Genomic DNA, 56,873 nt, shown 5'->3' with positions numbered 1-56,873 from the left:
GCCTGCACGCAAAGGCCTGGTTGATCCATCGGCACTCGGGTTTCCCCACCGCGTACATCGGCTCGTCCAACCTCACCCACTCGGCGCAGGTCAGCGGCATGGAGTGGAACGTCCGTGTCTCGGGGGCGCGCAACCCGGACGTGATCGAGAAGATCGGCGCGGTCTTCGAGAGCTACTGGAATGGCGGTGACTTCCTGCCCTACGACCGCGAGCAATTCCTCGCGCGCACCAAAGAGAGCGCGGCGCCATCCGCTTCGATCCTCCTCCCCACGGAGCTTCGTGCGGAGCCCTTCCAGGAGCGGCTCCTCGAACAGATCGCTCTCTCCAGACAGCAAGGCCACCACCGCAACCTGCTCGTCGCGGCGACCGGTACGGGCAAGACCGTCATGGCGGCGCTCGACTACCTCCGCCTGCGCTTCCAGCTGCGCCGGTCGCGGCTCCTCTTCGTCGCCCATCGCAAGGAGCTGCTCGAGCAGAGCCTCTGGACCTTCCGACAGGCGCTCCGCGACCACGCCTTCGGCGAGCTCTGGGTGGACGGCAAGCGGCCGACGTATTTCGAGCACGTCTTCGCCTCGATCCAGAGCGTCAACGCCGCGGGCCTCGCCGATCTCGCCCCCGATCACTTCGACGTGGTGATCGTCGACGAGTTCCACCACGCAGCCGCCAGCTCGTACCAGGCGCTGCTCCAGCACGTCCGCCCGGTGGAGCTGCTCGGGCTCACCGCGACGCCGGAGCGAAGCGACGGCCTGCCCATCCTCGACCACTTCGAGAATCGGATCGCCGCCGAGCTGCGCCTCTGGGACGCGATCGATCAGCACCGCCTGGTGCCCTTCGCCTACTACGGCGTGCACGACGGCCTCGACCTGCGCCAGATCCCCTGGAAGCGCGGGCGCGGCTACGACGTGGAGCGGCTGAGCAATCTCCTCACCGGAAACGACGTCTGGGCGCGGTTCGTCCTCCACGAAGTCGAAAAGCGGGTCGATGACCCGAGGTCGATGCGGGCGCTCGGCTTCTGTGTGAGCATCGAACACGCCCGATACATGGCCAGGATCTTCGGCGAGCAAGGCATCGAGGCGAAGGCGATCTGGGGTGACAGCCCCACGACCGAACGGGAGGAGGCGCTCTCCCAGCTGCGCGACGGCAAGATCAACGTCGTCTTCTCCGTCGATCTCTTCAACGAGGGCGTGGACGTCCCGGCGGTGGACACGCTCCTCATGCTCCGCCCCACCGAGAGCCCCACGCTTTTCCTCCAGCAGCTCGGGCGCGGCCTCCGCCGGAGCCACGGCAAGAGCGTCTGCACCGTCCTCGATTTCGTCGGACAGCACCGGGCGGAGTTCCGCTTCGATCGCCGCTTCCGCGCGCTCCTCGGCGGCAGCCGCAAGGATCTGGAGCGGAACGTCGAGGCGGGTTTCCCCTTCCTTCCGGCGGGCTGCCACATGGAGCTCGATCGGGTGGCGAGCCGGATCGTCCTCGAGAGCATCCGCAAGGCGGTCCCTTCGAATTGGGCGGCGAAGGCTGCCGAGCTGCGCCAGCTGGCCCAGGGCGCGCCGACCTACCCGCTCGCTTCCTACCTCGAGGCATCGGGCCTCGAGCTCGACGACGTCTACGCAGGCAACAAGAGCTGGTCCGATCTCTGCGGAGACGCAGGCCTCGCGCTGCTTCCGAGCGGCCCGGAAGAAGCCACGCTGCGGCGGGCTTGCGGACGGCTCCTCCACGTCGACGATTCGGAGCGCCTCGATGGCTTTCGTCGCCTGCTGGCACGCGAAGAGCCCCCGTCTCCAGACGCTCTCGGTGAGCGTGAGCGGCGCCTCCTCCGCATGCTCGTGGCACCGCTCGTCGACAAGGCGCTGCCCAAGTCGTCCGGCCTCGACGACGGGGTACGCTTCCTCTGGGAACATCCACAGGTACGGGCCGAGCTGCGTGCTCTCTTCGACGTCCTCAACGATCGGATCGAGCATCTTCCCCTGCCGCTCAGGGATCGGCCCGCGGTCCCGCTCCAGGTCCACGCCCGCTACTCCCGACTGGAGATCCTCGCAGCATTCGGCATCGGCGATGGGGCCAGGGTCGCTCCCTGGCAGACGGGCGTCTATTGGGCTGAGCAGGCCCGAGCGGACCTTCTCGCGTTCACCCTCGACAAGACGAGCGGCCAGTTCTCGCCGACCACTCGCTACCAGGACTACGCCATCAGCCGGGACCTCATCCACTGGCAGAGCCAGTCGGTGACGCGGGCCGAGAGCGAAACCGGCCGGCGCTACCAGCAGCACGCGAAGCGAGGCTCCAGCATCCTGCTCTTCGCCCGCCTGCGCAGCGACGATCGTGCCTTCTACTTCCTCGGGCCCGCCACCTACGTGAAGCACGAATCCGAGCAGCCCATGTCGATCACCTGGCGGCTCGACGTCCCGCTCCCGGGCGATCTCTTCCAGTCCTTCGCCGCCGCGGTGGCGTAGCGGCGGCACGTCGGCGCGGGCTCACGGCGCCGACGCCTTCCGCACCGCCACCGCCACCACGGCCCCCGCCGCTGCTGCCGCCGCCCCCAGCGCGCAGGTGGCCCCCCATCCGTACGCCTGGAACGCCAGCGTCCCCAGATACGCCCCCAGCGCCCCGCCGACGAAGTAGCTCACCATGTAGACCGTGTTGATCCGGCTCCGCGCCTCCGGCCGCAGCGCGAAGACGATCGTCTGGTTGTTCAGGTGGCTCGCCTGCACGCCGAGATCGAGCAGCACCACGCCGACCGCCAGCCCCACGAGCGACGCGCCCGTGATCCACATCAGCCCCCAGGCCGCCGCCATCAGCGCCAGCGACGCCGCGTTGATGCGCCGGTCGCCGCCCCGCGCGTCGGACCACCGCCCCACCACCGGCGCCACCAGCACGCCCGCCACGCCGGCGATGCCGAGCAGCCCCGCCTCGCGGGCGCCGTAGCCGCCGGGCAGCGTCTCCAGGTGGAGCACCAGCGGCGCCCAGAAGGCGCTGAACGAGGCGAACCCCAGCCCCCCGAGCAGCGCGTGGAGCCGCAGCGTCGGCAGCTCCTGCGCGAGCCCCGCCACCGAGCGCATCAGCGCCGGATAGGTGATCGCCGCCGCAGGGGGCTGGCGCGGCAGGGCGAAGCGCAAGAGCGCGGTGAGCAGGAGCATCCAGCCGGCGGCGAGCCAGTAGACCGCGCGCCAGCCGAACCAGGTGCCGAGAAAGCCCGACGCCGTGCGCGAGAGCAGGATCCCGGCGAGGAGCCCGCTCATGATTACCCCCATCACCCGGCCCCGCTCCAGCGGCGCGGCGAGGCTCGCGGCCATCGGGACGATGAGCTGCGGCGCCACGGTGCAGAGCCCGAGGAGGAGGCTGCCCGCCAGCAGCACCCCGATCGATCCCGCGGTGGCCACGAGCAGCAGCGCCCCGCTCACCGCCGCGCAGGCGACGACGATGGTCCGGCGCCGCTCGAGCATGTCGCCCATGGGCACGATGAGCAGAAGTCCGAGCGCGTAGCCCACCTGCGTGAGCGTCGGCACGAGGCCCAGCTGCGCCTCGTCGACGGTGAGATCCCGGCCCATCTCCGCCAGCAGCGGCTGGCAGAAGTAGTTGTTGGCGACGGTGACACCGGCAGCCACGGCCATGAGGAGAACGAGCCGCGGGGAGAGGGCCTGCTGCATCGCGGTGGACTAACCGCGCCCCCCCGCGGCGTCAACGCCACCTGCTCTAGGGCCTACTGTGCCCACGGGCGCATCGGCCACACCAGATCCACCGTCGCCAGCTCCCGCGGCCACACCGTGCGATAGGCGCGCGCCTGGATCTGCACGATGATCCCCTTCGCCAGCACGTTCTGCCCCGTCGCCGGATCGAAGCGCACGCCGTCCCAGGGCACGATGAGCTCGTCGGCGCCGAGCTCCGTTGCGAGCAGCGCCTCGCGGATCCGCTCGGGGTCGGTGGAGCCCGCCCGGTCGATCGCTTCCGCCAGCACGATCAACCCGGTGAAGGCCCGCGCCGAGTTGCCGGTCATGTCGGCGCCGTAGCGCTGCCGGAAGAGCGCGTCGACCTCCCCCACCAGCGGCTTCGCTTCGGCGAGATCCTTGGCCCACACCTCCCGGCTGAGCAGGTCGTTGGCGTCGTCGCCGAGGGTCTCCACGAACGCGGGGCTGATGAAGCCTGCGTCCATCCCGAGGATCGCCTCTGGCCGGTAGCCGAGCCCTTCGTATGCCTGCAGAATTCCGATCGCGTCCTGCTCGAACGAGGTCTGGAAGACGATCGCCGCGCCGCTGTCCCGCACCGTCTCGGCCACCGCAGCGAAGGCGGCAGCCGCCGCCGGGTAGCCCACCTCGGCCACCACCGGCAGCCCCGCCCCGCTGGCGGCATCCGCCTCGAGGGCGGCGACGCTGCTGCCGAAGATCCCATCCTCGTAGACGATGGCTGCCGACGCCGGCTCGATCCCCTCCTCCCGCAGCTCGGCCAGGAAGTCGAAGAAGTTCTCCACGAAGATCCGGTCGTCTGCCGTGGTGCGGAAGAACCAGCGAAAGCCCCGCTCGGTGAGGGAGGGCGCGGTGGACTCGGCAGCCACGAAGGGGATCCCCGCCGCCTCGACCACGGTCGAGACCGCCTCGGTGACCGCGCTCTCGTAGGCGCCGAGGAAGGCGACCGCTTCCTCGGCAGCGATCAAGCGTTCCGCCGCAACGACCGCCTGCGCGGGATCGCTCGCGTGATCGGCGAAGACCACCCGGATCCGCGCGCCACCGAGTCCGGGCAACCCGCCCTCTGCCGCGAGCGGCACCTCCAAATCGTACGCCCCGTTCACGATCTCCGCCGCCAGCTCGACGCCGCGCCGCAGATCGGTGCCGGTGGCCGCCTGGTCACCAGAGAGCGGGTAGATCGCCGCGATCACCACCTCCGCCGGCTCGGCGGCGTCGGTCTCGCATGCGCTCGCGACGAGCGATGCCACGATTCCCCACGCAATGCGCCGATGCAGTGCAGCCATCCCCCCTCCTCCCGGAACGAGCGCGGGGATGATGGGTGCCGGGCCGGGCGCTGCAAACCCGAGCCCCCGAATTGCGCGAAGGACTTGCGCCGCCGGCCATTCCTGAGTATCTACTCACTTATCGATGGCACGCCCCTCCACCATCACCAACGAGCAGATCCTCGAGGCCGCCCGGGCAATCTTCCTGGAGAAGGGCTTCGCCGCCTCGACCGCGGCGATCGCCCGGCGGGCGGGTGTGTCGGAAGGCTCGATCTTCAAGCGCTTCGCCACGAAGGAGGAGCTCTTCCTGGCGGCGATGGGCGTCTCGGAGGGACCGGCGCCGCTGAAGAACCTGCAGGCGCTCGTCGGCACGGGGAGCGTGAAGGAGAACCTCCTCGAGATCGGCATGGGCATGCTCGCCTTCCTCGAGGAGCTCCTGCCCCGGGTCACGATGGTCTGGTCGACCACCAGCCCGGCGAAGATGTTCGAGGGCATGTCGGAGCCGCCGCCGGTGAAGGGGCTCAAGATGCTGACCAACTACCTCGACGCCGAGCAGCGCCTCGGACGGATCCGCCGCTGCGATCCGGAGCTGGCGGCGCGGACCTTCCTCGGGGGCCTGCTTCAATACGCCTTCTTCGACATGATCGGCGCGAACCGCTGGATGCCGCTCGCCGCGCCGACCTACGTGCGCGGCCTGGTCGAGGTGATCTGGCTCGGCCTCGAGCCGTAGTTTTTTTGCCAAATTATTGAGTGAGTACTCACATGCGAACTTCCGCCACCACTACCACTACCTTGATCCTGGCCCTCGCCCTTCCGGCGGGCGCTGCCGAGCTCCCCGCCTATCTCGCCGCAGCGCGGGAGCGGAACGAGTCGATCGGGATCGCCCAGGCCCGGCTCCAGGCAGCCGACGCAGCCCACGGCGAGGCCTGGGGCCACCTCCTCCCCTCCCTCGAGCTGCGCGCCGGCTACACCCGCAACCAATACGAGGCGGTGACGCAGCTCCCCGGCCGCACGGTGACGATCCTCCCCGAGGATCAGCTCGACGCCAGCGCCACCCTCGCCGTCCCGCTCTTCGACGGCGCCGCCTGGGCGCGGCTCGGCGCAGCGGATGCGAGCAGGGAGGCGGCACGGGCCAGCGCCAGCGCCACCGAGCGGGAGGTGCTGCTCGCCGTCGCCCGCGCGTACTACGACACGCTCGCTGCGCGGCAGGTCGTCGCAGCTGCAGGGCAGGCGGTCACCACCGCAGAGGCGCTGCAGCGCACCGTGCAGGTCCGCGCGGCGACGGGCACGGCCAGGTCCTCCGACGTGCAGACCGCACGCCTCGAGGTGGCCCGCGCCCGCGGCAGGCTCGCCGATGCGCGCCACGCCGGCGCCGTCGCCGAGCTCGCGCTGGCGCGGCTGAGCGGCCTCGACGAGCCGGCGGAAGGCACGCTCGCTCCCCTCCCTCTCACGAGCGCAGCGGCAGGCGGCGAGAGGCCGGAGCTGGAGGCGGCACGGGCCCGCGCCCGCGAAGCTGCCGCCAGGCGGCGCGCCGCTGGCTGGGCCTATGCGCCCACCGTCGTCGCCAGCGCCTCCGAGCGCTGGACCAACGCCACCGGCTTCATCGGCGAGGAGGCCTCCTGGGCTGCTGGCGTCTCGCTGCGCTGGAACCTCTTCGACTCCTTCCGCCGGGAATCGGCGATCGAGCTGGCGGATGCAGTCGCCCGAGAGGCCGAGCTGCAGGCGTCGGCGACCGCGAGGGCCATCCAGGACGAGGAGGCGGAGGCGCATCTTCGCCTCGCCGCCGCTGCAGAGAAGCTGGAGGCGGCCCGGGTCGGCGCCGAGGCGGCGGCGGAGACTTCGCGTCTCGTGCAGGTCTCGCTGCGTGAGGCCCGTGCCACCGCCACCGACGCTGTCGTCGCCGGCAGCGACGCCTTCGCTGCGGAGGTCGAACTCGCCCGGGCCCAGGCCGACTTCGCGCTCGCGCAGCTCACGCTCCGCCACGTCCAGGGCCTGCCGCTCCTCGAGGTGCTGCCGTGAAACTCCCCCCGCGCCTGCGCGCCCTTCTCCAGCTCGCCCTCTCCATGCAGATCCACGACCGCGCAAAATTCGCCGGCGGCGTGGTCGGCGTGGTCTTCGCCACCGTCCTCGCCGGCCAGCAGAGCGGCCTCATCCTCGGACTCCTCGCCAAGAGCCGGATGGTGATCGAGCACGGCGGCGCCGCCGTCTGGATCGTCCCGCCCAACACCCAGCAGCCGCAGGCGGGCCGCATCCCCGAGGAGGTGCTCTACCGGGCGCGCGCCGTGCCGGGCGTCTCCTGGACCTCGCCGCTCCTCTGGACCGCAGGCTCCCTCGCGCTGCCGGAGGGCGGCACCGAGCAGGTCACCATCCTCGGCGTCGAGCAGCCCGGCCTGGGCGGCCCCTGGAACGTGGTCGCAGGCGATCCCCGGCACCTCCTCCAGGCGCGCACGCTCTTCTTCGAGGACGCGGAGCGGGAGAAGCTGGGCCACCTCGATCTCGGCAGCCTCCGGGAGGTGAACGGCAGGCAGATCCAGGCGGTCGGCTTCACCTGGGGCGCGATCCCCTTCGGCCCCTCCTACGCCTTCGCCTCCTTCGACACCGCCCGGGAGATCGCCGGCCGCACGGATCGCGATCCCTCGATGATCCTCGTGGGCGTCGAGCCGGGCAGCGATCCGGCGGAGGTCGCGAAGGCGCTGCAGGCGCGCCTCGACGACGTCGAGGTGCTCACCTCGCAGGCCTTCGCGCTGCGGGCGATGCGCTTCGTGCTGGTGCAGACGCCGATGGGCATGATGCTCGGGATCTCGGCGCTCTTCGGCCTCCTGGTCGGCTTCGCCATCGTCTCGATCACCATGTACAGCGCGGTGCTGGACAACCTGCGCGAGTTCGGGACGCTCAAGGCGATCGGCGCCACCACCGCGGATCTCGGACGGGTGCTGATCCTCCAGGCGCTGATCTACGCGGGCGTCGGCTCGGCGGTGGGGATCACCGCGCTCGGCTTCATCGGCAGGGCGGTCCGCTCGGCGAAGGTCACGCTCCGCTACCCGCCGGAGCTCCTCCTCGGTCTCCTTCTCGTGATGGCGGCGATCTGCATCGCCGCCTCCCTCCTCGGCCTCCTGCGCCTGCGCAAGCTCGAGCCGGGCATCGTCTTTCGGGGTTGAAAATGGACAGCGCAATTCACGTACGAGCGGTCACCAAGGTATTCGGCGAGGGCGCCTCCGCGATGCACGCGCTGCGCGGCGTCGATCTCGAGGTGCCGAAGGGCGAGCGGCTCTTCCTCACCGGCCCGTCGGGTAGCGGCAAGACCACGCTGCTCTCCATCCTGGGCTGCGTGCTGCGCCCGACCGATGGCGCAGTGGAGGTGCTCGGCCACGACGTCCGCTCCCTCGACGAGCGCGCCCTCTCCGCGTTCCGGCTGGGATCGCTCGGCTTCATCTTCCAGGGGCACAACCTGATCGCCTCCCTCTCCGCACGCGAGAACGTGCGGCTGCCGCTGCTGCTCCAGGGCGTCCCGGTGGAGGAGGCCGAAGCGCGCGCTGCGGAGGAGCTGCGGCGGGTCGGGCTGGGCGCGAAGCTCGAAGCGCGGCCGCGGGATCTCTCCGGTGGCCAGAAGCAGCGCATCGCCATCGCCCGGGCCACCGTGGGCAGGCCCCCGCTGATCCTCGCCGACGAGCCGACCGCGTCCCTCGACGCGAAGAGCGGCCAGGAGGTGATGGAGCTGCTCACCGAGATCAGCCGCGAGCGCGGCAGCACCGCGCTCGTGGTGACGCACGACAACCGGATCTTCCACTTCTCCGATCGGATCATCGCGATCGAGGACGGCCGCATCGCCGGCAGGAGCTCGTGACATGAAGCGAATGACGAAGTTGGCGCTGGGCGCAGGGGTTGTTCTTCTGGCCATCGGCGTCGCACGGACGGCGCGCACCGGCGATCTCGCCAAGGCAGGCCCTGCGGAGCAGGCGGCGGCGGCGCGCGTCCTCTCGCGGCAGCTGCCGCTCGCGGGGCACGTGGGCGCTCCCGGTGTGGTCGAGCCCCGGGATCGGGAGGCGGCGCTCGCCTTCCACGTCCCCGGGATCGTCGCCGCCGTGCACGTCGAGGAGGGCGCGTGGATCGAGGCGGGAACGCCGATCGTCGCCCTCCGCGACGAGAGCGAGAAGGCGCAGGTGGCAGCGGCGGAGGCGGAGCTCGCCTCGGCGCAGGCCGTGCTCCGCAAGCTGCGCAGCGGCGCGCGGCGCGAGGACGTGCGTGCAGCGCGGGCGGAGGCCGACGCGGCGAAGGCCCGTGCGAAGCTCTCCGGGGAGGTGCACGCACGGACCGAGCGGCTCGTCGCCGAGGGCGCGGCGACGCAGGAGGCCCTCGATTCCGCTGCGGCACAGGCCCGCGCCGACGAGCGGACGGCAGCTGCCCTCGAGGCCCGGTGGGAGGCGCTGGCGGATGGCTCGCGCCCCGAGGACGTCGCCGCCGCACGGGCGGCGGTGGCCCTCGCCGAGGCGCACCTCGCGCAGGCCCGGGCGAACCTGGAGCGGCTTGTCCTCCGGGCCCCCACCGCAGGCGAGGTGCTGCAGGTGCTGGTGCAGGTCGGCGAGTACGTGAACCCGGCGGCGGGGCCCGCGGTGACCTTCGGCGACACCTCGGCGCTGCGGGTGCGACTCGACGTGGACGAACGGGACGTGGCGCGCGTCCGCTCGGGACAGCCCGCGACCATCGTCGCCGACGCCTGGGAGGAGCGCTTCGCAGGGCGGGTGGTCGAGATCGGCAGGCGGATGGGCCGCAAGAACGTGCGCACCGACGAGCCGACGGAGCGCCTCGACACCAAGATCCTCGAGGTGCTGGTGGAGCTCGACGGCCGCCCGCCGCTGCCGCAGGGGCTGCGGGTCACCGGCTACGTTGGGGCAAGCGAATCAGCGGCGGCGACGGCGGAGCGGTAGACCACGTCTTGCAGCTCGGATGTCGCACCCCCTTGCGAGCTACATTCACAACGAGTGCTTGGCGATGAAGCAAGCGAAGCAGTACGGTCGGCGCATCCTCCTTCGACAGGGAATTGCGAATGCGAAAGCCGTTGGCGGCGACAGTCGCCGTACTTGCGTTGTTTGCCTGCAGCGAGTCGAAGAACCCCGTGGTCCAGGACGCAACCGGCGGATCCGGCGGCACCGCCGGCAGCGGTGGAACCGGTGGCACGGGCGGAAGCGGCGGCGAGGCCGGGGCAGGCGGCGGTGGAGCCGGCGGCACCGAGCTCCCCGAGCCGCCCCGGATCAACGAGCTCGAGCGGCTCGGGGGCTACCTGCCCGCGCGGGCGAACGCGCTCCTGGCCGGTGTGGAGACGCCCGTCCTGATCACCGGCTACAAGGGCGTCTTCATGGGCAACGCCGCGATCTTCGGCCTCGCCGATCCGGCGGCGCTCCCGCAGGGCGGCATGGCGGCGGGCCTCTCCATTCTCGACACCACCACCGGCACGAGCCGCCTCTACACCACCGCCGACGGCCTGCCGATGGCTGACTACGCCGACACGCCGGGTGGCGGCACCGTCGGCGCCGCTCCGATCTTCGATCTCGCCTGGCTCACGCCGGACGTGAGCTTCGCCGCCGCGGCCTGGTCGCGGGTGATGGTCGGCTCCGTCGATGCGGAGGGTGCGTGGAGCTTCCGAAGCACGACGGTGCGCGCCCCCGGGAGGAGCGAGGATGCGATCGTGATCACGATCGGCGTGCTCGGCGACGAGATCTTCGCCGGCACCACCGACCAGGGCGTCGCGGTGCTCGATGCCGAGACACTCACGGTGGACCGCTGGCTCGATCTCGGCGGCGAGGGGATGGCCGCCTTCGCGATGACGCGTGCCGTCTTCGACGAGCCGGTGCTGGCGATCGCGGCAAACCCGCCGGAAGATGGCAGGCCCAAACGCATCGGCCTCTACGCAGCGGGCGCGACCGCCGGCGAATTCGTCACGCTGCCGGAGGGCAGCATCCTCACCGACATGGTCGGCACCGCAGGCGCCATCTACATCGGCGCCGCCGAGGCGGACCTGCGCGGCGTGATCTACGCGGTGGTGCAGGGCCAGGTGGGCCGGGAGCTCGTGGCCCTGGTCCCCTCCCGCGACCTCGCTGCGGTCCACGGCACCACGATGACGCCCAACCGCATCGCGCTCGACGAGGCCAACCAGCGCCTCCTTCTCGGCGCCACGATGAAGACCGCGTCCTCCGGGCAGACGCCCGGCGTCGTCGCCTTCGATCTGGTCTCGACGGGTGAGGTCGCCCTGCCCGGCCGCACGCTCGTCGATCGCCGGCGCGGCGAAGCGGATCTCCTTCCCTGGCAGACCGAGGTGCTCACCGCCGATGCCCACGGCCGCGTCTACGTCGACGGCGTGCAGCGCTGCAACGAATCGTCGGCGCGCCCCACCGGCGTCTTCCGCATCGAGAACATCGGCTCGGATCCCGACGACGCCCGCCTCGTCCGCCCCTGGGTCTCCGGTGTGCGGTCGATTGCGGTCGATCCGGTCGAAGGGCACACCTGGCTCGGCCTCCGCGACGAGAACCCCGGCCTCGCCTGCGACGGTTACACGGTGCAGACCAGCATCTGCCGGCTCAAGAACGACGGCTCCTGCGAGATCTACGTGCCGCCGGCGACGAGCCCGGAGGACGAGATGCCGGCGCTGCTCAGCGCGGCGCGGATCACCTTCGGCGATCCCGCCAGGCGCGAGCTCGCGATCGCGACATGGCGCAACGCGACCTGGCTGCGGATGGGCGACACGGTCGGGCAGCTGCAGACCCAATACGATCCGGGCACGAGCCTCGAGATGACCGCAGCGGCCTGGGGCGAGAGCGGCCTCTGGCTCGCATCCACGGCGATGTGGCACCCCGGCGTTCCCGACGACGGGATCGACTGGGAGAAGGTCAACGACCGCAGTCCCCACGGGCTCGGCTATCTGGAGCTCAGCGACGGCGTCCCCACCTTCCTGCGCCGCTATTCGCGCAACCAGTCCGACTCGAAGGCGTACGACCTCGCCGGCATGCCGTCGAACCACGCGCAGGACGTCATCCCCCTCCCCGGCACCCGGCACGCGCTGGTCGCCCTCGGCGCCGAGCGCGAGATGTTCCTCTGGGACCACGCGCTTCCCGAAGCGAACGGCGTCGCCGGCGGCGTGGTCGAGGTCCTGGACGAGGAGATCCACGCGATCGAGCCGCCGGAGGACGGGGCGTGGACCGACGTGGTCGGCCTCGCAAAGTCGTCGGACGGGACCTTCTACGCCCTCGACGCTACGGAGGGCGTCGTCACCATCGACCTCGAGACGCGCCGGGCGCACCGCTTCGCCGAGAAGGCGTGGGGTGAGGCCGTGCGGCCGACCGCCCTCGCGGCGGACGGCGCCGGGCACGTCGCCGTGGGCACGACCTCGGGGCTCTACGTCTACGGCGCAGGCGGCGGGGTGACCCGCGCCGTCAGCGGGCGCGCCCACGGAACCTACTGGGCGCTGCACTTCCTCGAGGACGGCGTGCTCTACGCCGGCGCCGACCAGGGCCTCGTCCGTGTCGCGATCGACGAGGCGGGCTCCCTGCCGTCGCACCTCGGCCCCTCGGGTCCGCTGCCGCGCACGTTGTGGCCGCTCGAAGTCGCATGCGACGGCGAGCTCGGCTGCCATTGCATCTCCGATCGGGACTGCGTCGCGGGCAGCGTCTGCGAATGCGCCGGCGACGGCTGCGTCTGCGCGCCGCCGCCCGAGCGCTGCGAGCTCAACCCCGGTGACGTCGACTGCGCCTGCGTCGGCGACGACGATTGCCTCACCTCGCTGCGCTGCGTGACCGACGGAACGGGCGCCACCTGCCAGCCCGACGACGTCGCGTGCATGCGCACCTGCGGCTGCCCCGGCGATCCGAGCGGCTGCCCGCCGGGCACCGTCTGCCAGGGCGGCGTCACCGGCCAGAGCTGCGTGCCCGCCGCGGATTCGTGCCTGCACTCGTGCGGCTGCGACGGCGGCGACGGCTGCCCCGCCACCTGGCATTGCGACGCGGCCCTCTACGCGGGCAGGTGCATCGCCGACTACGATCCCTGCCTGCGTGACTGCAGCTGCGCGCCGAGCCCGTGCCTGGACGGCTACGTCTGCGACGAGAGCGGCGAGGCGCCGACGTGCGTGCTCGATCCGGATGCCTGCCTGGCGGACTGCAGCTGCGGCGGTGCGACGGGCTGCCCCGGCGGCTATCTCTGCCAGGGCGGGATCGCGGGCTCCACCTGCGTCGAGGACAACGGCGCGGGCTGCGAGGCGGACTGCAGCTGCACCGGCGGCAATCCGGACGGCTGCCCGGCGGGCATGTTCTGCCTCGACGACGGGACCACCTCGACCTGCGTCGAGGAGCCGGATCCCTGCCTGCAGAACTGCACCTGCCCCGACAACCCGGACGGCTGCCAGGACGGCTACTACTGCCAGGGCGGCATCGCCGGAAACAACTGCCTGCCCCTCTGATCGTGCGAACGGGGCCCGCCGTAGCTCGGCGGGCCCCGGCGAGGGTCAGCCCGCCGGCGGCGACTTCCAGCCGAGGCCGCGCAGGTTGGTGCTGCCCTTCATCAGCCGGTGGAAGATCGGCTCGAAATCGGCGGCGCCCGGCACCTCGAAGTCACCCTCCGGTTCGAAGCAGCCATCGTCCGGATCCACGCCGGTGATGCTGATCGAGAAGAGCGTGTCGCCGTCGAAGACGTTGTAGACCCGCACGTGCTCCACGGGCACGCCGCCCTTGAGCAGCTCGAAGCCGAAGGCCATCGCCGGATGGGAGTCGACGGTGCCGGGCTCGTAGTGGATGTGGATCATCTCCGAACCCGGGCAGCCGAGCGGCCGGTCTTCGCGCACGAGGTTCACGGTGTACTCGGCGAACCATTGCAGCGCTGCCGCGGCGCCGTTCGCTTCCACCTCCGCGCGGAACTCCGGCATCGTCTCGATGGCGTATTGGAGCGCGCTCACCCGCCCCGCACCCAGCTCCGGATGCGTCGCGCAGAGGGCGGGCCAGTACTCGTCCCCACAATCCTTGAACGACCACCCGTCCACCTCGAGGGCTTCCGCGGGAAGCGCGGACCAATCGACGGCGATGGCGTCGCTCTCCTCCTCGGGTGGTGCCTTCTCGTCCTGCTTCTCCGAGCCGCCGCAGGCGGCGAGGAGGGCGATCAAGGCGATGGTACTTCTTCTCGATGCGATCATCTGCTCTCCTCTCACGCGCGCGCTGCCAGCGGGACCACCTCGGGCGGGCTGATCAGGCTGGTCGCCCCGCCATGGTCCACGAGCACCGCGTCGCCGTTGCGATAGGGGCCGTGCTGCTCGAAGAGGTCGACCACGATGCGGGCCACGTCCCCGGGCCGAACGAATTGCCTGCTCGGGTTGATGCCCTGGAACTGCTCCCGCGCTGCGTCCTCGCCGCCGGTGAGGCGCTCGAGCATCGGCGTCTCGGTCATCCAGGGGCAGATGGCGTAGGAGCGGATCCCGTGCTCGCCGAACGACGCCGCGGCGGCACGCGTGAGGCTGATGATCGCGCTCTTGGTGGCGCCGTAGACCGCGCCCACCGGCAGCGGAACGATGCTGCCGACGAAGGAGGCGGTGTTGACGATCGCGCCGCCCCGGCCCTGCTCCACCATCAACCGGGTCGCGTGCTTGATCCCCCAGATGGTGCCGCGCACGTTGGTCGCGAAGAGGTCGTCGACGGCGCCCTCCTCCGCGTCGGTGAGCAGCGCGAGCGCGCCCTCGACCCCGGCGTTGTTGAACATCCAGTCGACCCCGCCGAAGCAGCTGCGCGCGACCTCGAAGAGGCCCGCGACCTCCGCCTCCCTGCGCACGTCGCAGCGCACGAAGACCGCGCTGCCCGGCGAATCGGCGAGGGCCTTCGCCGCGACCTGGCCCCGCCGCTCGTCGCGGCTGCCGAAGACCACGTCGACACCGCTCTCCGCCAACATACGCACGGTGGCGAAACCGATACCCGTCGCGCCCCCCGTGACCACTGCGACCTTGCGCTGCTCGCTGCTCACCACTTCCCCCGTCTCTGCTGGCGGCGCCTGTCCGCGTCCGCCCGGTCCGCGCGAATGGTCGGCGACGTGCCGGCCCTTCCCGCCTGAAAGTTTCTTGATTCCGCCGGCGCTCAACCTGGAGGCGTGGCCTCGCGCTCGAAGAGCAGCACCCGCGCATCGTTGCAGGTCGCCTCCCCGTAGGCGATGTACCCGCAGCGCTCGGCGACGCGCCGCGAGGCGGTGTTCTCCGGCCGGATCATGCAGACGGTCCGGCGCTGCCCGAAGGCCGCGTCGGCCCAGCGGGTGGCAGCGCCGACCGCCTCCGTCGCCAGCCCCCTGCCCCAGGCCTGCGGCACGAGCGCCCAGCCGATCTCGGGCGCGTCACCGAACGGCGGCTCGATGGCGCGGCGGAAGTCCGCAAAGCCGATCTCACCGACGAAGGCCCCCGTTCCCCGCTCCCGGACCACCCAGTAGCCGTAGCCGAGGAGCGCCCAGATCCCCGCGTAGCGCTGCAACCGGGCCCAGACCTCCTCCTCGGTGGACGGGCGGCCGCCGATGTGGAGCGTCACCGCGGGATCGCTCCACATGCGGAGGCTGTCCTCGAAATCTTCGAGGCGGTGCGGAGCGAGTACGAGCCGGTCGGTCTCGAGGAGACGCGGCGGTGCACGGTCGAGGCGGCGCATGACAGCAACGAAAGCACGGAGCCGGACATGCCGGTAGTGCGAGAAGTCGCACGGTCGGGTCGCCCTGCCCCGCCGATTTCACCGACGGTCCGGGTCCTCCGGGCCGGGCGGCTGGCCCAGATCGCGCAGCGCCCTCGGCACCGGCAGGATCGCTCCCCCCTTGCCGCTGGTGAGGCGCTGCGCCGGGTAGATGCTCCGGTGCCCGGTGAGCAGGTAGGCGAGCACGCAGACAATCACCACGTGGGGAAAGACCGCAGCGCCGAGGAGCTCCGCCGCCATGATCGAGAGCGCGAGGGGCGTGTTGGCTGCGGCGGCGAAGACCGCGGCGAGCCCCACCCCGGCGCCCAGCTCCAGCGGCAGGCCGAGGAGCTGCGCGAGGACGTTGCCGAGGGCCGCGCCGACGAAGAAGAGTGGCGTCACCTCGCCGCCGAGGAAGCCGACGCCCAGGGTGATGGCGGTGAAGAGGAGCTTCAAGGCGAACGCGTAGGCGGGCAGGCCCGGATCCTCGAAGGCGCGCACGATCGTCGGGATCCCGAGGCCGAGGTAGTCGTCCGTGCCCACGAGCTGCCAGAGCGCGACGACCGCAACGCCGCCGACGAACATCCGCACGGGCAGGCTGCGAATCCGCCGGCCGTGCTTCTTGATCAGGTGGGTCAGCTCGATGAAGGCGATGGTGACGAGCGCGACGGCCACGGCGAAGACGAGCCACTTGAGCAGCAGCAGCGGCGTGAGGGGAACCACCGGAGGCGCGGGATAGTGCGTGTGCCCGATGCCCAGGCCCCGGGTCACCATGTCGCCGACCACCGACGCGACGAGCGCGGGAACGATCGCTCGGTATTCGATCCGGCCGAGGGTAACGAACTCGAGGCCGAAGACGATGCCGGCCACCGGCGTGCCGAAGACCGAGCCGAAGCCGCCGGCGACGCCTGCGGCGAGGAGCTGCTGCCGTGTCGGTGGCGGAACGCGGAGGCGGTGGGCGATCCAGTCGGTGAGGCTCGCGCCCACCTGGACCGCCGTGCCCTCCCGCCCGGCGCTGCCGCCGAAGAGGTGGGTGAGCACGGTGCCGAAGAGCGCGATCGGCGCCATGCGCAGCGGGATCTCCGGCCCCTCGTCGTGGATGGTGTCGATGACGAGGTTGTTGCCGGGAAGGACGCGCTGGCCAAAGCGCTCGAGGAACCAGCCGAGCCCGAGACCTGCCAGCGGCAGCAGCCAGACGATGGTGTGGTGGCCCGTGCGGAAGTCGGTCGCCAGGTCGAGCAGCCACAGGAAGAGCGCAGAGGCCGCACCGGTGGCCACTCCGACGATGCCGCCCAGCCCGATCCATTGGGCGAGCGCCTGCAGCAATTCGCGACGTTTCATCCGCCGCCGACCTTCGGGCCGCGTGGCGCTTTCGTCAACGACGAAGCGCATCGATTCCCTCGGCGCCGAGGCCAAACGCGCCGGCGCTGTCGGGCCAGGCCATCGCGGAGGTTGGCGCAGCGCCGCGTTGGGGATTCAGCGCGCGGCGGTGGCCCGAGACTCCCGTGGCGTCGGCAGGGCCAGGAGCCGGACCTCGATGCGGCGGTTCCTGCTCCGCCCGGACCGCGTCCTATTCGAGGCGATGGGCCGGAACTCTGCCAGGCCAGCAGCGACGAGCCGATCGCCGGGGAGCCCGATCTCGTCCTGCAGGTAGCGAACGACGTGCGTCGCCCGCGCGGCGGAGAGCTCCCAGTTGGTGGGGAAGCGGGCGGAGAGCTTCTTCGAGATCTTCAAGCGGTCGGTATGGCCGGAGACCTGGATGATCTTGTCCGGCACACGGGCGAGGGTCTCGCCGACCTGGCGCAGCACCGCCTTGCCCCTGGCGTTCAGCTCCGCCTCGCCGGAGTCGAAGACAACCTGGTCGATGAGATCGACCACGAGCTCGCCGCGCTGCTGCGAGATGAGCACGCTGCCTTTGGCGATCTCCGCCTCGAGCAGATCCTGCAGCTCTTCCTGGGTGCGGAACATCGCAGCCAGCGCCTCGGCCTTGAGCCGCGCCTCTTCGGCCTTCGCCTTCGCCTCCTCGGCGAGCGCCGCCCGCTCCGCCTCGAGCTCGCTGATGCGCTTCTCCAGCGTCTCGAGCTCGATCCGCGAGGCGTGGAGGGTGACCTGCGTCGCGGTATGGGCGATGCGCTCCTCGCCGAGATCCGAGCGAGCAGAATAGAAGGCGGTGATTCCGCCGGTTGCCACGACCACGGCGACGAGCCACGCGATGCCCGCGCTGCTGCGCTTCGGCGGCGGCTCGAAGGGGCTCGGTGCGGGCTGCGGCAAATCTGGCATTCGCGCTCTCGACATGGGCGGCTCTTTCGTTGGGACAGCTCGTTCAGATGCGGCCGCTTCGCTCGGCGAGGATGCCGATTACGATGAAGGCACAGAGGATCGCGGGCAGCAGGTACAGGGTGCCGACCGAACGGAGGCCGGCGGTGATCAGTGGCGCGACGGCGGCGATGATCGCGCCGACGGCGAAGCCGACGACGACGACGAAGAGTCCGACCCGCAGGAGGAAGGGCCAGTCGCGCGCGGTCTTGCGCACGGTGTCCGTGAGGTAGCGGCCGTAGAGCGAGATCGAGGTCGCGGCGATCAGCGTGCCGATCCGGGGCAGATGGCCCTCGAGCCAGCCGGCGAGGCGCAGGTAGCTGCCTTCGACGAGGCGTGCTGCTTCCGGGGCGGTGCCCGGCAGATCGTTCAGCTGGAGATCAGCGAGAAGGGTCGCGTCGAGCATGGCTGGGGGGCGAAGCTAGCACTATTTTGATTTTGCTAGCTACTCAAAGGGGGCAGGCTCCGCCCTGCAGCAATACGGCAGCGCCCAAGCGGCTGGAATCACGGGGCCTGGCCATGGGCAGGGTGGCGCTTCGAGCGGGGGGCTTGCAGAGACCTGCCGACCTGTGCATCCTGCCGCCCATGATTGACTTCATCCGCTTGCGCTGAGTCGGGCAGCTCCGCTGCCGCCGCCGTCGCCCCCGAGGCCGACGTGCAGGCGTCGCATGCAGGTGCTGCCGGCTCCCCGTTTCCCCCTTTCCTCTTCCATTGGAAAGCCCGGGGCGCGGGGTGTGGTGCTTGCGATGCGTCATGCGCCCCTGCGGTCTGGCGTCAATCACACCCCCTGCCATCGGGTCTTCCCTCGCGCGCGTCGATTGCGGCCGTGCGCACGGAGACACCGTATGTCTCGTCCTTCCGATCTTCCTTCGTTCGCCGTCCTCCTCTCCCGCAGGCACGCCGACAACGATCACCGCGACGCCGAGGCGTCGCTCACCGAGCTCGAACACCTCCTGCGCGGGCTGGGGATCACCGTCGTCGAGCGGGTGGTGCAACGCCGAAAACCACAAAGTTCGGGCTTCCTCGGCGCCGGGAAGCAGGAAGCGCTCGAGGCGCTCGTCGAAGAGCTGAAGCGGCAGCACGGCGAGGAAAGCCTCCTTCTCGCCGTGGACGCCGAGCTGCGCCCGGGGCAGCTGCACCAGCTCGAGTCCGCGCTCGACCTGCCGGTGGTCGATCGCGCCGGCGTGGTCCTGCGCGTCTTCGAGCAGCGCGCGCAGACGCCGATCGCCCGCGTCGAAATAGAGATCGCGCGTCTCTCGTACGAGGCGCCGCGCGTGCGCCACGACGAGGCCGTCACCTCGAGCGAAGGCGGCGGCGGCGGACGCGGCGGTCGCGGCCACACCAACGTCGAGCTGGAGAAACGACGGATCCGCGAGCGTCTCGCTGCGCTGCGGCAGGAGCTCGCCGCGCTCTCGACCCGGGAGGAGAAGCAGCGGGGGCGGCGCGACGCCTTGCGGATCGCGCTCGTCGGCTACACCAACGCCGGCAAGTCCACGGTGATGCGGGCGCTCACCGGCGCCGACGTGCTCGTCGAGGACAAGCTCTTCGCGACCCTCGGCTCCACCGTCCGCTCCCTCGCGCCACCGACGTCGCCGCCGATCCTGGTCTCCGACACCGTCGGCTTCATCCGCAACCTCCCGCACGATCTCGTGGCCTCCTTCCGCTCCACCCTGGCGGAAGCCCGCGACGCGGGGCTCCTTCTCCATGTGGTCGACGGCTCCGATCCCGACTGGGCGGAGCAGATGCGCGTCACCCGCGAGAGCATCGGGGCGATCGGCGGTGCAGACGTGCCCGAGCTCGTCGTCCTCAACAAGGTCGACCGGCTCGACGAGGCGGAGCGGGAGGCGCTCGCGCGCGCCGTGCCCGGCGCCCTCCTCGTGAGCGCACTCGATCCCGGAGACACGAAGCGGCTCCACGAAGCCATCGTGGCCGCGTTCGACGGGGAGCTGCGCGGCGAGATCCTCGCCGTGCCGATCACGGACGGACGCGCGCTCAGCGAGATCCGCAGCAGGGCACGGGTCCTCACCGAGGCGTGGGGCGACGAGGACGTCCGCCTCGCGGTGCGGGCCCTGCCCGCCGACATCGAGCGCTGGCGCCACCTCGTCCTCGAGCGGCGCGAGATCCGCTCGGTCGACGAGCTGCTCGCCGCGGCCCGTCGACACGGGCTCGAGCTGCGCGCCGACGGGGACGCGTTCGACGGGACGGGGCTCGACTTCCGCGTCGCCCACGCCACCGACGGCGAAGGACGCCGGTGGATTCTGCGGACACCGCGGCGGCAGGACGTCCAGGCCTCGTCGCTGGTGGAGGCCCGGGTCCTCGCGCTCGTGCAGCCACGGCTGCCGGTCGCGGTGCCGCAGTGGCACGTCCACGCACCGGACGTGATCGCCTACCCCCGGCTGGAAGGCGTGCCCGCGGTGACGGTCGCCCCGGCGAGCGGGCCCACGTGGAACGTGATCCGGCCCGGGGAGCTCCCGGAGGCCTTCGTCGATTCGCTGGCCGGGGCGCTCGCGGCGCTGCAGGCGATACCGATCGTGGAGGTGCAGCAGGCCGGACTACCGCTCCGGCGGATCGACGACGTCCGCACCGAGCTCTTCCACGCGATCGAGGCCACGGCGGCGGAGCTCCGTCCGCCGGAGCGGCTCCGTGCCCGCTGGTTGCGCTGGCTCGACGAGGACCGCTGCTGGCCCGAACACCTCGCGCTGGTGCACGGCGATCTCCACCCCGGCCACCTCCTGCTCGCACCCGACGGTGCGCTGCGCGGGATCCTCGACTGGACCGAGGCGCAGGTGACCGATCCCTCGGTGGACTTCGCGATGCTCCACGGCTGCTTCGGCGCGGCGGCGCTCGGCAGGATCGTGGCGCGGTTCGAGGAGGCGGGTGGCAGGACGTGGCGCGGGCTCCTCTGGCACGCCGCGGAGCGATGGGCCGCGTTCCCGGTCCTCGCCGCAGCCTGGGCGCTGCGCACCGGCAACGACACGGCGCTCGAGTTCGCACGGAGCGAACTGGCCGCCGCGCGCTGATGGCGTTGGGCGGGAGGGCGTCGCTTCGCCCTCCCGCCCGGGCTTCAGCTCCAGGGGATGGACGCGCGACGCTGCCAATAGGCGAAGGCGTCCTCTCGGACGACGCCGAGGCGCTCGAGCACGTCGGGCGGCAGGTGCAGTTCGGTGCCGGCGAGATGCGAGTGGAGCTGGTCGATGGTGGCCGAGCCGAGCACCACGCTGTCTGCAAAGGGCTGCGCGAGGGCGGCGGCAACGGCCAGCACGTCGAGACCGACGCCGAGCTCGCGGGCGATCGTGCCGGCGGTACCCGTTGCCGCGTCGCCGCGTGGCGAGAGCCTGCCGTTGGCGAAGACCTCCTTGAGCAAGACCGTGCAGCCCGCCTCGTGCGCCTCGCGCAGCGCCTCCTCGGAGGATCGCTCGAGCAGGTTCCACGTCGACTGCACCGCGCGGAAGAGGGGCGTGCCACCGCGGCGGATCCGCAGCGCGCGCCGGACGATCTCCGCCTGCGCAGGCCCGCTCGTGCTGAGGCCGATCTGCAGGCCCTCGTCCCGGGCGCGGGCCAGCTCGTCGAGCACCGCTTCGTCGTCGAGGACACCGCTCTCCTTCGTCGCCGAGTGGATCTGGTAGAGGCCGAGGTAGGGACCGAGGGTGTCGCGGGACTCCTGCAGCTGCGCGCGCAGCGCAGCGAGGGAGTGATCCTTCACCTCGTGTTTGTCGGCCTCGAGCTGCCACCCGCCGACGTAGCGGTAGCCCCACTTCGAGCTCACCCGCACGGCGCCGGGCTGCAGGCCGCGCGCATCGAGCCACGAGCGCACGAAGGCCTCGCCCCTGCCGTAGGAGCGCGCCGTGTCCAGCGCCCGGATGCCCCCGGCGTACGCTGCGTCGAAGATCGCGTGGGCGTGCCGCTCCATCGCTTCGGGCGTGCGGCCCTCGGGAAAGTCACCGGCATGCCCGAGCGTCATGTAGGCCGGCCTGCCGAGCGCCGCCGTGCCCAGGACCAGCCGCCCCCGCATCTCTTCCCGCCGTTCCGTTCCCATGCGCGCTCCTGCTCCGCTGCCTTGCGGGAGCACGTCTAACGCCGCAGGGGGCGCGGTGCCAACGATTGCGTGCAGCGGGTGGCGTGAAAGCGCCCGGGGGAGAAGGTGCAGAACACCGACGGGCGATGCCGCCCTGCGTGCTGACAACACCTCCCATCTGTGGCCTTCTCCGGCCCATGCTCGATGGGCCGGTCCGGATCCTCTTCATCTGTTACGGCAACCTCTGCCGCAGCCCGCTCGCCGAAGCCGTCTTCAAGCACCAGGTGGCGCAGGCCGGCCTGCGGGCGGCGTTCGAGATCGCTTCTGCAGGCGTGGGCGTCTGGCACGTCGGCGATCCGCCCGATCCGCGGATGTGCGCCACCGCCCTCGCCCACGGGATCGACATGTCGCGACAGCGGGGGCGCAAGCTCTCGCCCTCCGATCTGCACCGCCACCACCTCGTCCTCGCGATGGATCGATCGGTACTCGCGCAGGCGCGGCAGATCGTGCCGGGCGGATCGTCCCCCCTCGCCCTCTTCCGCCACTTCGATCCGGCTGCGGATTCGCCCGACGTTCCCGACCCCTTCTACGGCGCCGACGCAGGCTTCGAAGAGGTCTTCGCGATCGTCGAGCGCACCAGCCGCGCGCTCCTCGAGCAGCTCTCCATGCGATACGGCCCCTGAAGTCCGTCGTCTGGCGAGAGTGTCCGACGTCGCTCGATGGAGCTCGGCTCGGCGCGGGTTCGACGTGCAGCGGGGCGCGCTTCCAGTTATGCGAGCGACCGGCTTTCGATCGGGAGGACCCATGAACCACCGGCACCTCGGCAGAAGCGGTCTGATGGTGAGCGAGATCGCCTACGGCAATTGGCTGACCCACGGCTCCCAGGTGGAGAAGGAGGCGGCGCTCGCCTGCGTGCGGGCGGCCCTCGAGGAGGGGATCACCACCTTCGACACCGCCGACGTCTATGCCGCCACGCGGGCGGAAGAGGTGCTGGGCGAGGCGCTCGCCGGGGAGCGCCGCGCGGGGCTGGAGATCTGCACCAAAGTGTACTGGCCCACCGGTCCGGGGCCGAACGACCGGGGCCTGTCGCGCAAGCACGTCTTCGAGTCGATCCACGGCAGCCTGCGCCGGCTGCGCACCGACTACGTGGACCTCTACCAGGCACACCGCTACGACTACGCGACGCCACTCGAGGAGACGATGCTCGCCTTCGCCGACCTCGTCCGACAGGGCAAGGCGCTCTACGTCGGCGTGTCGGAGTGGCGGGCCGAGCAGATCGAGGCGGCGGCGCCGCTCGCCCGGGAGCTGAAGATCCCCTTCGTCAGCAACCAGCCGCAGTACTCGATGCTGTGGCGGGTGATCGAGGACCAGGTGATCCCCGCGAGCGAGAGGGCCGGGCTGGGGCAGATCGTCTGGTCGCCGATCGCGCAGGGCGTACTCACCGGCAAGTACCGGACCGGGCAGCCGCTGCCGGTGGGCAGCCGCGCGGCCCACGAGGACGGCGCGCGCTTCATCGCCAAATTCCTCACCGACGATCTGTTGGGCCGGGTGCAGCAGCTCCAGCCGATCGCGCAGGAGGCGGGCCTCACCATGGCCCAGCTCGCGATCGCGTGGGTGCTGCAGAACCGCAGCGTATCGGCGGCGATCGTGGGCGCCACGCGGCCCGAGCAGGTGCGCGAGAACGTGAAGGCCGCTGGCGTGAAGCTGGACGACGGGCTGATGCGGCGGATCGACGAGGTGCTGGGCGAGGCGGTGGTGCGCGATCCCGCGAGGACCGCCAGCCCCGAGAAGCGGCCCTGAGGCGGGCGGGCGCGGCTGCCTACTTCCGCGGACGCTTGCGCCGCGAGAGCTCGTCGAGCGGCGATCCGGTCATCGGCTCGCGCCACATGCCGAGGAGCTGGTCGCGGAGCCGGAGCGAGTCGTTGAGCCGCCGGACCTCGGACGCCAGCTTCTCGACGGCGTGCGTGGCCGGCACCTCGCCGGTTGCGACTTCGCGCGTGAGCTTGCGGAGTTCTTCTTCCTTCATGCGCCGTTCCCGTCGTGCGTGGTGCGCACTACCCCAGCGGACGAATGGACGGAATGTAGGAAATTGACGCCCGGGTGGCATTCACACGGAGTGAATTCATGAAGTTTGGGGCGATGGGCTATCTGGCCGGCAGCGGCAGGAGGCGGACCTCGATGCGGCGGTTCTTGCTCCGTCCGGCCCGCGTCGTGTTGCGCGCGATCGGCCGGAACTCCGCGAGGCCTGCGGCGACCAGACGCTTGCCGGGGATCTTCAACTCGTCCTGCAGGTAGCGGACGACCTGGGTGGCCCGTGCGGTCGACAGCTCCCAATTGGTCGGGAACTGCTCCTCGAGCTTGCCGGCGATCCGCAGGTGATCGGTGTGGCCGGAGACCTGGATGATCTTGTTCGGCACCCGCGCCAGCGTCTCGCCCACCTGGCGGAGCACCGCCTTGCCCTGGTCGTTCAGCTCCGCCTCGCCGGAATCGAAGACCACCTGGTCGATCAGATCGACGACCAGCTCGCCCTGCTGCTGTGAGATGAGCACGCTGCCCTTCTTCACCTCGGCCTGCAGCCGCTGCTGCAATTCGTCCTGGGTGGCTTGCATCGCGGCAAGGGCCTCGGCCTTGATCCGCGCCTCTTCGGCGAGCTTCTCCCGATCGACTTCGAGGCCATCGATGCGCTCCTGCAGCGTCGCGTTGTCGGCGCGCAGGCTGCCCACGGTGACGAGGGTCTCGGCGAGGGCGGCGCGTTCGGTCGAGAGATCGGCGCGGGCGGAGAGAAAGGCGGCGAGACCTCCGACGGCGAGAATGGCGGCGACGGCGGCGGCGAGCCAGGGGATGGCGGTGCTGCTCCGGCGGTCCCGGGCTGGCGGAGCGCCCTTCGGCTCCGTCGCGGTGGGCTGCGACGGGCGCTTCGGTTCCTGCGGCAGCGTGCCGGGCTCGGCGACCGCGGCAGCGGAGGCCGGTGCTGCCTGCGCGCCCACCGGGGACGGATCGCTGGTGCTGGGCTCGTCCTGCGGCGGCGGGGCCGCCTCCTTCGCCTGCGGCTTCGCGGCGCCGACCAGCACCGCCGGCTCGGGCGGCGACTTCGGCGCAGTCGGCGACTTCGGCGGCCCCGCGACCTCCTTCCGCTCCGGCGTCGCAGGACGCGCGGACGTGGACTGATAGCGCTGCCTCGCCAGCTGGATCGCGGTGGCGAGCTCCTCCCGCAGGCGCGCTGACGTCGCCGTGCTGGAGGCCTCGTCCCGCTGGCCGGCGGGCGGCGCCGGGGTGGCGTCGGGCCCGGCCGGCTCGATCGCTTCGATCGGCTCGGCCTCGAGCACCGGCTCCTCGTCCGCCGCTCGCGTCGCGGTCGAGAGACTGGCGACGCGGGGCGCTTCGAGTGGCTGCTTCGGGGGCGCGGTGTCGGCGGCGTGCGGCTGCTGGGGGAGCGGGGGCGGCAGCTTCGGGGTTGCAGACATCGAACGACTCCTCTGGATGACCCGTGCTCGAGATGCGACCGCCGTCACCACCCGGGACGCGGTGGTCTTCGGCGGCGAGATCGCTGCGGAGGGTGGGCCACGACCCGCCCGGACGAGCGCGCGCCGTGGTCAATGTCCTCGGAACAGCAATTTAGATCTTTTGCATCTTGACCGCCAGAGGGGGGCCCGCCCGCGCCCTTGCCCACCGTGGCAAGGCACCGATAGTTCATACCCCAGTAGCCCGCTAGGGTTTGTGTGGCTCAGGCGAGCGGACGGTGTTACGTTCGCTCCGGCGCTGCGGTAGCGCTCCGAGGAGTCTCGTCCGATGTCGCGTTCTCCCGATCTGGTCGTCCTCTACGAGCACCCCGCCTGGCAGGAGCCCCTGTTCCAGGCACTCGAGCGCAGAGGCGTGGCTTTCGAGCGCTTCGATCTGAAGCGCGCCGCCTTCGCCGATCACGCGGCCCCCCGGGCGCCGCTCTACTTCAACCAGGCGAGCCCGAGCGCCTACGTGCGGGGCAACCACCGCGCGGTGCCGCTGGCCCACGCGTTCATGCGGACCCTCGAGCTCTCCGGGGCCCGGGTGCTCAACGGCTCGCAGGCGTTCGCGCTCGAGCTGAGCAAGAGCGCCCAGGCGGCGCTGCTGCACCGCCTCGGGATCCCCTGCCCTCGCTCGGTGGTCTTCAACGACGTCGGCGCCCTCGCGCAGTCCGCGAGCGCCCTGCCCTTTCCGGCGCTGCTCAAGCCGGAGCAGGGCGGCAGCGGGGCCCGCATGCACCTGATCGAATCGCTCGATCAGCTGGAGCGGCTGCTCGAGGCGCAGCCCGATCTGTGGCTCCCCGACAACCTGCTCCTGCTGCAGGAGTACTTCCCCACCGATCCCGCGCGCGGCATCGTGCGAATGGAGTTCCTCGGTGGCAGGCTGCTCTACGCCATGCGCGTCGTCTCGCACGGCAGGTTCAACCTCTGCCCCGCGCCGGTCTGCAACCCCGACTCGCCGGATGGCGTGAGCGCCTGCGAGATCCCCGCGGCGCCGGCGAAGCCCGTCGAGTTCTACCCCTACCCCGAGGTTCCTGCCGAAGCGGTGGAGATGGGGCGCCGGATCATGGAGGCGGGCGGCCTCGACGTAGGCGGCATCGAGTACCTGGAGACCGGCGACGGCCGGCGGATCTTCTACGACATCAACGCCAACTCGAACCTCCGGCCCTCGATCGCAGCGGCGTTCGGCTTCGATCCCTTCGAGCGGGTGGTCGACTTCCTCGTGGAGCAGATCCGCGGGCAGGGGCTCTCGCGGCGCAGCGCGTGAAGTGCCCGAGCAGCCCCGGAGCACCGCCCGGCGGCTGGTTGAACCGCATCGCTATGGCGCCGGGCGCATCATCGAGGTAGCGCTCGATGATGTGCTGGATATCCCTGGTGACCGCTGCGCGCGGAACGACCGGCCTGGGCCTCACTCGTCTCCGCGTCCGCGGACCCGGCCCCGAAGCTGCTCGAACCAGGCAGCATCCGCAGGGGACGACAGCACGGATGCCGCCCCCTCGAGCAATAGGCGGCGCAGTTGCTGGCGCTCCTGATCCTTCCGAATCCGCTCGCGGACGTACTCGCTGCTGCTGCCATATCCACGCTCGGCAACCTGCTCGCCGACGAAAGCCTTCAGGGCGTCGGGCAGCGAGATGTTCATCGTGCTCATGTCCACAGCGATAGCGAGCCTTGGCGAGGTTTGCCAGAGGGCCGCATTGCAGGACCGGCCGCGGCCGCTCGACCGCACGCAGCCTGGTGCAATTCGCCGTGCATGCGCACCGATTGAAGCAGCTATGAGCGACGCTCGGATTGCCGACTACGCGCCCATCGGCGACGGGCGCAGCCTGGCGCTCGTTTCGCGCACGGGTTCGATCGACTGGCTCTGCTGGCCGAGGCTGGACAGCCCCAGCCTCTTTGCGAGCCTCCTCGACCCGGCGGCGGGCCACTGGAGCATCCGTCCCGCCGGCGCGCTCCAACCGCGCCGGCGCTACCTCCCCGAAACGAACGTGCTGCAGACCGACTGGGAGGGGCCGGACGGCGCCCTGGAGGTGACCGATTGGATGGCGGCTGCGACGGAGGCCGAGAAGCGCCGACGCCTCTGGCCCGAGCACGCACTCGTCCGGCGGGTGCGCTGCGGACGGGGCCCGCTGGAGGTGATCGTCGAGTTCGCCCCTCGACCGGCCTACGGCAAGGCGCCCCGGTGGACACGCGGCGAAGGCTCGATGCGCCGCGTGGAAGCGGGCGGAGGTCTCCTCGTCCTCCAGAGCGACAGGACGCTGGTCGCAGATGGCGAGCGAGCGCGGCTGGTGCTGCGCCCCGGGGAGCAGTGCTGCTTCCTGCTCACCTGGGCCTCCGAGGCCCCCGCAGTCCTGCCTCCTCCCGAATCGTTTGCCGAAGACGCGCTCGCGCTGACGACCACCTGGTGGCGCACCTGGGCGGGCCGGATGCGCTACGACGGCCCCTGGCGGGCGCTCGTGCTGCGCAGCGCGCTCGCCGTGAAGCTCCTCACCTTCGCGCCCTCCGGGGCCATCGCTGCTGCAGGCACCACGTCCTTGCCTGAGCGCCTCGGCGGCGACCTCAACTGGGATTACCGGTTCTGCTGGGTCCGCGACGCGTCGCTCACCGTCCGCGCGCTGCTCTCGCTCGGCTACGAGGCCGAGGCGGACGCTTTCGTGAGCTGGATGCTGCACGCCACGCGCCTCACCCGCCCCGAGATGAAGGTGCTCTACGATCTGTACGGACGTGAGCCTCCCGCCGAATACGAGCTTCCGTGGGCAGGCTTTCGGGGCTCGAGGCCGGTCCGGATCAACAACGGCGCATCCGACCAGCTGCAGCTCGATTCCTACGGCGAGGTGATCGACGCCGTGGCGCAGCTGGTGCGGATCGGCCGAGAGGTCGACGGCGAAACCAACCGCATGCTGGGAGACTTCGGCAGCTTCGTCTGCAGGAACTGGGAGCGGCCGGACAGCGGGATCTGGGAGCCGCGCGAGCCGCTGCAGCACTACAGCCACTCGAAGGTCCTCTGCTGGGTGGCGCTCGAGCGACTGCTCGAGTTGCAGGACCGTGGTTCGCTCCGGCGCCTGCCGGTGGAGCGCTTTCGGCAGAACCGGGACCAGCTCGCTGCCACGATCCGGGGCCGGGCGTGGAGTCCGAGCCTCGGCAGCTACGTGCAGACCCTGGGCGGAAGCCGCCTCGATGCGAGCAGCCTGCTCTTCAGCTGGTACGGCTTCGAGGACGCGCGCTCCGAGCGGATGCGCGGGACAGCCGCTGCGTTGCTCGAGCGCCTCTCGCCTGCCCCCGGACTCCTCTACCGCTACGACCAGAGCATCGAGGCCGGGGAGGGCGCCTTCGCCATCTGCTCGTTCTGGTTCGCCGAGTACCTGGCGCGCGGGGGCGGCAGCCTGCAGGCAGCGGAGCAGATGTTCGCCATGGCGGCTCGCTTTGCCAACGACCTGGGCCTCCTCTCCGAGGAGATCGAGCCGCGCAGTGGCGAGCTCCTCGGCAACTTCCCCCAGGCGTTCTCGCACATCGGCCTGATCAGCGCGGCGCTCGCCATCGAGGAGCGGCGCCGCCAGACCGCACGCAGGGCAGCGGAGGTGGCACGGTGAACGTCGGCGCATGGCTGATCTGGGGATTTGCCGCCACCGTGGTTCTCACCACGCTGATGGCCGGCAGCCAGGCGGCGAACCTCACCCGCATGAACCTCCCCTACCTGCTGGGCACGATGGTCACGCCGAGCCGAGACAAGGCCAAGGTGCTCGGCATCGTCATGCACCTGGTGAACGGCTGGGTCTTCTCGCTCGTCTACGTGCTGGCTTTCCACCAACTCGGCGTAGCGACCTGGTGGTGGGGCGCCACCGTCGGCTTCGTCCATGGCGCCTTCGTGATTGCGGTGGCTTTCCCCGCGCTGCCGGGGATCCACCCGCGGATGGCGAGTGAAACCCGGGGGCCGACGGTGGTCCGGCATCTCGAGCCGCCCGGCTTTCTCGGCCGCCACTACGGGATGCGCACGCCCGTCTCCGTGCTCCTCAGCCACCTCGTCTACGGCGGGATCCTCGGCGCCTTCTATCCCCTCGGCTGAGCCTGCGGATTGGACGAGGTGTTGCACGGCGATCGCACCCAGTCTTGACCATTCAATCGATTGCTATATTACTTGACCAATGACGCGACCCAAGAACCCCCACAAGGACGCGATCTACGAGCAGTTCGCGCGGATCGGGAAGGCGATCTCGGCACCCAAGCGGTTGCAGCTGATCGACGTGCTCAGCCAGGGCCCGCGGACGGTGGAGGCGCTCGCCGAGCAGGCCGACCTCTCGCTCGCCAACGCCTCGCAGCACCTGCAGGTCCTGCGGGCCGCGCGCCTGGTCGAAACCGAGAAGAAGGGGCTCTACGTCGAGTACCGCCTGGCGGACGCCGAAGTCGGACGCTTCTTCGTCGCGCTCCGGTCGTTGGCGGAGGCGCGCCTCGCCGAGGTGGAGCAGATCACCCGCGACGTTCTCGGGGCCGGGGACGCGATGGAGCCGATCGAGGGCGAGGAGCTGCGCCGTCGGATCAAACGAGGCGAGGTGACCGTCGTCGACGTGCGCCCACCGGAGGAGTTCCGCGCCGGCCACGTCCCCGGCGCGATCTCGCTGCCGCTCGCCGAGTTGCACAAGCGCCTCGGGGAGCTGCCGAACGACCGCGAGATCGTCGCCTATTGCCGCGGCCCCTATTGCGTGATGGCCGTCGAGGCCGTCGCGCTCCTGCGGAAGAAGGGTTTTCGCGCCAGGCGGATGGAAGAGGGCGTCGTCGACTGGCGGGCGCGTGGCTGGCGTGTCGCCACCGGCGAGGGAGCCGCGCGATGAGCCAGGTTCGGCTCGGCCTGCGGGAGAACATCGGGCAGTTCTCGCTGCTCGTGCTGGTCAACGCCTTCGTCGGCGCCATGGTCGGGATGGAGCGCACCATCCTCCCGCCGATCGCCGAGGAGGAGTTCCAGCTCGCCGCGAAGACTGCCGTGCTCTCGTTCATCGTCGTCTTCGGCGTGACCAAGGCCTTCACCAACTATCTCGCGGGCCGGCTCTCCGATCGCTTCGGCCGCAAGCACGTGCTCGTCGGGGGCTGGCTGGTGGCGGCGCCCGTTCCCTTCCTGCTGATGTGGGCGCCGAGCTGGTCGTGGGTTCTCTTCGCCAACGCGCTCCTCGGCGTGAGCCAGGGCCTCACCTGGTCGACGACCGTGATCATGAAGATCGACCTGGTGGGGCCCGCGAAGCGGGGCCTCGCCATGGGGCTCAACGAATTCGCCGGCTACTTCGCCGTTGCCGCCAGCGCGCTGGCCACCGGCTTGGTCGCCGCGCAATACGGCCTGCGCCCAGAGCCGTTCTTCCTCGGCGTGGGCTTCGTCGTCCTGGGACTCGCGCTCTCCGTGCTCGCGGTGCGTGAGACGAAGCACCACGTCGCCGCCGAGGCAAAGCTCCATGGCGATCTGCCAGCAGGTGGCATGCCCACCCAGCGGGCGATATTCCTGCGAACCTCGCTACTCGACCGCAACCTCTCCAGCGTCAGCCAGGCGGGGCTCGTCAACAACCTGAACGACGGCATGGCGTGGGGCCTCTTCCCGCTCTTCTTCGCCGCGGCGCAGATGGACCTCGAGCGGATCGGCCTGCTCGCAGCGATCTACCCTGCCACCTGGGGCATCGCCCAGATCTTCACCGGCGCCCTGTCGGATCGGGTGGGCCGCAAGTGGCTCATCGCCGCCGGCATGTGGGTGCAGGCGATCGGGATCGCGGTGACGGTGCTGTCGGCGTCGTTCGCCGGCTTCGCCGCCGGCGGGGTGCTGCTCGGCCTGGGCACCGCGATGGTCTACCCCACCCTGCTCGCCGCCATCGGCGACGTGGCGCACCCGTCGTGGCGGGCCTCCTCCGTCGGCGTCTACCGGCTCTGGCGTGACCTCGGCTATGCCGTCGGCGCGCTCCTCGCCGGCCTGGTCGCCGACGCGCTGGGCGTGCCGGCGGCGATGTGGACGGTGGCGCTGCTCACCTTCGGCTCGGGGCTGCTGGTCGCGGTCCGGATGCGCGAGACGATGCACCCGCGGCACGGTGGGCAGGCCGGGCTTTCGATCGACGGTGCGACGCTGCCGGCGCGTCAGTCGCGGACGTAGTGGCAGGTGTACCCGCCGGGATTCTTGCGCAGGTAGTCCTGGTGGTCGGCTTCGGCCGGATAGAAGCTTCCGTGCGCGACGATCTCCGTGACGATCGGGTTATCCCATTTTCCGGAGCGCTCGACCTCGGCCTTCACCCGCTCCGCCACCACACGCTGGTCGTCGTCGAAGACGAAGATGCTCGAGCGGTACTGCGAGCCTGCATCGTTCCCCTGCCGATTCCTCGTGGTGGGATCGTGGATGCGGAAGAAGAATCGGAGCAGCGCTTCGTAGGTCAGCTTCGAGGGGTCGAAGACCACCTGGACCGCTTCCGCGTGTCCGGTGCGCCCCGTCGTCACGTCGTCGTACTTCGGAGCCGTGGTGCTGCCGCCGGCATATCCGACTTCGGTATCGATGACCCCCGGCAGCGCGCGCAGCAGCTCCTCCACGCCCCAGAAACAACCGCCGGCGAGCACGGCGACCTCCTCCTGCTCGACGCTGGGCTTCGCGTCCTCGAAGCGCTTCGCCCACTCGCCGTATCCCTCCGCCTCGAGTCTGTCCCTGGGGACGAACCGCAGCGCCGCCGAGTTGATGCAGTAGCGCATCCCCGTCGGGGAAGGCCCGTCGGCAAAAACATGCCCGAGGTGGGAGTCGGCCTGGGTGGAGCGCACCTCAGCGCGGATCATCCCGTGCGACCGGTCGGTCCGCTCGCGCACAGCCTGCCGGGACAAGGGTTGCGTGAAGCTCGGCCAGCCGCTGTGCGAGTCGAATTTGTCCAGCGAGCTGAACAGCGGCTCGCCCGAAACGACGTCCACGTACAGGCCTGCCTCCGTGTGCTTCCAGAATGGATTCCGGAAGCGAGGCTCCGTGGCCCCCTCCTGCGTCACCTGGTACTGCAGCGGCGTGAGCCGCTTTTCGAGCTCCGGGTCCTTCTGCCGCCTGTCGTCGTCCATCGCGCCGCCCCCCCTCGTTCCAGGCTCATGCCGTCCGGTGATTCCGCACTGGCGTCACGCGCCCCTCGAGACACAGTAGGTCCGAAGCACCACGGTGCCATCGGGACTCGTCTGCGCTCGACGCCCGCGAAGCGGGAGCGGCCTGCCACCAGGCCCCCCGAACAGCGTGGCCGGGCCGATTGCCGAACTCGTTCGCTCTGCACCATGCTCGTCGGATCCGAACGCTTGGGAGGAAAAAGTTGCCGCTCCTCGGACAGGCCGTGGCATGGGGACTGATCGCGGGTTCTGGGCTCCTGCTCGGAGCCGTGGCGGCCGTCTCGCTGTCCGGCCGTCTTCCCCATCGAGTCATCGCCGGGACGATGAGCTTCGGCGGCGGCGTCCTGATCGCGCAGCTCTCGGTCGACCTCATGGAGGCCGCCTTCCGACGGGGAGGTCCTGCAGCAGCAACGGCAGGCTTCCTGGCGGGTGCCGTCGTCTTCTGCTCGGCGAATTGGCGCTTGTCACGGGCGGGTGCGAGGCACCGCAACCGATGCGGCGGGTGCGTGCAGCAACCGACGGAGTCACAGCATCCGGGCAGCGGACGAGCGATCGCGCTCGGCGCCGTGCTCGACGGCATCCCCGAGTCGCTCGTCATCGGCCTGTCGTTGCTGGGGGGCGAGAGGACCGGGATCGGACTGGTGGCAGGCTTCTTTCTCGCCAACATCCCGCAGGGACTCTCGAGCGCCTCCGGCATGCTGAAGGCGCGCCGGTCGACGCGCTACATCTTCGGCGTCTGGACCGGGATTCCCGTGAGCGGGGGCCTGGCGTCCGGCGCGGGCCTGCTCCTGCTGGGCGGCGCGCCCCCGGCGGTCCTGGCGACCATCCTGGCCTTCGCGGCAGGCGGCGTGCTGGCGATGCTCGCAGAGTCGATGATCCCCGAGGCCGCCGAGGATGCACAGCCATTCACCGGCCTCTTCGCCGTATTGGGCTTTCTCTGCGCCTTCCTGATTCTGAAGGCCGTCGACTGAGGTTGCCGCAGGCCTCGTTGCACGCGCCATCGGCGGGGACCTTCCTGGCGAAGCAGGTCCCGCGGGTGGCGCCTCAGGGGCCTTGCTCACGCAGGGCCCCGCTCTCGGCCTGTGCGGCGTCGCGATAAGGAGCGAGGAAGGTGCCGAGCGCCGCCAGCATCTCGTCGGGTGCTTCCTCGGCCACGAAGTGACCCGCGCCGGGGATCACGAGGCCGTGCACGTCGTCTGCGACGAGTCGGAGCGCACCCGCGACCATCTCGCCGAAGCTCGCCTCGCCGCCAACCGCCAGGACCGGCATGCGCAACCGCCTCGCCTTGCGCTCGCCGTCCTGCGCGATGGTCGTATCGAGCGCCCGGTACCACCCGAAGCTGCCGCGCAGGGCGTCGGGATCCGAGAGGCCGCGCACGTAATAACGAATGACCTCGTCGGGCAGCTTCTTCGCGGCTGCGTCGAACTCCCAGCGGAAGAAGAGCTCCTCCCGTCCCGCGACCAGTTGTTCGTTCAGCTTCTCGATCCGGTTGAACGGCAGGTGCCACAGGCGATCGTTGATCGGCCCGGGGACGAAGATCGGCGGTGAGGGAGAGGCCCCGGGGGAGCCCGGGATCTCGGCCAGGACCACTCGCTCGACCCGGTCCGGCCAATCGGCGGCAAGCGCGTAGCAGATGGCGAAGCCGGTATCATGCCCGACCGCAGCGAAACGCTGGTGACCGAGGGCTTCCATCAGTCCAATCATGTCACGGGCGAGGGTCCCGGTATCGTAGCCACCTGCAGGCTTGTCCGAGAGCCCCATCCCGCGCTGGTCGACCGCGATGACTTCGAAATCCCGGGCCAGCGCCGGCATGAGCAAGCGCCACGCGTACCAACTCTCCGGCCAGCCGTGGACCAGCAGCAGCGGCGGCCCCTCGCCGCCGACGACTGCGTGCAGGCGCACCTCGCCAACGTCGACGAAGCGGCTCGTGAAGGTGTCGGTGAAGCCATCGGGAAGGCTCGGCGCATCCGAGACGGTGCCGGGCCCTTCCGCAATCGGATGGCTGGTGGATGTCGGCTGCATGGCGGTACCCCCTTGCGCGACACGGTAGGGTGGCGCGTCAGGCGCGGGAAGTGCGGCGGCGAGCGCCGCCATATCGATCAGCCCGCACCGCACCTTCGGCGTTCATCGGAAGTCTCGCGACCGTTGCCGGACGTCACGGCTGGCACCAGGTTCGGTGCGGTCCCTTTTCGGCTCCAGACGTCTGTGAGCAAGCAGGAGGTCGAGATGTCCGCCTCACGTGCCGAGTCGGCGATTCGGCAGTTCACGTTCGATTTTCCGGAGGCGGAGCTCGAGGAGCTGCGAAGCCGCATCCGCGCGACACGATGGCCGGACAAAGAGTCGGTCGACGATCAGACGCAGGGCACACCGCTCGCCACGATCCAGGCGCTGGCCCGCTATTGGGCGTCCGACTACGACTGGCGGAAGTGCGAGGCGAGGCTCAAGGCGGTGCCGCACTTCATCACGACGATCGACGGGCTGGACATCCACTTCGTGCACGTGCGCTCGAAGCACGAAGACGCTCTGCCAATGATCGTGACGCACGGATGGCCCGGCTCGGTCATCGAGCAGCTCAAGATCGTCGGACCACTCACCGATCCCACCGCGTACGGCGGGAGCGCTTCGGAGGCGTTCCATCTGGTCATCCCGTCGATGCCCGGCTACGGATTCTCGGGCAAGCCCACTGCGCCGGGATGGGACCCCGTCCGCATGGCGCGCGCCTGGGCCGAGCTCATGCAGCGACTCGGCTACACGCGGTACGTGGCCCAGGGCGGTGACTGGGGCGCGCAGGTTACGGAGCTGATGGGGGAGCTGGCTCCTCCAGGGCTGATTGGCATCCACACCAACATGCCCGGGACGGTTCCGGCCGACATCAACGCGAGGCTGATGAAAGGTGAGCCGCTGCCGTCCGGCCTTTCCGACGAGGAGAGGCGAGCGTGTGAGCAGCTCGCCTTCTTCTATGGCAAGCACCTCGCCTACGCGCTGATGATGGGCACGCGCCCGCAAACATTGACGGGACTGGCCGACTCACCGATCGGCCTTGCGGCATTCCTCATCGACCACGACGACGCCAGCCTGCAACTGATCTCCGAGACGTTCGCCGGGGAGCGCCGGGGGCTCAGCAAAGACGACGTCCTCGACAACATCACATTCTTCTGGCTGACCAACACGGCGATCTCCGCGGCCCGTCTCTATTGGGAGAACAAGGGGCCCTTCTTCGGCCGCAAGGACATCTCGCTGCCCGTGGCGATGAGCATCTTCCCCGACGAGCTGTACCAGGCGCCGCGGAGTTGGGCCGAGCAGGCGTATCCCAATCTCATCCATTACAACCGGCTCGACAGGGGCGGACACTTTGCCGCCTGGGAGCAGCCCGAGCTCTTCGTGCGCGAGCTCCGCGAAGGCTTCCGCTCGCTGCGCGAGATGAGCGAGCCGGCGACTCCCTACATGCCCTCGTTCGACCAGGCGCCTGCCGACACGCACGCGTAAGGACATGTACACGCGACTGCCGTCGGGCCCGGGCAGCTGGTAGGCTCGGGCCGCGATGCAGCGCCGACCGGACCCTGCCTGGACCCTACGCCTCCACGCCACCGCGCAGCTGGTGACCGACGGGGGCGGCGTGCTGCAATTGGAGCGCAAGACCGCTGCGTTTCTCGCGCTCCTCGCTACCGATGGGCCGATGACCCGATCGAAGGTGGCCGGCCTCCTCTGGGCCGACTCCTCCGAGCAACGTGCGCGCGCCAACCTGCGCCAGCTGCTCTCGCGCCTGCGCAAGCAGGCCGGAGGTGAGCTCGTCGGCCAGGGCGAGCCGCTGCGCCTGCTCCCTGCCGTCCACGTCGAACTCTCCCCAGAGCTCCTCGGCTGCTACGAGTTCGACGACTGCCTCGAGCTCTCCGAATGGCTCGCGGCGGCGCGCGAACGCCTGGTGCGCCTGCAGCTCACGAGCCTCGACGCAGACGGCGAACAGCTCGAGCGCATGGGCGATCTGGCGGGAGCCCTGCGTCGGGCGGAGCAGGCAGCCGCGCTCGATCCCCTCTCCGAGCGATGCGTGCGACGGCTCATGCGGCTGCACCTCGCGCTGGACGATCGCGCCGCTGCGCTGCGGGTCTTCCGCGACTGCGAGCAGCGGCTCGAGCGAGAGCTCGGCGTCGCGCCCGCCGAGGAGACGCGGCGGCTCGCCCACGCCATCGGCGTGGGGGACGCGCCCGTCCCCGAGGCGCCCCGCCGCTTCCCGGCAGCGACCCTGCACCCCCCGGGGCTCGTCGGCAGGGAGCGCGACTGGGCCCGGCTCGAGGCAGCCTGGAGCGCCGGGCGGACGATCTTCCTCGGCGGAGCAGCAGGGGTCGGCAAGAGCCGCCTCGCTCTCGACTTCGCGCGGTCGAAGGGCGTTGCCCTGGTGATCGAAAGCCGGCCCGGCGACGCGGACGTCCCGTTCGCCTCCCAGGCAAGGGCGGTGCGCCAGGTCTTCACCAGGTGGCCGGACCTGGCGCTTCCGGACTGGGCCCGCCGCGAGCTCTCCCGCATGCTCCCCGCGCTCGCGTCACCCGACCGCCGGCCACCGCCGCTGCAGGGCTCCGACGACAGGCTGCACTTCCTGGAGGCCCAGGCCGAGCTGCTGCGCCGAGCGGCAGCGTGCGAGGGTCGCCACGGCGAAGGCGTCGCCCTGGTGGTCGACGATCTCCAATTCTGTGATCCCTGGAGCGCCGAGGTGGGCCACTACCTCTTCTCGAACCGGGATCTCGGCTTTCGCCCGATCCTCACCTATCGCACCGGCCAGCTCCCCCCACCCCTGCAGCGCTCGATGGAGCAGCTGGTCGACGCGGGGATCGCCGAGTCGATCGAGCTGCCCCCGCTCGACACGACCTCGGTCGAGGCCCTCGTGGGTGCGCTGGGGCTGGAGCGGATCGAGGGGATCGGGCTGGCGGGCGGGTTGCCGGCGCTGGTCCTCGAGATGGCGAAGAGCGCGCTCGACCGCCGGGCGGCCGGTCGCGACGTCCCCCCGGCGAACCTGGAACGGCTCATCCGCGCACGGCTCGGCAAGCTCACCGGGACGGCGGTGCAGCTCGCCCAGGTCGCAGCGCTGGCCACCGATCAGCTCAGCGCCGAGCTGGCGGCGGCGGTCCTGGGCGTGCGGCCGATCGATCTGGCGGAGGCGTGGGCCGAGCTCGAGGCCGCCCAGTTCCTCCAGGGGAACCGGATCGTCCACGACCTCGTCTGCGACGTTATCCGCGCCGGGCTCCCGCAGGCGATCGCCGAGCACCTCCACCGCTGCATCGCCCGCGAGCTCGAGAGGTTGGGCGCCGATCCGACCGCGATCGCCGCGCAGTGGCAGGCCGGCGGCGCACCGGAGCGCGCGGCGCCGCACCTCATCGCCTGACGATCCGTGTCACGCTCCAGTGACGCCGGTTGCAGCACGCTGGGATCCCGCAGTTCCCACATCCAGCAAGGTTGCGACCCATGACCCGTCTTCTCCTCCCCCTCGCCGCCCTCCTCCTCGGCGCGTGCGGCGGCTCCGATTCGAACAGCAGCAGCAAGAAGCCCCTGGACGAGAACCAGGACCCGATCGCGCCCAACTGTGCCTCGTCGTTCTGCGCCGAGGTCGAGGTCGACTCGCGGCTCTCCTGCCACGATCCGATCGGCGAGAAGGACTACGCTCTCGTCACCAACATCCAGGGCCGCACCGAGCAGGTGAGCTGCTACGCCGACGGCTACGGCGACGGCACGAGCAAACCGGACCTGGTGGTCGGCATCGCCATGGACGGTGCGGGCGACGACGCCAGCGAGGTGTGGTTCCGTCTCCGCAACTACGTCGGCGCCGGCACCTACCAGCTCTACAACGTGGCGGACGACCTCAACCACGTCGGGCTGCTGCTCCAGAACAGCGACGGCCTCGCGGCTGGAACCCTCGACTGCGTTCCGGCGTCCTGTGTGGCGACCGTCTCCGAGAACAGCGATCTGCTGCCCGACGATCCGATGCAGACGCACGAGTTCCGCGTCCGCGTGGAGATCAGCTGTCCTGGGGGCAGCACGGTCACCGACATGCACTGCGAGAGTGAGTTCCAGACGGTCTGCACCTTCGATGCGGCGCCGACGCTGCGCTTCGACCTCGCATGCAACCAGTAGCGCCGCGGCGCTCCGGCCCGCTCAGAGCCCGGGGGCGGCAGGCGGTCCCGCCCCCGGCTCCCCCGACGGCCGTGCGGTCGGCTCCGCCGCCCCCGTCCTCGCCCCCGTCCGGCGGAATGGAAACCAGCAGCCGATCAGCGCCGGCGCGCCCAGCGCAAGCCACGAGGTGGCATCGGCCAGGCCGTCACCGAGGAGCGCGACCACGAGCCCCAGCACGCTCGCACCACCGAGGAGCAGCGGCATGCCCCAGATCTGCATCGAAGTCTGCCGGCTCACGGGGCCACCGCCTTCTCGCCGGCAGCGCCCTTCCACCACTCCTCGAAGGTGACGCGCCGGCGCTTGATCCACAGGTAGACGCCGCTCACCAGGACCGCGATGGCGAGCAGATCGAGCAGCGCCCAGATCACCTTGAGCGGCATGCCGCCGTAGTCGCCGAAGTGGAGCGGCTGCGACAGGAGAAGTGCGCTCACGTACCAGGGCAGCTCCCGCTGCTCGAGCACCTCGCCGGTCTTGCCGTCGATGAGGAGCGGCAGGAGCAGCTTGGAGGTGAAGGGCGTGGCGCCCTGCATGAAGGCGACGAAGTGGCGCTCGGTGGCGAAGCCCGTGCCAGGAAAGGCCATGAAGCTGAGGCGCATCTCCGGCGCCGCCCCCTGGGCTGCCTCGACCGCACGCGCCGCGGAGAAGGGCGCCGCGTCCCCGCCCTCGTCGGCAGCGAGTAGGGCGCCGCCATCTCCACCAGCTGGGTGTTCTGCCACTGGCCGAAGATCGGGATCGAGAGCGTGTTGATCACGCCGGTGAGACCCACCACGGAAAGCCACACCAGGGTGACGATGCCGAGCATGTTGTGGAGGTCGAGCCACTTCAGGCGCGGCGATCGCTCCCGGCGGATGGTGCCGAAGCGCAGCCTGGTCATGTAGGGGCCGTAGAGCACGACGCCCGAGACGATCGCCACCACCAGCAGCAGCCCCATGAAGCCGAGGAAGAGCGTGCCCGGCAGGCCGGCGAACATGTCCACGTGGAGCCGGAGGAGGAGGTTCATCACGCCCTCGCCCAGCGGGTATTCGTGGAGGAAATCGCCGGTGCGGGCGTCGTAGAAGTAGAAGGCCGACGCCTCCGGCGCCTCGAGGCGCTCGCCCATGGTGACGAACCAGAATTCGGGCTCCTCCGGATCGGCCACCAGGAACTTCACCGCGTCGGAGGGACGGCGGGCGGAGGCGTCGGCGACGATCGCGTCGACGTCCGCCCGGGCGCGGATGCGTGCGTCAGTGGGAGCCAGCTCGGGCGGCTCGATGCTCCGCTCGAGCAGGTGATCGATCTCGTGCGCGAAGATGAGCGGCAACCCCGTCACGCAGAGCAGCAGCATGAAGAGCGTACAGACGAGGCTGGTCCACTTGTGGACCAGAAACCAGGCTTTGATCGAAGAGGCTCGCATCGGACGCACGCTCCGCTTCAGCGCTTCAGCTCGTAGAGGCCGTTGAAGTAGCCGTCCATCCGGAACTTCAGCGACGCCTGGTTGGTCGCGGGATCGATCTCGTAGACGTCGCTCGTGCTGCCGTCGGCGCTCTCACCGCTGTAGAGCTTGCCCTCGAAGCCCGAGCCGCCGAAGCCGATCACGGAGAAGGGAACCCCCTCGACCTCCTGCGCGGACGGCGTGTCGCCGAGCACGATCCGCCAGGTCTTGTGGACGGGGTGGCCCCAGAAGGTGAAGTCGACGGGCTTCACCTCGGCCGGGAGCCGCTCCGGGTAGAAGATCTTGGAGAAGGCGATCCCGGAGCCCTGCTGCGCGGTCTCGAACTCCCCGATCGACTCGTAGCCGCCGGTGATCGACTTGACGGTGTGGAAGTAGTCCGCCTCGAAGTCGGTCGCGCCGGGGGCGATGCGCAGGATGCAATTCTCGGCGATCTCCTGCTCGTCGCGGGCGGTGGCGAACATCTGGTGGCAGTAATTGCGACCGTCGCCCATCACGTAGCCGTAGCCCGCCTCGTCGAAGACGATCCTGCCGCCGCTGTTGCAGCGGTCGTCCTGCGCCGTGCCGACGAGATCCATCTTGCGGGGATCGAGGATGGCGACGGCGACGCCGTCGAGGATGCGTCCGCCCACCCAGTCGGAGCCACGGCCGGGGATGTAGACGAGGCCGTCGTGCGCCACGGTGGTCCACACCTCGAGGTCGTAGCCCTCGTGCTTCAGGTGTTCGAGGCCGACGGTGCCGCGGACCTCCATGGTGGTGGGGTTCCAGATCACGGCGAGCGGCGGAGAGCTGATCACCGAGACGGCGTGCTCCGCGTCGACGTAGGCGTAGCCGTAGTCGATGTAGCGGGCGCCGTACTCGAGCAGGCTGAGCTCGCCGGTGCGCGCGATGCCCCCGCCCTCCTGGAGCGTGTAGCGGATCCAGGTGGGCTCCTCGGCGAGGCCGACGAAGAGGTGCTCGCCGCCGGCCATGAGCACGCCGTTGCCCGGCATCTCGATGGCGTTCTCGTTGGTGAAGAGTCCGTCCTCGAGCGATTCGACGGTCTGCACGTAGGTGGTTCGGGTGCCGTCGGCGTCGATGACGACGGAGCCGAGCACGTAGGAGCCTGCGAGCGGCGCGTCCTCTTCCTCGGTGCCGCAGGCGGTGAGGGCCAGGCTGGCGCCCAGCAGCGAGATGGCTGCGATCTTCTTCATGGCGTTTCCTTTCACGGGGGATGGGACGCGGGGGCGCCCTGTCGTCAGAAGGTGGCGGTGGTCTTGAAGTAGAGGGAGCGGCCCGGCCGCTGCGCGCCGTAGGCGTCGAAGACGGCGGCGTCGCCGAGGTTCTGCACCTCGCCGGTGAAGCTCACCGTGCCGATCGGCGCCTCCATCTCGTAGACGAGCGCCAGCGCGTGCACGAGCTGGGTGGGAATGACGGCCTTGGAGTCGATGCTGCCGTTGCTCTCCCACTTGCGGAAGAACTCGCCGACGTAACGCGTGTTCCACACCAGCGCCGCGCGGTCCTCGCGCTGGGCGAGCCGTTCGGCCTGCACCCGCGCGGCGACGTTGGCGAAGAACCAGGGCTGGTTCGGGATCCGGTCGCCCGCCTGCTGCGAGAAGGTTCCCTCCTCGCCGACGTTGCGCATGTCGAGGAAGGTGAGGTTGCCGTCGAGGACGAGGTGGCCGCCGGGCGAGGTCCAGCCGGCAGCGGCCTCCACCCCGAGCGAGCGCGCCGCGAAGACGTTCTGGTACTGCAGCCGGATGTCCTGGCCGAGGATGACGATCAGGTTGTCGGCGTCGCGGAGGAATCCGTTGACGTCGGCCCGCAGCGCGCCGAGCGCGGTGTCGTAGCCGTCGACGGTGAGGCCGAGGTTGAAGTTGTGGCTCGTCTCCGGCTGCAGGCGGAGGTTGGCGTCGATGAGCACGCCGTTGCCGAAGAGCTCGTGAGGGCTGGGCAGTCGCGTCGCCCACTCCCAGGAGGCCTTGCCGTAGAGCCCGTCGGCGAAGCGGTAGCGGATCGAGTCGCCGACGCCGGTCCGGTGGAGGTCGACGTCGCGGCGGGCGTAGAGGCCGGACTGCAGGCGCTCCTCGGAGCGCAGCGCCTGCCGGTAGTCCTTCAGGAAGACGATGTTGTCGAGCCGGCCACCGAAGAGATCGATCTCGTATTCGACGCCGCTCACCAGCGTGAAGACGTGGCGCTCGGCAGCGAGCGGATCGCGCTGGCCCGGCTGGTCGAGGCGGTCGTCGCCGGTGCGGGTGAAGAAGGTGGGCGAGGCGCTGAAGCGCAGCTGGTGGTCGGGGTGGATCTGCCAGCCCAGGTTGAGCCGCCCGTAGCTGTTGCGATCGGTCCAGACGTCGTCCTGCAGGCCCGCGTCGATTTCGCCGGGGCGGCTCTGCCCGTTGGGCTCGAGGCAGCTGCCGTCCCAGAGGTAGACGCAGGTGGCGAGGTCCTGCAGGTAGAGCTCGCCCCACGTATGCCCGGCGAGCAGCTCCATCGTCACCCCGGCGCCGAGGGGCTGCTCGTAGCGCAGTGAGGCGCCGACGGTGGTGCCCCCGTAGACGACCTCGCCGAAGGGCCGGGTCATCACCGCGTTGTGCTGCAGCTCCTTGTCGTAATCCGCCAGCGACGCACGCACGAGGAGCCGCCGCGCCCACGGGCGGTCGACGAAGCCGGCCTCGACGGTGCCGCCGGTGGCGCGGTAGCCGTCGTGGTAGCGCTCCCAGGCCGGCATCGAGGCGCCGAGGCCCGGGCCCGATTCCCGCGCGGCGACCGGGTAGTCGTTCTCGGCGACGTCGAAGAAGCCGCTCGCACGGGCAACGAGGCCGGTGGGTTCGTGGAGGTGGCTCGCTGCGGCGGTGACGCGGTGGGTACCCCACGATCCCAGCTGGTACGACGCCGAGCCGTGGGTGCCCAGCTCCAGCGGCGCGGAGACGAGGTTGAACGCGCCGCCGAGGGCGTCCGCGCCGAAGCGGATCGGCACCACGCCCCGGTAGACTTCCACACGCTCCACGAGGTTCACCGGCACGTTGGCCATGCCGAAGGGGAAGCCCGCCAGCTCCAGCGGCACGCCGTCGAGGAAGAAGCGGATCTGGTCGTCGCCGAAGCCGTTGAGCGAGACGCGGGTGATCGAGCCGAGGCCGCCCTCGCGGCGCACGCCCACGCCCTGGGTGCGGGCGAGGACCTCGCCGAGATCTGCCGTCTCGCGCTTTGCCTGCTCCGTCTCGACCACCTGCACCGCCCGCGCGGATTCACGCAGCTGCTTGGCGTCGGACTTGCCCTCGACCGTCACCTCGATCGCCTCTTCGGTGGCAGGGGGCTGGGCCTGCTCCACAGCGGGGGGAACGGTGTCGGTGGCCGCCAGCGGCGGCAGCTCGAAGGTGTAGGGGTAGCGGATGCGTGCGGCGACGGGGACGCCGTCGCGTGTGGCCGGGGCGAAGCGCAGCTGCACGGCGGCCGCCCGCGCCGCCTCGTCGAGCGCTGCACCTGCCGACTCGACCACCTCTGCCGCCTGCACCGAGCCGTCTGCGGCGATGGTGAGAAGCAGCACCACCGTGCCCTCGGTTCGTGCGGCCAACGCCTCCGCGGGATAGGTCGCGGCGACGGGCTCGAGCAGCCGGGGGCGGGGTGAGGGTTGGGACGCGCTGCCCTTCGCTGCCCGTCTCCGTGGGTGCCTGTGCCGCGGCCTCCGCTGCCACCAGCACGAGGCAGAGCGCTGCTGCGGTGGAGAACGACGGGCGGAACGGGTGGAGCAGGTGGCGCATGGAACATCCGGGGAGCGGGGTGCTGCTGATCTTGCAGCGCATTCTCAATTACAATTGCGCGCGACCTATAGCGCCCGCCTGCTCGTCCGTCAACGCGCCCGCTCAACCCGGTCTCGTGGCGATCGGGATCGCGACGCGGAAGGTGCTCCCCCGGCCCGGCGTGCTCTCGACGTGGATGGCCCCGCCGTGCGCCTCGATGAGGCCCTTGACGATGGCGAGCCCGAGCCCCAGGCCCCGCCGGTCGGTGCGGCTCGCCTGCCAGTGGCGATCGAAGAGGCGGGGCAGCTCCTCCGCTGCGATTCCGCGGCCGGTGTCGGTGACGGCGAACGAGACACCATCCGCCGCAGCGCTCGCCTGGACGGAGACGGCCCCACCCTCGGGCGTGAACTTGAGCGCATTGCCCAGGAGATTGGAGAGGATCCGCTGCAGCCCTCCGGCGTCGGCAAGCACCTGCGGCAGCTCGGGAGACGCGCTGCACGACAGCGAGATCCCGGCCCGCTCTGCGTGGGGACGAAAGAGCGCGCAGGTCTCCTCCACCACGGCAGCGGGATCCGTCGGTGCCAGCTCCAGCACGAGCCGACCGGAGTCGATCCGATCCACGTCGAGAAGATCCTGGATCATGTGATCCATGCTCTCGGAGGCTCGTCCGATCACCTCGACCTTCCTCCGCTCCGACGCTCGCTCGTCGCCAGTTCCCAGCTGGCGGAGCAGGAAGTCCGCGCTCAGGCGGATCGTGCCGAGCGGGTTGCGCAGGTCGTGCGAGACCGCGGAGAGCAGCTCGTCGCGGGCGCGCAGGGCCGTCTCGGCTTCGGCACGGGCGCGCCGCTCCATCTCGTGCAGCCGTTCGCGCTCCTGCTCGTTCTGCTTGCGCTCCGTGATGTCGGTGAAGGCGATGACCGCGCCCACGGTGACGCCACCCTCGGCGATCGGCCGAACGGAGAACTCGGCAGGGAAACTCGAGCCATCCTTGCGCCAGAGGAGGTCCGACTCGCTGCGCACGCCCGCACCGCCGCGGATGACGTGGGTGAGCGGGCACTCCTCCTCCGCGTAGGCGACGCCGCCAGGCCGATGGTGGTGGATGAGCGGGTGTACGGAGCGACCGAGCATCTCCGCTGGATCCCAGCCGAGCATCAGCGAGGCGGCGCGGTTGACCAGCGTGAAGCAGCCCGCACCGTCGATGCCGAGGATCCCTTCGTCGGTGGACTCGAGGAGCGCGTCCCTCGCGCGCTTCTCGCGCTCGACGTCCTCCAGCAGCAGCACCCGCCGCAGCGCCGCAGAAGCGGCGTCGCCGAGGGCCCGTGCGAGCTCCACCTCCTCGACCGTGTACGCGCCCTGCTCCGCTCGGCGGAGCAGCACCAGCGTACCGAGGATCTCGCCGCCCGAGCTGAGCGGCACGATGAGCCCGGTGCAGCCGGGGCAGCTTGCGGTGAGATAGGGCGCCATGCGTTCCCCGATGGCGCCCACCTCGGTCATGACCTGCGGTGCGTGTGACTCCATCAACTCTTCGGAGAGCGAGCCGGGATAGGGCACCCGCGTCCCCAGCGCCGGAACCCCCTTCCCCGCCACCGCGACGATCTCAACCTCGCTTCCCGGCTCCGGCACGTCGAATTTCTCCACGTACGCACCGAAGGCCCGGGTCAGCTCCACGGAGCGTTCCGCCGCCTTTTCGACGACCTCGCGGAAGCTCACCGAGGCGCCGAGCGCGCGCATGACCTCCTTGAGCGTGCGCTCCTCCTTCGCGTGGCGCTCGGCCCTCGCCCGGGCGTTCTCCGCGGATCGAGCGAAGGCGCGCTCACGTCTGGCGAGCCAGGCGACGACCATCGAGGCGACCATCGCGGAGGCGCCGAGCAGGGCGACGACGACGCTGAGGCGCCGAGCGGCGCGCCGGATCGACGTGCGGCGCTCGGCTGCTTCGGCGGCCAGCGCCTCGTCGAGCGAAGCCGCCTCCTCGAAGAGCGCCTCGAAGCGGGCCTGCTGCTCGGGCAGCTCGGCGAGGTAGGCACGGGCGCTGAGCTCGCCGGCGAGGAGCGCGTCCTGTCGCTCCCTCCACCGCGACGCCGCGGCGGAGAGTCGGCCGTGCAGCTCGAGCACCTCCGGGCCGAGGGGGCGCATGGCGGCCGCTGCGCGCTCGGCTGCCTCCTCCGCGTTGCGACGCTCGTCGCGGGCACGTTCGAGCAGCGCAGGATCGCCACCGAGGAGATAGGCGCGGGTCGCGGTGATCTCGCGGACCACGGCGTCCAACTGCTCCCTCGCCTGCACACGAGCCGGCTCGACCACCCGCTCGATCTCCTGGCGGATCCCGTCGATCCGCCGGTTGAACCAGGGCGGCACGAGGCTGAGCACGAGGAGCGAGGCGATCACGAAGGCGGAGGCGAGGTACGCGAGCCACTCCGGGACCGGCCGCGGATCGCGGCTCGCTCGGCGGCCAGCCGCTGGGGCGACACGGCGTGCGGGATCGGATCGCTCCACCGGAGATCAATGGCAACGCCTTACGCAGCAGGCAGCGCGCCCAGACGCCAACAGGTAGGAGAAGGCCGGAGCTCCTTGCGCGAGCTTCCCTGCGATCAGCCCGGGTCCCGGGAGACGGGCAAGTCGACCCAGAAGGCAGTGCCGCGTCCCGGCTCCGAGCGGACCCCGACGTCTCCACCGTGGGCTTCGACGAGGCGCTTGACCGTCGCGAGTCCGAGCCCCAGGCCGGACGCCGAGGGGCCGGGTCCGCGCACGTAGGGTCGGAAGATGTCGGCGTGCAGTTCCTTCGGGATGCCCGGGCCGCTGTCCTCCACCTCGACATGAACGCGGGCCTCGTCTCGCCGTGCGCGGACTTCGACGAGGCGGCGCTCCGGCGGGACGCCTTGGAGCGCGTCCACCGCGTTTCGCACGAGGTTGGTGAGCACGCTCGCCAGCACGCCGGGGGCGCATGCGACCTCGATCTCCGGGATCGCCTCGGCCCGCAGCTCCACGTGTGCCTGGTCTGCCCCCGGCCGGAGATCGGACAACGCGCCGTGGACGGCGTCCCGCAACTCCGTGCGCACGCCGGGAGCGGGGCGTGCGCCCGACCGAGCGAAGGCGAGCAGGCCGTCGACCAGGCCGCCCATCCGCTCGACCTGCTCGCCCATCTGCCGCACGGAAGCAAGCGAAGCCGGATCGAGAGCGGCGCGCCGCTCGAGCACCTCGAGGCGCAGCCCCAGCGTGGCGATCGGGTTCTTGATGTCGTGGGCAATCCGGGCGGCGAAGAGCTCGAGTTCGTCGGCGCGCACCTCGAGTTCCCGCTTCGCGTCGAGCAGGTCCTGGGTGCGCGCGTAGACCTCTGCGTCGAGACGTTCCAGCTGGACTTGCAGCTCGCCGGCGCGGTCGCTCGATTGCGCAGCTGCCTCGCGTGCGTCGATAAAGGCGGTCACGTCTTCGACCCGGTGGACGAGGAATTGGATCCGCCCCCGTGGGTCGCTCAACAGGAGGTTGACCGGCGCCCAATATCTCGTCTCGAACGTGCCGTCCTGCCGGCGAACGGGATACCGCTGCAACGCCATCGTGTCCGGCGCCCCGCTGTGGAGCACGCGCTCGAGAGACCTGCGGAGCTGCGACGTACCGGTCGGCGTCGGATCGCTCGGGTCGTCGGGGAAGACCTCGAAGAGCGGACGGCCGAGGATCTCCGCGCGGCGCGTCAGCGTGGCGTTGCAGTAGGCATCGGTGGCGGCGACGATGGTGAACCGAGGCGCGTCCGCACGAACGACGAGCAGCAGGGCTGGCGCCTCTTCGAAGACCTGCCGAAAGTCGAGCGCCGGCTCCGCATCCGGCGTGCCGTTCGACTCACCCTCCCGGGCCACTCCTCGGTCCCCTTTCTCGCAGGTGCCGAGCTGCCGGTCGCGTCCGATCCGGCTGCTACGATCGTGCGCGACAAGATGCACACGCCGCCGTGGCGACGCCGCGCCGGCGCTTCACTCGACGAGCCGGGCCGTCGTCACGTAGTCGAGGTCGGGAAACTCCGCGCGGAGGTATTCGTTCCCCTTGCTCTGGATCCTGCCCTGCGACGGCCCCTGCCCATCCGGGAAACCCTCGCCGTACCCAGCGTAGAGCGAGTCGACCACGTCCATCCCTTCGGTGACCTCGCCGAAGGGAGCGAAGCCCATCGCGTCGAGCTGCGAGAGATCGGTACCGCTGATGAAGAGCTGCGTGGTCCGCGTGCCCGGTCCGGCGGTGGCGAAGGCGATTCGTCCGCGCGTGTTCGACTCGACGACCGGGTCGTCCTCGATGGTCGCGTCGCGCCAGATGGACGAGATCGCGGGATCGCCGTGGATGCCGAATTGCGTGATCGTTCCGTCGAGAACGCGGAAGAAGGCCACGTCGTCGTAGAAGTGGTTCTTGACCAGGTTGAAGAAGCGGTCCGCGCCCAGCGGCGCCCATTCACGATGGACGACCAGCACGAAGGGGCCCTCGGTGGTCTCGAAGCGCACCGTGAATTCGGCTGGCGCCTCCTCCGTGAGCTTGCTCGGATCGAGGAGCGCATCCGGCCCTGGCTCGGGTTCGGGCTCCGGCTCGGGTTCCGGCTGCTCCTTGCCGGGCAGCGACTCGGGCTCGTCTTCGGCCCCGCATCCCGCGAGAAGGGCAACGGCAAGGCAACCGAGAAGCGCGATCCACCTCGTGCTCACATCTACCTCGATTCGTGTGGGGGTCCACCAGCGCGTGACCGCAGGACGATACCGGATTGGTCGCGGTCGTGTCCCCGCGGTTTCACGTCCCAGCTGCGCCGGCTCACGGCGCAGCGCTCACGACCCACCGCGGACGGCTGCGCCACGGAGCGCTTCGAGGACGCCGCGCAGGGCGTCCCGCAGCGCCGCCAGCTCCTCCACGTTGCTGCCGTCGGGCAGGAGCCCTGCCGAGGCCGCGATGACGCAGGGATCGGTGAGGAGCTGCGCGCCCATCGTGCGGAGCGTCTCCGCGAGGGAGGCCTGCGCGTGGGTGGCACGCGGCGCTGCGTTCAGCAGGGCCACCGGCTTCGCGTAGAGTTCGCCGCTTCCCACCAGCCAGTCGAGCGCGTTCTTCAGGCTTCCCGGGACGCCGTGGGCGTACTCGGGCGTGCAGAAGAGCACGGCGTCCGCAGCAGCCACGTCTCGACGCAGGGCCTCCACCGCTGCCGGCGCTCTCGCCGCGTCCAGGTCGGGGTCGAAGTGCGGCAGGGCCGAGAGGCCGCCGTAGAGATCGACCTCGACGGCGGGAGCTGCGAGGCGCGCCGCCCCGAGGAGGACGGCGGTGGTGTTGGAGCCCGCCCGCAGGCTCCCCGAGATGGCGAGGACCTTCATCATGTCGGGTGAAGCCTCGCCGACGGACACCGAGTGGTCAACGTCCGTCATCTGACGCCATGCGCCAGTGGCCGGCTTGTCACCCCGGCGCTCGAAGCATGCCCCCGAGGGTTGCGCCACAAACGTCAATCACCACCGGAGGGGCCCCCTGCCATGGAACCCGACCTGCCCGTCCATCCGGCCGCGTTCGCGGTCGTGCGCTGGATCACCCGGCTGATGCTGGCCCTGCAGGTCGCGAGCATCCCCTGGGCAGGCTGGCTCGCCCTCGAGAACTGGGACCGCATCAAGGTGTGAAAGCGCAGCCGGCGACGCGCAGGCAGCGTGGCCAGCGAGGGCATTTCCAGATGACCAAGCGACGGGCGCGGCTCCGCGGAGGGGCTGCACCCGTTCTGCCTCACCGTCGACCGGGACGCGCCCCACTACATCCCGCGCATCTTCGGACCGGGGCGCTACGCAACGCTCAGCCACCCGCGGCAGCTGCCCGAGGCGCTGGTCGAGGTGCTGCGCCGGCTCGTCGCCAGCTGAGGCTGGTGGGCTCGGGCGCTCAGCCGCCGAGCAGCTCGTGCAGCTTGCCCACGGTCTTCCAGTTGCGCGTCGTGAGCGTGCCGCGGACCCGCAGCTTCGCCAGGGCGGCGGCGAGCGGGCTGCGGCCCTGGCCATTCGGGTGCCAGGTGTAGATCTCGCGGCCCTGCGCCACCAAGGCCTCGTCGCCTGCGGCCGCGACCGCGGCGAGCGGCGCGAGCGCCTCCGCGCCGGGCGGCTCCGAGAGGAAGGTCACGCAGAGCTTCGTGGGCTCGTCGGTCGCGTCGGGGAAGGGGTTGCCCTCGACCACCTGCCGCAGCTCGGCCCCGGTGCGCAGGGTGATCGGCACGGGCCGTCCCATGAAGCTTTGCAGCTCCGCCTCGATCGCGGACGCGAGCGCTGCGGGCGAGCGGCTCGTCTCGAGCACCGCGTTGCCGCTCTGCACGTAGGTCTGCACCGCCGTGCAGCCGAGCCGCTCCAGCATCGCGCGCAGCTCCGCCATCGGCAGGCTGCTCTTCGCGCCGACGTTCACGCCGCGCAGTAGCAGGGCGTAGCGCGCCATCATTTCTCCTCGTGCTACGGGTTGGCGGTGAAGTGCCATTCGGTATAGCCGCCGGCGTCGCTCTCGGTGCGCCCCTGCAGCACGCCCGTTTCCAGGCTCCCCGGCCCCACGGCCCAGTAGCCGGCGATCTCGTCGACGGTGAAGGGATCCGAGGGCGGGCAGGTCCAGGTCTGCGTGCCCACCCACCAGAGGCTGCCACTGCCGCTGAAGATCGGCTCGGCGTGGTGGAGCTCGACGGTGAGCTCGCCGTCCGCCGCCGTGACCTCGTGGCTCGCCGGATCGAGATCGATGGTGCAGTCCGTCTGCGTCCAGGAAGCCTCGAGGGTGCCAGAGACCCGGTAGATCACTTCGGAGCCGCCGGGCAGCGTGCGGTCGTAGTCGAAGCGGAGCTGGGCCACGTCGGTGACCACGAACTGTCCGTTCGGCCCGTCGTCGCTCACCGAGACGGTGGTGGTGGTGCCGACGAGCGAGCAGACGCCCAGGGGGCAGCCCTCGGTCACCTCGATGTTCGAGACGAGCTTGCCCGCCTGCGTGCCGCCGCTGCGCACGTCGACGCTGACCGCCACGGGGTTGCGCGCAGGGATGGTGGCGGGTGCGGTGAAGGTGGCGCGGGTGCCGCTCGCCGTGACCGTTCCGGTGGCTGGGGCGCCACCCTCCACGCCGTTCACCTCCCAGGCGCCGAGCTCCGAGGCGTCGTCGAGGGTGATGCAGAGCGGCAGGAGATCCACCGGCTCTTCGCCATTCGCCTCGCCGATGCAGAAGAGCACCTCGAGCTGCAGCGTGCCGCCCGCAGCCACCTGCGCCGAGGCGGGCTCGAGTTTGAGCATCTCGATGAGCGCCCAGTCGGAGAAGTGCGTCGTCGAGGCCCGTACCGTGCGGGATGCGGAATCGATCTCGCGCCGGGGGAGCGCCCGCCAGCTCTCGCCAGCGGCACGGAAGGCGACGCCCAGGCCGCCGGCGCTCGTCACCTCGGGGCCAAAGGCGAAGGCGAGCTGCACCGGCGCGAGGAAGATCTGCCCCTCCGGCGAGAGACGGTAGGCGGTGCCGACGCCGTGGGGCGCCGTGTCGGTGAGCGGCTCGATGGCGAGCTCCACCTCCTCCGCCAGCGCCCCGGCGGGGATCTGGAGGCGCAGCACGCCGTCCGCGGAGGCGAGGTGCCCGCCCGAGGGGCCGATGCGCCCGCTCGAGGGGAGCTGCTGCTCGCCTTTTGTGCCGCCGGCATCGGCTTCACCGCAGCCCACCACGAAGGCAAGCGTGTGCAGCGCGCAGGTCCACCGCATCGAGAACCTCCCGTTGGAATCAGGGGGCGATTGTAGCGCGAGCTGCGTTCTGCCGATCCTGCTGCTGGTCCGGTTGGACGTTATTTGGGCCCTGGTACTGCGTTCCGCATCGCATCAGGCGATCGCGAGGATGGGGGTGGGGCCAGAATCTGCCGATCCGCTTGCCGATGTGGCGCCGCCGGGGGGATCGCTCGCGACTCACGCGCAGAGGCGGACACGGGAGGCCGCCGTAGTTGGCGGCGCTCGCACATTGGCGGGCCTCACCTCCGTCCGGCCGCCGGCTCATCGGGCGATGGGAGGGTGCCAAGATGAGTGCCGAATCGCGTCCCCGCCACCGCTCGCGTTTCGCGCCGCCGCCGCCTCCCCTGGGGCCCGCCATTCCCGTGTGCCCCGCCTGGTCGCCTCCTGCAAGGGGCTAGCCCGAAGGCCGTGGCAGCGCTACCGCTCTTCTTCACCTCGTACACCTTTTGGGCCAAGGGGGCACCGATGCGAATCGCAATGAAGGACGTGGACGTCAAGCTGCAGATTCCGGGCGCTGTAATTCGACTGGAGGAGAATTTTGGCGAGGCCGGAGACTTCGGGAGCATGAGCGCCGAGCACTTCTCGCTCGCCAAGGGCGTCGATACGACGCAGCTCTTCGTCGGGCTCGATGGCGACCTCTGCCAGTGCCCGCACTGGGGCTATGTCGTCAAAGGCGTCGTCACCACCACCGATGGCGCGGGGAGGGAAGAGACGGTTCGGGCGAATGACCTGTTCTACTGGCCCGCGGGGCACAACGTGAAGGTGCTCGAGGACGCGGAGCTGATCATGTTCAGCCCCCAGCAGCCCCACATGCAGGTGGTCGACCACATGCGCGAGAAGGTTCGCGCTGGGGGCTGAGCGAAGCAGGACCGGCGCCGGGCCCGAGCCGCACTGCACACGCAAGGGCGCATTTCCGCGCGCGCCAGCGCACAAGCCCAGGTGCCGAGCACGAATGTTGTCCGCCCGACAGCGAGCCGATCCGGCCCTACGCGGCGGAGGACATGATGCGGATCGAAGTCCAGCAAGAGCACGCGAAGCGGCCGCTGTCCCTCCCCATGGCAAGCGCCAGCTTCGCGCTGCTGGCCTGGCTGCTCCTGCGCGTCGTGCTCTGGCTCGGCCTAGGCCTTTGGCGGATGTCGCCCGGCGAGAACCAAGCGACGTTCGCGCTCGCATCGCTTTCGCCGCCCTCGCCCTCCTCGTCACGCCGCTGCTCGTGGTTGCCGCGCTGGCGCCCAATCGCATCCGGCGCAGCCGCTCCTTCGCTGCGTTACGCTGGGAGGTGCTCTGGCTGGCCTTCGCGATCCTGCTGTGCGGGGCGGTGGCCGAATTCACCTTCTGGAAGGAATTCACCACCCGCTTCAACTTCATCGCCGTCGACTACCTGCTCCCAGCCCACGAGCTGATCGGCAGCGTGGTCAAGTCGTATCGGATCGGCGCCATCCTCGGCGGCATTGGCGTGCTGGCGCTCGCGCGGACGCTGCCGGTGTCTCGCCTTATCTGCGCCAGCCGGGAGCCGCGCACGTTCGGTCACCGGCTTGCCCTGCTGGGGCTCGCGATCGCGCTGCCCGCCGCGACTACCGAACGGCTGTCGACGGCAACCGCGATCCGCAGCAGCTTGACGGTCCAGGTCGATGGAAGGTCGCCGTGCGGGTGGCTTGCTGGTCGTGCTGGGGGAGTCGGGGCCGCTGGCCGAAAACTGGCTCACCCTGCTGAACGCGGGTAGCTCCGGCGATGCGGACAAAATGATGAGGGCCCGGGTCTTGACCACCCGAGCCCTCCGGTCGGCCGCGGACGCCGCCGACCGTTGGCTGTTTCTCCCACGCATCACGCTGGGCGTCCAGCTTCGCTTGTTCGCGGAGCGGACGTGGCCTGTGGATGCCCCTCGAACAGCAAGGGATCTCCAGCACTTCAGCTCCACTGCGGGTGGTGCAAGGCGCTGTTCGTCGTGTGCAGCAGCTGCTACCGCGGACAGGGCTACTGCAGCCGCGAGTGCCGCGGCCTGAGTCGCTCGGAGATCAACCGCCAGAAGTCCCGCCGGTACCGGGCAACGAGCGCGGGGCGGGAGAACCACCGGGAGCGGCCGTGGGCCTTCCGCGCCCGCCAGCGAGACGAGACGGCCGCCCGTCGCGTGGCTTACCCGGGTTCCGAAAAAGTGGACACACCGGTGGACTCCCCGCTGACGGCCCCACCGACGCCGCCGAACACCGGCAGCCTCGCGTGCGGCCCGGGGAGCATGGGTGATGGAGCCATACCGCGTGGCGTTCCGGTTGGATCACCGGAACGTCCGGCTGGTGCTGACGGCACCGACGGGCGACGAACTGCTGCGGGCGTCGCTGCCGCCACCGGCGACGTTCTGGTCGGGCAAGCCGGCGAGAGTGCTGCTGGAGAGCCTGTCCATCTGGCTGGATGCGCCGCTCCGCGTTGTGCTTTCTGCGGACGATCCTGCGGATGGCTTCTCGCTGGAGCTCGCCGACGAGCTCGGGACCGGGCTGCGCACCGTGTTCTACGAGGTCATCGCCGCTCGGCCCGGGGGCCACCGCCCGAAGAGGCTCCGCGGTGTCGGTGACTTTCGGGACGTTCACCAACTCAGCCTGCGCGACCGACTCCCGGGAGGTGACCGGTGACGATCCCGCGCGAGTTGGAAAACGAGATCCGGGTGCTGCACTACGGCGAGCACCTGCCGGTGGGCACGATCGCCAGCAACGTCGGCGTGCATGTCGACGTTGTCAAGCGGGTGGTGGGTCTGCTCGAACGCCGCCCGCCCTCGCTGCCCCGGCCCCTGCTCGTCGATCCGGTGCGGGACTTCATCCGGGTGACCCTCGAGCGCTACCCGAGGTTGGTGTCCACGCGGCTCTTCGACATGGTGAAACCCCGAGCCTACGCCGGGAGCGTCCGCACGCTGCGCGAGTACGTGAAGACGGTGCGGCCCGCGCCGAAGCGCGAGGCGTTCGTGCGGCTCACGCATCTGCCGGGCGAGCAGGCACAGGTGGACTGGGCGCATGTCGGCAAAATCGACGTGCCCGGCGGTGGGCAACGTTCGCTCTGGCTCTTCGTGATGGTGCTGTCGTGGTCACGTGCGATCTGGGCCGAGTTCGTCCTCGACCTCTCGGTGTGGTCGCTGCTGCGCTCGCTCCAGCGCGCCTGCGCGTACTACGGCGGCACGCCCAGAGAGTGGCTCTTCGACAACCCCAAGATCGTGGTGCTCGAGCGGCACGGTGACGCCGCACGGTTCCACCCGCAGCTGCTCGATCTCGGCGGCCGCTATGCCGCCCGGTTGCGGCTCTGCGGCGTGCGCAAGGCGAACGAGAAGGGGCGCGTCGAACGGAACATCCGCTACCTGCGCGAACGCTTCCTCGCCGCCCGCACTATCCGCAGCGTGGAGCAGGGCAACCGTGAGCTGGGCGAGTTCCTCGCGGAGATCGCGCTGCCGCGCCCCCACCCGACGCTCCCGGGGCGGACCGTCGGCGAATGCCTCGAGGAGGAGCGTGCGCGCCTCCTCCCGTTCCCTGCGCCACCGGTTTCCACGGATCAGATCCTGCCGGTGCGCGTCGACAAGACGGCCGTCTGCCGCTTCGACACCAACATGTACTCCGTGCCTCCCGAGCACGTCGGCAAGACGCTGACCCTCGTTGCCGACGATCGTGAAGTCCGATTCCTCGACGGCGCCAATCCCGTTGCGCGGCACGCACGGTGCTGGGGCCGCCGCCAGCTCGTGGAGGCGCCCGAGCACCGGATGGCGATCCTCGACCAGAAGCGCGCCGCCAAAGAGCCCAAGGGGCGGGATCGGCTCCGAGCGGCGGTCCCCGGCATCGACGCTCTCTACGAGCGGTGGGTGGATACAGGCCGCAACCTGGGCTCGATGACGGCGCGGACGTTGAAGCTGCTCGACCTCTACGGGCCCGATCTCCTCGCTCCAGCCGTCGCACAGGTCATCGAGAGAGGGCTGCACGATCCCGGTGCAATCGCCTCGCTCTGCGAGCAGCGCCGCCGGGCCGAGCGTGCGCCCGTCCCCATCGATGTCCCGCTACCCAGCCACATCCGCGACCGGGACGTGATCCCGCACGATCTGGAGACTTACGATGAAAAACGCTGACGCGATTACAGGCGGACTGCGGGGGCTCGGAATCCGCGCACCCGAGGATGCGTTGCGTGCGCTGCTCGCCCATCTGACCAAATCGCGAGTCTCTCCCGTCGAGGTTATCGAGCAGCTCGTCGCCCTGGAGCGGCGCGAACGCGATGCCCGGAACCTTGCGCGCAGAACCAAGGGCGCGGCCCTCGGCAGCTTCAAGCCCCTCGACCAGTTCGACTGGAATCACCCGCGCTCGATCGATCGCGGCTTGTACGAGGAGTTGCTCGAACTCGCGCTCCTCGACCGTGGGGAAAACGTACTTTTCCGAGGCCAGAGCGGCGTGGGCAAGACCAGCCTCGCGCAGAACCTCGGTCTTGCCGCGCTGGAACGCGGGCGCTCCGTGCGCTTCACCACGCTCGCTGTGTTGGTTGCCGCGCTCTCCCACCGGCAATTATTCGTTCGAGCCCACCGGCGTGGATGGAGCAGTTCTCACAATCGATGCTCCGGTGAATCGCCCGATGTTGGGGGCGTGCAGTGAGAACGGAAACGGGGGCACGCCGGCGGCGTAGGCCGCGCGACTGCCCCCGAGGCAGGCTGAGCATCGTCAGAGCAGACGGAGTTGCCTGCCGGGATCGGGCGGTACCATCCGGCGGAGCTGCGCACGATAGTTCGGAATCCGCTGCATCCGAGCCAGCACCGCAGCGATTGCCGAAGAGCGCCCGGCGGAGATCCCCGCGGCGAGACGCAGCGGCTCGACGAGCGCGCGTGAAACCGTCCAGACGGTGAGGCCGCTGGCGATTGCGACTCGGCCGATCGAGTCCTCGCGGAGCAGCGTATCCGTGAGGATCACGTCGGCGACACCGCCGGCAGCGAGCCAGGCGACAAGGGTCTCCCGTGCGTCCTCGGTACGCGGCACCTTCACGCTTTTGACGCGCCCGTCCCTGCCGACGACCGCAGCGACGAGCGCACGCGGCCCCATCCACAGCCCGCACGCCCCGCCGTTCATGACACCTCCGCGACCGCCGCCTGCAGGTGCTCGATGGTGACGGTCCGCTCCTTGGCGAACGTCGCCGCGATCAGCGCGTGGTGACAGAGGAGATTTACCTTCCGCGGCAGACCGTTCGTCGCCTGGTAGATCGCCTCGATGGCCGCCGGCTCGAACAGCGGCAACTCGCAGGCGGCAAGCCGCAGCAGGTGAGCGAGGTACTGCGGCAGCTCGTCGCGCGAGAGGCCGGGCAGGTGGTAGCGCATGACGATCCGCTGCCCGAGCGCCTCGT

The 56,873-nt window shown here is 70.5% G+C and carries 49 protein-coding genes and 2 pseudogenes (1 of these 51 running past the window's edge); 25 read left to right on the top strand and 26 right to left on the bottom strand.

The genetic code is table 11. The annotated features are described in order from the left end of the window. Nucleotides 1-2,447 carry the 3' portion of a DUF3427 domain-containing protein gene (locus ACESMR_RS18405; RefSeq protein WP_373048572.1) on the top strand. Its footprint begins 646 nt before the window's first position, so the window shows 2,447 of its 3,093 coding nt (coding positions 647-3,093); the start codon falls outside the window, past its left edge; the stop codon is at nt 2,445-2,447. A gap of 21 nt (nt 2,448-2,468) precedes the next feature. Here the strand turns inward: ACESMR_RS18405 and ACESMR_RS18400 are convergent, their stop codons facing one another. Both ACESMR_RS18400 and ACESMR_RS18395 read right to left on the bottom strand, forming a co-directional pair. Further along, nucleotides 2,469-3,641 (bottom strand): MFS transporter, encoded by a 1,173-nt coding sequence (locus ACESMR_RS18400; RefSeq protein ID WP_373048571.1) that lies wholly within the window; start codon nt 3,639-3,641, stop codon nt 2,469-2,471. 53 nt (nt 3,642-3,694) lie between these two features. After that, entirely contained in the window at nt 3,695-4,957 is a 1,263-nt protein-coding gene (locus tag ACESMR_RS18395; RefSeq protein ID WP_373048570.1) for an ABC transporter substrate-binding protein, read from the bottom strand. Between the two features lie 124 nt (nt 4,958-5,081). Here ACESMR_RS18395 and ACESMR_RS18390 point away from each other — a divergent pair, with 124 nt between their 5' ends. The 6 genes from ACESMR_RS18390 to ACESMR_RS18365 all read left to right on the top strand — a co-directional run bounded on the left by ACESMR_RS18390 (nt 5,082) and on the right by ACESMR_RS18365 (nt 13,379). After that, a complete protein-coding gene (locus ACESMR_RS18390; protein ID WP_373048569.1) occupies nt 5,082-5,666 on the top strand; it encodes a TetR/AcrR family transcriptional regulator in 585 nt (194 codons plus the stop codon). A 32-nt stretch (nt 5,667-5,698) separates the two neighbouring features. After that, nucleotides 5,699-6,955, top strand: coding sequence for a TolC family protein (locus ACESMR_RS18385; RefSeq protein WP_373048568.1), 1,257 nt, complete (start codon nt 5,699-5,701; stop codon nt 6,953-6,955). Then, the gene (locus ACESMR_RS18380) at nt 6,952-8,094 is read left to right on the top strand and encodes an ABC transporter permease (protein WP_373048567.1); all 1,143 of its coding nucleotides are present in this window, start codon (nt 6,952-6,954) and stop codon (nt 8,092-8,094) included. Before ACESMR_RS18385 ends, ACESMR_RS18380 begins: the two co-directional genes overlap by 4 nt. 2 nt (nt 8,095-8,096) lie before the next feature. After that, entirely contained in the window at nt 8,097-8,780 is a 684-nt protein-coding gene (locus ACESMR_RS18375) for an ABC transporter ATP-binding protein (protein WP_373048566.1), read from the top strand. A gap of 1 nt (nt 8,781) precedes the next feature. After that, the gene (locus tag ACESMR_RS18370; RefSeq protein ID WP_373048565.1) at nt 8,782-9,861 is read left to right on the top strand and encodes an HlyD family secretion protein; all 1,080 of its coding nucleotides are present in this window, start codon (nt 8,782-8,784) and stop codon (nt 9,859-9,861) included. Nucleotides 9,862-10,049: 188 nt separating this feature from the next. Further along, nucleotides 10,050-13,379 carry a hypothetical protein gene (locus tag ACESMR_RS18365; RefSeq protein WP_373048564.1) on the top strand — a complete coding sequence of 1,110 codons (3,330 nt, stop codon included), beginning with the start codon at nt 10,050-10,052 and terminating at the stop codon, nt 13,377-13,379. Between the two features lie 45 nt (nt 13,380-13,424). On the opposite strand, the gene ACESMR_RS18360 is transcribed toward ACESMR_RS18365, so the two are convergent. From ACESMR_RS18360 to ACESMR_RS18335, 6 genes are all read right to left on the bottom strand, one after another. Continuing rightward, on the bottom strand, nt 13,425-14,105 hold the full coding sequence (locus ACESMR_RS18360; RefSeq protein WP_373048563.1) for a hypothetical protein: 681 nt from the start codon (nt 14,103-14,105) through the stop codon (nt 13,425-13,427). Between the two features lie 11 nt (nt 14,106-14,116). After that, the gene (locus tag ACESMR_RS18355; protein ID WP_373048562.1) at nt 14,117-14,923 is read right to left on the bottom strand and encodes an SDR family NAD(P)-dependent oxidoreductase; all 807 of its coding nucleotides are present in this window, start codon (nt 14,921-14,923) and stop codon (nt 14,117-14,119) included. A gap of 110 nt (nt 14,924-15,033) precedes the next feature. Further along, nucleotides 15,034-15,585: a GNAT family N-acetyltransferase gene (locus ACESMR_RS18350; protein WP_373048561.1), complete on the bottom strand. Its 552-nt coding sequence runs from the start codon at nt 15,583-15,585 to the stop codon at nt 15,034-15,036. 78 nt (nt 15,586-15,663) lie between these two features. Next, entirely contained in the window at nt 15,664-16,944 is a 1,281-nt protein-coding gene (locus tag ACESMR_RS18345; RefSeq protein ID WP_373048560.1) for a chloride channel protein, read from the bottom strand. Nucleotides 16,945-17,079: 135 nt separating this feature from the next. Beyond that, nucleotides 17,080-17,883 carry a flagellar motor protein MotB gene (locus ACESMR_RS18340; RefSeq protein WP_373048559.1) on the bottom strand — a complete coding sequence of 268 codons (804 nt, stop codon included), beginning with the start codon at nt 17,881-17,883 and terminating at the stop codon, nt 17,080-17,082. Between the two features lie 43 nt (nt 17,884-17,926). Next, on the bottom strand, nt 17,927-18,325 hold the full coding sequence (locus ACESMR_RS18335; protein ID WP_373048558.1) for a DUF3392 family protein: 399 nt from the start codon (nt 18,323-18,325) through the stop codon (nt 17,927-17,929). A 439-nt stretch (nt 18,326-18,764) separates the two neighbouring features. On the opposite strand from ACESMR_RS18335, the gene hflX reads away from it, so the two are divergent. Then, on the top strand, nt 18,765-20,939 hold the full coding sequence (gene hflX, locus ACESMR_RS18330; protein ID WP_373048557.1) for a GTPase HflX: 2,175 nt from the start codon (nt 18,765-18,767) through the stop codon (nt 20,937-20,939). Nucleotides 20,940-20,983: 44 nt separating this feature from the next. On the opposite strand, the gene ACESMR_RS18325 is transcribed toward hflX, so the two are convergent. Next, a complete protein-coding gene (locus ACESMR_RS18325) occupies nt 20,984-21,955 on the bottom strand; it encodes an aldo/keto reductase (protein WP_373048556.1) in 972 nt (323 codons plus the stop codon). A 176-nt stretch (nt 21,956-22,131) separates the two neighbouring features. Between ACESMR_RS18325 and ACESMR_RS18320 the strand changes: the two genes are divergently transcribed. Next, on the top strand, nt 22,132-22,617 hold the full coding sequence (locus tag ACESMR_RS18320) for a low molecular weight protein-tyrosine-phosphatase (protein WP_373048555.1): 486 nt from the start codon (nt 22,132-22,134) through the stop codon (nt 22,615-22,617). Between the two features lie 121 nt (nt 22,618-22,738). Continuing rightward, entirely contained in the window at nt 22,739-23,734 is a 996-nt protein-coding gene (locus ACESMR_RS18315) for an aldo/keto reductase family protein (protein ID WP_373048554.1), read from the top strand. A gap of 19 nt (nt 23,735-23,753) precedes the next feature. Here ACESMR_RS18315 and ACESMR_RS18310 read toward each other — a convergent pair whose 3' ends face one another. Further along, nucleotides 23,754-23,960, bottom strand: a complete 207-nt coding sequence (locus tag ACESMR_RS18310; RefSeq protein WP_373048553.1) for a hypothetical protein — start codon at nt 23,958-23,960, stop codon at nt 23,754-23,756. Nucleotides 23,961-24,078: 118 nt separating this feature from the next. Continuing rightward, nucleotides 24,079-25,398: an OmpA family protein gene (locus ACESMR_RS18305; protein ID WP_373048552.1), complete on the bottom strand. Its 1,320-nt coding sequence runs from the start codon at nt 25,396-25,398 to the stop codon at nt 24,079-24,081. Nucleotides 25,399-25,723: 325 nt separating this feature from the next. On the opposite strand from ACESMR_RS18305, the gene ACESMR_RS18300 reads away from it, so the two are divergent. Next, nucleotides 25,724-26,701, top strand: a complete 978-nt coding sequence (locus tag ACESMR_RS18300) for a RimK family alpha-L-glutamate ligase (RefSeq protein WP_373048551.1) — start codon at nt 25,724-25,726, stop codon at nt 26,699-26,701. 141 nt (nt 26,702-26,842) lie between these two features. Here the strand turns inward: ACESMR_RS18300 and ACESMR_RS18295 are convergent, their stop codons facing one another. Further along, the gene (locus ACESMR_RS18295; protein ID WP_373048550.1) at nt 26,843-27,082 is read right to left on the bottom strand and encodes a type II toxin-antitoxin system ParD family antitoxin; all 240 of its coding nucleotides are present in this window, start codon (nt 27,080-27,082) and stop codon (nt 26,843-26,845) included. A 124-nt stretch (nt 27,083-27,206) separates the two neighbouring features. Between ACESMR_RS18295 and ACESMR_RS18290 the strand changes: the two genes are divergently transcribed. The 4 genes from ACESMR_RS18290 (at nt 27,207) to ACESMR_RS18275 (ending at nt 31,549) form a co-directional block, all read left to right on the top strand. Further along, nucleotides 27,207-29,021: a glycoside hydrolase family 15 protein gene (locus tag ACESMR_RS18290; protein WP_373048549.1), complete on the top strand. Its 1,815-nt coding sequence runs from the start codon at nt 27,207-27,209 to the stop codon at nt 29,019-29,021. Then, on the top strand, nt 29,018-29,494 hold the full coding sequence (locus ACESMR_RS18285; protein ID WP_373048548.1) for a hypothetical protein: 477 nt from the start codon (nt 29,018-29,020) through the stop codon (nt 29,492-29,494). The genes ACESMR_RS18290 and ACESMR_RS18285 overlap by 4 nt, the downstream gene beginning before the upstream one ends. Before the next feature lie 79 nt (nt 29,495-29,573). Then, on the top strand, nt 29,574-30,257 hold the full coding sequence (locus ACESMR_RS18280; RefSeq protein WP_373048547.1) for an ArsR/SmtB family transcription factor: 684 nt from the start codon (nt 29,574-29,576) through the stop codon (nt 30,255-30,257). Continuing rightward, complete coding sequence (locus tag ACESMR_RS18275) at nt 30,254-31,549, top strand: MFS transporter (RefSeq protein WP_373048546.1); 1,296 nt, start codon at nt 30,254-30,256, stop codon at nt 31,547-31,549. Before ACESMR_RS18280 ends, ACESMR_RS18275 begins: the two co-directional genes overlap by 4 nt. Here the strand turns inward: ACESMR_RS18275 and ACESMR_RS18270 are convergent. After that, nucleotides 31,534-32,415, bottom strand: coding sequence for a bifunctional methionine sulfoxide reductase B/A protein (locus ACESMR_RS18270; RefSeq protein WP_373048545.1), 882 nt, complete (start codon nt 32,413-32,415; stop codon nt 31,534-31,536). The genes ACESMR_RS18275 and ACESMR_RS18270 overlap by 16 nt on opposite strands. Before the next feature lie 305 nt (nt 32,416-32,720). Between ACESMR_RS18270 and ACESMR_RS18265 the strand changes: the two genes are divergently transcribed. Beyond that, entirely contained in the window at nt 32,721-33,488 is a 768-nt protein-coding gene (locus ACESMR_RS18265; RefSeq protein WP_373048544.1) for a ZIP family metal transporter, read from the top strand. 73 nt (nt 33,489-33,561) lie between these two features. Here the strand turns inward: ACESMR_RS18265 and ACESMR_RS18260 are convergent, their stop codons facing one another. After that, the gene (locus ACESMR_RS18260; protein ID WP_373048543.1) at nt 33,562-34,611 is read right to left on the bottom strand and encodes an alpha/beta fold hydrolase; all 1,050 of its coding nucleotides are present in this window, start codon (nt 34,609-34,611) and stop codon (nt 33,562-33,564) included. Between the two features lie 111 nt (nt 34,612-34,722). On the opposite strand from ACESMR_RS18260, the gene ACESMR_RS18255 reads away from it, so the two are divergent. From ACESMR_RS18255 to ACESMR_RS18245, 3 genes are all read left to right on the top strand, one after another. Beyond that, nucleotides 34,723-36,003, top strand: a complete 1,281-nt coding sequence (locus tag ACESMR_RS18255; protein ID WP_373048542.1) for an epoxide hydrolase family protein — start codon at nt 34,723-34,725, stop codon at nt 36,001-36,003. A gap of 55 nt (nt 36,004-36,058) precedes the next feature. Then, nucleotides 36,059-37,891, top strand: a complete 1,833-nt coding sequence (locus ACESMR_RS18250; RefSeq protein WP_373048541.1) for a BTAD domain-containing putative transcriptional regulator — start codon at nt 36,059-36,061, stop codon at nt 37,889-37,891. Nucleotides 37,892-37,971: 80 nt separating this feature from the next. Then, nucleotides 37,972-38,637, top strand: coding sequence for a hypothetical protein (locus ACESMR_RS18245; protein ID WP_373048540.1), 666 nt, complete (start codon nt 37,972-37,974; stop codon nt 38,635-38,637). Nucleotides 38,638-38,658: 21 nt separating this feature from the next. On the opposite strand, the gene ACESMR_RS18240 is transcribed toward ACESMR_RS18245, so the two are convergent. The 8 genes and pseudogenes from ACESMR_RS18240 to ACESMR_RS18205 all read right to left on the bottom strand — a co-directional run bounded on the left by ACESMR_RS18240 (nt 38,659) and on the right by ACESMR_RS18205 (nt 49,193). Then, nucleotides 38,659-38,913, bottom strand: a complete 255-nt coding sequence (locus ACESMR_RS18240) for a hypothetical protein (protein WP_373048539.1) — start codon at nt 38,911-38,913, stop codon at nt 38,659-38,661. Continuing rightward, nucleotides 38,910-40,000 (bottom strand): annotated as a pseudogene (locus ACESMR_RS18235) (PepSY-associated TM helix domain-containing protein). Before ACESMR_RS18235 ends, ACESMR_RS18240 begins: the two are co-directional and overlap by 4 nt. An 86-nt stretch (nt 40,001-40,086) precedes the next feature. Then, nucleotides 40,087-41,298 (bottom strand): hypothetical protein, encoded by a 1,212-nt coding sequence (locus ACESMR_RS18230; protein ID WP_373048538.1) that lies wholly within the window; start codon nt 41,296-41,298, stop codon nt 40,087-40,089. 44 nt (nt 41,299-41,342) lie between these two features. Next, a complete protein-coding gene (gene mxcH / locus ACESMR_RS18225; RefSeq protein ID WP_373048690.1) occupies nt 41,343-43,697 on the bottom strand; it encodes a TonB-dependent siderophore myxochelin receptor MxcH in 2,355 nt (784 codons plus the stop codon). 250 nt (nt 43,698-43,947) lie between these two features. Then, nucleotides 43,948-46,314, bottom strand: coding sequence for an ATP-binding protein (locus ACESMR_RS18220; RefSeq protein WP_373048537.1), 2,367 nt, complete (start codon nt 46,312-46,314; stop codon nt 43,948-43,950). Between the two features lie 95 nt (nt 46,315-46,409). Next, on the bottom strand, nt 46,410-47,669 hold the full coding sequence (locus ACESMR_RS18215) for a PAS domain-containing sensor histidine kinase (RefSeq protein ID WP_373048536.1): 1,260 nt from the start codon (nt 47,667-47,669) through the stop codon (nt 46,410-46,412). Nucleotides 47,670-47,780: 111 nt separating this feature from the next. Next, complete coding sequence (locus tag ACESMR_RS18210) at nt 47,781-48,491, bottom strand: peptidylprolyl isomerase (protein WP_373048535.1); 711 nt, start codon at nt 48,489-48,491, stop codon at nt 47,781-47,783. Nucleotides 48,492-48,608: 117 nt separating this feature from the next. After that, nucleotides 48,609-49,193, bottom strand: coding sequence for an NADPH-dependent FMN reductase (locus ACESMR_RS18205; protein ID WP_373048534.1), 585 nt, complete (start codon nt 49,191-49,193; stop codon nt 48,609-48,611). A gap of 102 nt (nt 49,194-49,295) precedes the next feature. On the opposite strand from ACESMR_RS18205, the gene ACESMR_RS18200 reads away from it, so the two are divergent. Continuing rightward, a complete protein-coding gene (locus ACESMR_RS18200) occupies nt 49,296-49,436 on the top strand; it encodes a hypothetical protein (RefSeq protein WP_373048533.1) in 141 nt (46 codons plus the stop codon). 250 nt (nt 49,437-49,686) lie between these two features. Here ACESMR_RS18200 and ACESMR_RS18195 read toward each other — a convergent pair whose 3' ends face one another. Continuing rightward, nucleotides 49,687-50,226 (bottom strand): DUF1697 domain-containing protein, encoded by a 540-nt coding sequence (locus ACESMR_RS18195; RefSeq protein ID WP_373048532.1) that lies wholly within the window; start codon nt 50,224-50,226, stop codon nt 49,687-49,689. A gap of 14 nt (nt 50,227-50,240) precedes the next feature. Beyond that, nucleotides 50,241-51,506 carry a hypothetical protein gene (locus tag ACESMR_RS18190; protein WP_373048531.1) on the bottom strand — a complete coding sequence of 422 codons (1,266 nt, stop codon included), beginning with the start codon at nt 51,504-51,506 and terminating at the stop codon, nt 50,241-50,243. 486 nt (nt 51,507-51,992) lie between these two features. Between ACESMR_RS18190 and ACESMR_RS18185 the strand changes: the two genes are divergently transcribed. The 5 genes from ACESMR_RS18185 (at nt 51,993) to ACESMR_RS18165 (ending at nt 56,134) form a co-directional block, all read left to right on the top strand. Continuing rightward, nucleotides 51,993-52,385 carry a hypothetical protein gene (locus ACESMR_RS18185; RefSeq protein ID WP_373048530.1) on the top strand — a complete coding sequence of 131 codons (393 nt, stop codon included), beginning with the start codon at nt 51,993-51,995 and terminating at the stop codon, nt 52,383-52,385. A 268-nt stretch (nt 52,386-52,653) separates the two neighbouring features. After that, nucleotides 52,654-53,250, top strand: a complete 597-nt coding sequence (locus ACESMR_RS18180) for a hypothetical protein (RefSeq protein WP_373048529.1) — start codon at nt 52,654-52,656, stop codon at nt 53,248-53,250. A gap of 517 nt (nt 53,251-53,767) precedes the next feature. After that, entirely contained in the window at nt 53,768-54,151 is a 384-nt protein-coding gene (locus ACESMR_RS18175; protein WP_373048528.1) for a hypothetical protein, read from the top strand. Beyond that, entirely contained in the window at nt 54,148-55,620 is a 1,473-nt protein-coding gene (gene istA, locus ACESMR_RS18170; protein ID WP_373048527.1) for an IS21 family transposase, read from the top strand. Before ACESMR_RS18175 ends, istA begins: the two co-directional genes overlap by 4 nt. Then, nucleotides 55,607-56,134 (top strand): ATP-binding protein, encoded by a 528-nt coding sequence (locus ACESMR_RS18165; protein WP_373048526.1) that lies wholly within the window; start codon nt 55,607-55,609, stop codon nt 56,132-56,134. The genes istA and ACESMR_RS18165 overlap by 14 nt, the downstream gene beginning before the upstream one ends. A gap of 66 nt (nt 56,135-56,200) precedes the next feature. On the opposite strand, the gene ACESMR_RS18160 is transcribed toward ACESMR_RS18165, so the two are convergent. Together ACESMR_RS18160 and ACESMR_RS18155 are read right to left on the bottom strand one after the other, a co-directional pair. Further along, nucleotides 56,201-56,602, bottom strand: a complete 402-nt coding sequence (locus ACESMR_RS18160) for a hypothetical protein (RefSeq protein WP_373048525.1) — start codon at nt 56,600-56,602, stop codon at nt 56,201-56,203. Next, a pseudogene (locus ACESMR_RS18155) lies at nt 56,599-56,873 on the bottom strand (hypothetical protein); the annotation flags it as partial. The gene ACESMR_RS18160 and the pseudogene ACESMR_RS18155, both read right to left, overlap by 4 nt.

Origin of the sequence: Vulgatibacter sp. (genome assembly GCF_041687135.1) — a bacterium.
GTDB lineage: Bacteria > Myxococcota > Myxococcia > Myxococcales > Vulgatibacteraceae > JAWLCN01.
This window is presented reverse-complemented; position numbering and strand designations above follow the sequence as displayed.

Bases quoted from the DNA above. Each gene is read 5' to 3' on its own strand.
- ACESMR_RS18400 (WP_373048571.1), bottom strand. From the start codon at position 3,641: ATGCAGCAGGCCCTCTCCCCGCGGCTCGTTCTCCTCATGGCCGTGGCT.
- ACESMR_RS18395 (WP_373048570.1), bottom strand. From the start codon at position 4,957: ATGGCTGCACTGCATCGGCGCATTGCGTGGGGAATCGTGGCATCGCTC.
- ACESMR_RS18390 (WP_373048569.1), top strand. From the start codon at position 5,082: ATGGCACGCCCCTCCACCATCACCAACGAGCAGATCCTCGAGGCCGCC.
- ACESMR_RS18385 (WP_373048568.1), top strand. From the start codon at position 5,699: ATGCGAACTTCCGCCACCACTACCACTACCTTGATCCTGGCCCTCGCC.
- ACESMR_RS18375 (WP_373048566.1), top strand. From the start codon at position 8,097: ATGGACAGCGCAATTCACGTACGAGCGGTCACCAAGGTATTCGGCGAG.
- ACESMR_RS18370 (WP_373048565.1), top strand. From the start codon at position 8,782: ATGAAGCGAATGACGAAGTTGGCGCTGGGCGCAGGGGTTGTTCTTCTG.
- ACESMR_RS18360 (WP_373048563.1), bottom strand. From the start codon at position 14,105: ATGATCGCATCGAGAAGAAGTACCATCGCCTTGATCGCCCTCCTCGCC.
- ACESMR_RS18350 (WP_373048561.1), bottom strand. From the start codon at position 15,585: ATGCGCCGCCTCGACCGTGCACCGCCGCGTCTCCTCGAGACCGACCGG.
- ACESMR_RS18345 (WP_373048560.1), bottom strand. From the start codon at position 16,944: ATGAAACGTCGCGAATTGCTGCAGGCGCTCGCCCAATGGATCGGGCTG.
- ACESMR_RS18340 (WP_373048559.1), bottom strand. From the start codon at position 17,883: ATGCCAGATTTGCCGCAGCCCGCACCGAGCCCCTTCGAGCCGCCGCCG.
- ACESMR_RS18335 (WP_373048558.1), bottom strand. From the start codon at position 18,325: ATGCTCGACGCGACCCTTCTCGCTGATCTCCAGCTGAACGATCTGCCG.
- hflX (WP_373048557.1), top strand. From the start codon at position 18,765: ATGTCTCGTCCTTCCGATCTTCCTTCGTTCGCCGTCCTCCTCTCCCGC.
- ACESMR_RS18325 (WP_373048556.1), bottom strand. From the start codon at position 21,955: ATGGGAACGGAACGGCGGGAAGAGATGCGGGGGCGGCTGGTCCTGGGC.
- ACESMR_RS18320 (WP_373048555.1), top strand. From the start codon at position 22,132: ATGCTCGATGGGCCGGTCCGGATCCTCTTCATCTGTTACGGCAACCTC.
- ACESMR_RS18315 (WP_373048554.1), top strand. From the start codon at position 22,739: ATGAACCACCGGCACCTCGGCAGAAGCGGTCTGATGGTGAGCGAGATC.
- ACESMR_RS18310 (WP_373048553.1), bottom strand. From the start codon at position 23,960: ATGAAGGAAGAAGAACTCCGCAAGCTCACGCGCGAAGTCGCAACCGGC.
- ACESMR_RS18305 (WP_373048552.1), bottom strand. From the start codon at position 25,398: ATGTCTGCAACCCCGAAGCTGCCGCCCCCGCTCCCCCAGCAGCCGCAC.
- ACESMR_RS18300 (WP_373048551.1), top strand. From the start codon at position 25,724: ATGTCGCGTTCTCCCGATCTGGTCGTCCTCTACGAGCACCCCGCCTGG.
- ACESMR_RS18295 (WP_373048550.1), bottom strand. From the start codon at position 27,082: ATGAGCACGATGAACATCTCGCTGCCCGACGCCCTGAAGGCTTTCGTC.
- ACESMR_RS18290 (WP_373048549.1), top strand. From the start codon at position 27,207: ATGAGCGACGCTCGGATTGCCGACTACGCGCCCATCGGCGACGGGCGC.
- ACESMR_RS18280 (WP_373048547.1), top strand. From the start codon at position 29,574: ATGACGCGACCCAAGAACCCCCACAAGGACGCGATCTACGAGCAGTTC.
- ACESMR_RS18275 (WP_373048546.1), top strand. From the start codon at position 30,254: ATGAGCCAGGTTCGGCTCGGCCTGCGGGAGAACATCGGGCAGTTCTCG.
- ACESMR_RS18260 (WP_373048543.1), bottom strand. From the start codon at position 34,611: ATGGCGGCGCTCGCCGCCGCACTTCCCGCGCCTGACGCGCCACCCTAC.
- ACESMR_RS18250 (WP_373048541.1), top strand. From the start codon at position 36,059: ATGCAGCGCCGACCGGACCCTGCCTGGACCCTACGCCTCCACGCCACC.
- ACESMR_RS18245 (WP_373048540.1), top strand. From the start codon at position 37,972: ATGACCCGTCTTCTCCTCCCCCTCGCCGCCCTCCTCCTCGGCGCGTGC.
- ACESMR_RS18230 (WP_373048538.1), bottom strand. From the start codon at position 41,298: ATGAAGAAGATCGCAGCCATCTCGCTGCTGGGCGCCAGCCTGGCCCTC.
- ACESMR_RS18205 (WP_373048534.1), bottom strand. From the start codon at position 49,193: ATGACGGACGTTGACCACTCGGTGTCCGTCGGCGAGGCTTCACCCGAC.
- ACESMR_RS18200 (WP_373048533.1), top strand. From the start codon at position 49,296: ATGGAACCCGACCTGCCCGTCCATCCGGCCGCGTTCGCGGTCGTGCGC.
- ACESMR_RS18195 (WP_373048532.1), bottom strand. From the start codon at position 50,226: ATGGCGCGCTACGCCCTGCTACTGCGCGGCGTGAACGTCGGCGCGAAG.
- ACESMR_RS18190 (WP_373048531.1), bottom strand. From the start codon at position 51,506: ATGCGGTGGACCTGCGCGCTGCACACGCTTGCCTTCGTGGTGGGCTGC.
- ACESMR_RS18185 (WP_373048530.1), top strand. From the start codon at position 51,993: ATGCGAATCGCAATGAAGGACGTGGACGTCAAGCTGCAGATTCCGGGC.
- ACESMR_RS18175 (WP_373048528.1), top strand. From the start codon at position 53,768: ATGGAGCCATACCGCGTGGCGTTCCGGTTGGATCACCGGAACGTCCGG.
- ACESMR_RS18165 (WP_373048526.1), top strand. From the start codon at position 55,607: ATGAAAAACGCTGACGCGATTACAGGCGGACTGCGGGGGCTCGGAATC.
- ACESMR_RS18160 (WP_373048525.1), bottom strand. From the start codon at position 56,602: ATGAACGGCGGGGCGTGCGGGCTGTGGATGGGGCCGCGTGCGCTCGTC.